At 71.4% G+C, this 57294-nt stretch carries 51 protein-coding genes (1 of these 51 only partly in view); 32 read left to right on the top strand and 19 right to left on the bottom strand.

Annotation, left to right across the window (positions count from 1 at the left end; all coding sequences use genetic code 11):
• Both IMZ11_RS22375 and IMZ11_RS22370 read left to right on the top strand, forming a co-directional pair.
• Positions 1 to 683: the 3' portion of a 3'-5' exonuclease gene (locus IMZ11_RS22375; RefSeq protein WP_228644300.1), read on the top strand. Its footprint begins 100 nt before the window's first position; 683 of the gene's 783 nt are visible here — the last part of the coding sequence; its start codon lies off the left edge, out of view; it ends in the stop codon at positions 681 to 683.
• 111 nt (positions 684 to 794) lie between these two features.
• Positions 795 to 1538 carry a hypothetical protein gene (locus IMZ11_RS22370; RefSeq protein WP_228644299.1) on the top strand — a complete coding sequence of 248 codons (744 nt, stop codon included), beginning with the start codon at positions 795 to 797 and terminating at the stop codon, positions 1536 to 1538.
• A gap of 75 nt (positions 1539 to 1613) precedes the next feature.
• Here the strand turns inward: IMZ11_RS22370 and IMZ11_RS22365 are convergent, their stop codons facing one another.
• On the bottom strand, positions 1614 to 3200 hold the full coding sequence (locus IMZ11_RS22365) for a hypothetical protein (protein WP_228644298.1): 1587 nt from the start codon (positions 3198 to 3200) through the stop codon (positions 1614 to 1616).
• A gap of 429 nt (positions 3201 to 3629) precedes the next feature.
• On the opposite strand from IMZ11_RS22365, the gene IMZ11_RS22360 reads away from it, so the two are divergent.
• The 6 genes from IMZ11_RS22360 (at position 3630) to IMZ11_RS22335 (ending at position 9504) form a co-directional block, all read left to right on the top strand.
• Entirely contained in the window at positions 3630 to 5318 is a 1689-nt protein-coding gene (locus tag IMZ11_RS22360; protein WP_228644297.1) for a gamma-glutamyltransferase, read from the top strand.
• Positions 5311 to 6771: an aldehyde dehydrogenase family protein gene (locus IMZ11_RS22355; RefSeq protein WP_228644296.1), complete on the top strand. Its 1461-nt coding sequence runs from the start codon at positions 5311 to 5313 to the stop codon at positions 6769 to 6771. The genes IMZ11_RS22360 and IMZ11_RS22355 overlap by 8 nt, the downstream gene beginning before the upstream one ends.
• Positions 6772 to 6873: 102 nt before the next feature.
• On the top strand, positions 6874 to 7587 hold the full coding sequence (locus IMZ11_RS22350; RefSeq protein ID WP_061261176.1) for a TenA family transcriptional regulator: 714 nt from the start codon (positions 6874 to 6876) through the stop codon (positions 7585 to 7587).
• Positions 7587 to 7928 carry a Rieske 2Fe-2S domain-containing protein gene (locus tag IMZ11_RS22345; RefSeq protein ID WP_228644326.1) on the top strand — a complete coding sequence of 114 codons (342 nt, stop codon included), beginning with the start codon at positions 7587 to 7589 and terminating at the stop codon, positions 7926 to 7928. Before IMZ11_RS22350 ends, IMZ11_RS22345 begins: the two co-directional genes overlap by 1 nt.
• Positions 7925 to 9133, top strand: coding sequence for an FAD-dependent oxidoreductase (locus IMZ11_RS22340; protein ID WP_228644295.1), 1209 nt, complete (start codon positions 7925 to 7927; stop codon positions 9131 to 9133). The genes IMZ11_RS22345 and IMZ11_RS22340 overlap by 4 nt, the downstream gene beginning before the upstream one ends.
• An 11-nt stretch (positions 9134 to 9144) precedes the next feature.
• Positions 9145 to 9504, top strand: a complete 360-nt coding sequence (locus IMZ11_RS22335; protein WP_228644294.1) for a Rieske 2Fe-2S domain-containing protein — start codon at positions 9145 to 9147, stop codon at positions 9502 to 9504.
• Between the two features lie 121 nt (positions 9505 to 9625).
• Here IMZ11_RS22335 and IMZ11_RS22330 read toward each other — a convergent pair whose 3' ends face one another.
• Positions 9626 to 11488: a CdaR family transcriptional regulator gene (locus IMZ11_RS22330; RefSeq protein WP_228644293.1), complete on the bottom strand. Its 1863-nt coding sequence runs from the start codon at positions 11486 to 11488 to the stop codon at positions 9626 to 9628.
• Between the two features lie 239 nt (positions 11489 to 11727).
• On the opposite strand from IMZ11_RS22330, the gene IMZ11_RS22325 reads away from it, so the two are divergent.
• Complete coding sequence (locus IMZ11_RS22325; RefSeq protein WP_061261181.1) at positions 11728 to 12177, top strand: heme-binding protein; 450 nt, start codon at positions 11728 to 11730, stop codon at positions 12175 to 12177.
• Positions 12178 to 12224: 47 nt separating this feature from the next.
• Here IMZ11_RS22325 and IMZ11_RS22320 read toward each other — a convergent pair whose 3' ends face one another.
• Together IMZ11_RS22320 and IMZ11_RS22315 are read right to left on the bottom strand one after the other, a co-directional pair.
• Positions 12225 to 12794 (bottom strand): GNAT family N-acetyltransferase, encoded by a 570-nt coding sequence (locus tag IMZ11_RS22320; RefSeq protein WP_228644292.1) that lies wholly within the window; start codon positions 12792 to 12794, stop codon positions 12225 to 12227.
• Positions 12795 to 12996: 202 nt separating this feature from the next.
• On the bottom strand, positions 12997 to 13470 hold the full coding sequence (locus IMZ11_RS22315) for a MarR family winged helix-turn-helix transcriptional regulator (RefSeq protein WP_374462539.1): 474 nt from the start codon (positions 13468 to 13470) through the stop codon (positions 12997 to 12999).
• A gap of 125 nt (positions 13471 to 13595) precedes the next feature.
• On the opposite strand from IMZ11_RS22315, the gene IMZ11_RS22310 reads away from it, so the two are divergent.
• A complete protein-coding gene (locus IMZ11_RS22310) occupies positions 13596 to 13778 on the top strand; it encodes a hypothetical protein (RefSeq protein ID WP_228644291.1) in 183 nt (60 codons plus the stop codon).
• An 18-nt stretch (positions 13779 to 13796) separates the two neighbouring features.
• Here the strand turns inward: IMZ11_RS22310 and IMZ11_RS22305 are convergent, their stop codons facing one another.
• Both IMZ11_RS22305 and IMZ11_RS22300 read right to left on the bottom strand, forming a co-directional pair.
• On the bottom strand, positions 13797 to 14510 hold the full coding sequence (locus IMZ11_RS22305) for a Sir2 family NAD-dependent protein deacetylase (protein ID WP_228644290.1): 714 nt from the start codon (positions 14508 to 14510) through the stop codon (positions 13797 to 13799).
• A 136-nt stretch (positions 14511 to 14646) separates the two neighbouring features.
• Positions 14647 to 15051, bottom strand: coding sequence for a DUF2000 domain-containing protein (locus tag IMZ11_RS22300; protein WP_228644289.1), 405 nt, complete (start codon positions 15049 to 15051; stop codon positions 14647 to 14649).
• Between the two features lie 95 nt (positions 15052 to 15146).
• Between IMZ11_RS22300 and IMZ11_RS22295 the strand changes: the two genes are divergently transcribed.
• From IMZ11_RS22295 to IMZ11_RS22275, 5 genes are all read left to right on the top strand, one after another.
• Entirely contained in the window at positions 15147 to 16010 is an 864-nt protein-coding gene (locus tag IMZ11_RS22295) for an AraC family transcriptional regulator (protein WP_228644288.1), read from the top strand.
• A 60-nt stretch (positions 16011 to 16070) separates the two neighbouring features.
• On the top strand, positions 16071 to 16454 hold the full coding sequence (locus IMZ11_RS22290; RefSeq protein WP_061261188.1) for an ATP-binding protein: 384 nt from the start codon (positions 16071 to 16073) through the stop codon (positions 16452 to 16454).
• Between the two features lie 102 nt (positions 16455 to 16556).
• Positions 16557 to 17849 (top strand): aminotransferase class I/II-fold pyridoxal phosphate-dependent enzyme, encoded by a 1293-nt coding sequence (locus IMZ11_RS22285; RefSeq protein WP_228644287.1) that lies wholly within the window; start codon positions 16557 to 16559, stop codon positions 17847 to 17849.
• Between the two features lie 97 nt (positions 17850 to 17946).
• Entirely contained in the window at positions 17947 to 19065 is a 1119-nt protein-coding gene (locus IMZ11_RS22280) for a site-2 protease family protein (protein WP_228644286.1), read from the top strand.
• 126 nt (positions 19066 to 19191) lie between these two features.
• Positions 19192 to 20016 (top strand): universal stress protein, encoded by an 825-nt coding sequence (locus IMZ11_RS22275; RefSeq protein ID WP_228644285.1) that lies wholly within the window; start codon positions 19192 to 19194, stop codon positions 20014 to 20016.
• 70 nt (positions 20017 to 20086) lie between these two features.
• Here the strand turns inward: IMZ11_RS22275 and IMZ11_RS22270 are convergent, their stop codons facing one another.
• Entirely contained in the window at positions 20087 to 20779 is a 693-nt protein-coding gene (locus IMZ11_RS22270) for an alpha/beta fold hydrolase (protein ID WP_228644284.1), read from the bottom strand.
• Between the two features lie 184 nt (positions 20780 to 20963).
• On the opposite strand from IMZ11_RS22270, the gene IMZ11_RS22265 reads away from it, so the two are divergent.
• Positions 20964 to 21989: a LacI family DNA-binding transcriptional regulator gene (locus tag IMZ11_RS22265; protein WP_228644283.1), complete on the top strand. Its 1026-nt coding sequence runs from the start codon at positions 20964 to 20966 to the stop codon at positions 21987 to 21989.
• A 34-nt stretch (positions 21990 to 22023) separates the two neighbouring features.
• Here IMZ11_RS22265 and IMZ11_RS22260 read toward each other — a convergent pair whose 3' ends face one another.
• The 6 genes from IMZ11_RS22260 to IMZ11_RS22235 form a co-directional block, all read right to left on the bottom strand.
• Entirely contained in the window at positions 22024 to 23031 is a 1008-nt protein-coding gene (locus IMZ11_RS22260; RefSeq protein ID WP_228644282.1) for a nitroreductase family protein, read from the bottom strand.
• 132 nt (positions 23032 to 23163) lie between these two features.
• Complete coding sequence (locus IMZ11_RS22255; RefSeq protein WP_228644281.1) at positions 23164 to 24078, bottom strand: ABC transporter ATP-binding protein; 915 nt, start codon at positions 24076 to 24078, stop codon at positions 23164 to 23166.
• On the bottom strand, positions 24075 to 24935 hold the full coding sequence (locus tag IMZ11_RS22250; protein ID WP_228644280.1) for an ABC transporter ATP-binding protein: 861 nt from the start codon (positions 24933 to 24935) through the stop codon (positions 24075 to 24077). Before IMZ11_RS22250 ends, IMZ11_RS22255 begins: the two co-directional genes overlap by 4 nt.
• On the bottom strand, positions 24932 to 25837 hold the full coding sequence (locus IMZ11_RS22245) for an ABC transporter permease (RefSeq protein ID WP_228644279.1): 906 nt from the start codon (positions 25835 to 25837) through the stop codon (positions 24932 to 24934). The genes IMZ11_RS22250 and IMZ11_RS22245 overlap by 4 nt, the downstream gene beginning before the upstream one ends.
• On the bottom strand, positions 25834 to 26940 hold the full coding sequence (locus tag IMZ11_RS22240; protein ID WP_228644278.1) for an ABC transporter permease: 1107 nt from the start codon (positions 26938 to 26940) through the stop codon (positions 25834 to 25836). The genes IMZ11_RS22245 and IMZ11_RS22240 overlap by 4 nt, the downstream gene beginning before the upstream one ends.
• A complete protein-coding gene (locus tag IMZ11_RS22235; RefSeq protein WP_061261200.1) occupies positions 26915 to 28516 on the bottom strand; it encodes an ABC transporter substrate-binding protein in 1602 nt (533 codons plus the stop codon). The genes IMZ11_RS22240 and IMZ11_RS22235 overlap by 26 nt, the downstream gene beginning before the upstream one ends.
• A gap of 121 nt (positions 28517 to 28637) precedes the next feature.
• Between IMZ11_RS22235 and IMZ11_RS22230 the strand changes: the two genes are divergently transcribed.
• Positions 28638 to 29276, top strand: coding sequence for an Lrp/AsnC family transcriptional regulator (locus IMZ11_RS22230; protein WP_228644277.1), 639 nt, complete (start codon positions 28638 to 28640; stop codon positions 29274 to 29276).
• A 15-nt stretch (positions 29277 to 29291) separates the two neighbouring features.
• Here IMZ11_RS22230 and IMZ11_RS22225 read toward each other — a convergent pair whose 3' ends face one another.
• The gene (locus IMZ11_RS22225; protein ID WP_228644276.1) at positions 29292 to 29636 is read right to left on the bottom strand and encodes a hypothetical protein; all 345 of its coding nucleotides are present in this window, start codon (positions 29634 to 29636) and stop codon (positions 29292 to 29294) included.
• 207 nt (positions 29637 to 29843) lie between these two features.
• On the opposite strand from IMZ11_RS22225, the gene IMZ11_RS45375 reads away from it, so the two are divergent.
• The 7 genes from IMZ11_RS45375 to IMZ11_RS22195 all read left to right on the top strand — a co-directional run bounded on the left by IMZ11_RS45375 (position 29844) and on the right by IMZ11_RS22195 (position 36852).
• A complete protein-coding gene (locus IMZ11_RS45375) occupies positions 29844 to 29966 on the top strand; it encodes a hypothetical protein (RefSeq protein ID WP_255706873.1) in 123 nt (40 codons plus the stop codon).
• 168 nt (positions 29967 to 30134) lie between these two features.
• Positions 30135 to 31949 (top strand): ABC transporter substrate-binding protein, encoded by a 1815-nt coding sequence (locus IMZ11_RS22220; protein ID WP_228644275.1) that lies wholly within the window; start codon positions 30135 to 30137, stop codon positions 31947 to 31949.
• Positions 31950 to 31953: 4 nt separating this feature from the next.
• Positions 31954 to 32994, top strand: coding sequence for an ABC transporter permease (locus tag IMZ11_RS22215; protein ID WP_061261204.1), 1041 nt, complete (start codon positions 31954 to 31956; stop codon positions 32992 to 32994).
• Positions 32991 to 33899 (top strand): ABC transporter permease, encoded by a 909-nt coding sequence (locus IMZ11_RS22210; protein WP_061261205.1) that lies wholly within the window; start codon positions 32991 to 32993, stop codon positions 33897 to 33899. The genes IMZ11_RS22215 and IMZ11_RS22210 overlap by 4 nt, the downstream gene beginning before the upstream one ends.
• Positions 33900 to 33902: 3 nt before the next feature.
• Entirely contained in the window at positions 33903 to 34979 is a 1077-nt protein-coding gene (locus tag IMZ11_RS22205) for an ABC transporter ATP-binding protein (RefSeq protein WP_228644274.1), read from the top strand.
• Complete coding sequence (locus IMZ11_RS22200) at positions 34976 to 35986, top strand: ABC transporter ATP-binding protein (RefSeq protein ID WP_228644273.1); 1011 nt, start codon at positions 34976 to 34978, stop codon at positions 35984 to 35986. The genes IMZ11_RS22205 and IMZ11_RS22200 overlap by 4 nt, the downstream gene beginning before the upstream one ends.
• The gene (locus tag IMZ11_RS22195; protein ID WP_228644272.1) at positions 35983 to 36852 is read left to right on the top strand and encodes a GNAT family N-acetyltransferase; all 870 of its coding nucleotides are present in this window, start codon (positions 35983 to 35985) and stop codon (positions 36850 to 36852) included. Before IMZ11_RS22200 ends, IMZ11_RS22195 begins: the two co-directional genes overlap by 4 nt.
• A gap of 10 nt (positions 36853 to 36862) precedes the next feature.
• Here IMZ11_RS22195 and IMZ11_RS22190 read toward each other — a convergent pair whose 3' ends face one another.
• On the bottom strand, positions 36863 to 38026 hold the full coding sequence (locus tag IMZ11_RS22190) for an exo-beta-N-acetylmuramidase NamZ domain-containing protein (RefSeq protein WP_228644271.1): 1164 nt from the start codon (positions 38024 to 38026) through the stop codon (positions 36863 to 36865).
• A 67-nt stretch (positions 38027 to 38093) separates the two neighbouring features.
• Here IMZ11_RS22190 and murQ point away from each other — a divergent pair, with 67 nt between their 5' ends.
• On the top strand, positions 38094 to 39014 hold the full coding sequence (gene murQ / locus IMZ11_RS22185; RefSeq protein ID WP_228644270.1) for an N-acetylmuramic acid 6-phosphate etherase: 921 nt from the start codon (positions 38094 to 38096) through the stop codon (positions 39012 to 39014).
• A complete protein-coding gene (locus tag IMZ11_RS22180; protein WP_228644269.1) occupies positions 39007 to 40089 on the top strand; it encodes a serine hydrolase in 1083 nt (360 codons plus the stop codon). The genes murQ and IMZ11_RS22180 overlap by 8 nt, the downstream gene beginning before the upstream one ends.
• 91 nt (positions 40090 to 40180) lie before the next feature.
• Here IMZ11_RS22180 and IMZ11_RS22175 read toward each other — a convergent pair whose 3' ends face one another.
• A complete protein-coding gene (locus IMZ11_RS22175; RefSeq protein ID WP_255706872.1) occupies positions 40181 to 40897 on the bottom strand; it encodes an alpha/beta fold hydrolase in 717 nt (238 codons plus the stop codon).
• A gap of 191 nt (positions 40898 to 41088) precedes the next feature.
• On the opposite strand from IMZ11_RS22175, the gene IMZ11_RS22170 reads away from it, so the two are divergent.
• Together IMZ11_RS22170 and IMZ11_RS22165 are read left to right on the top strand one after the other, a co-directional pair.
• Positions 41089 to 41577: a MarR family winged helix-turn-helix transcriptional regulator gene (locus tag IMZ11_RS22170; RefSeq protein WP_228644268.1), complete on the top strand. Its 489-nt coding sequence runs from the start codon at positions 41089 to 41091 to the stop codon at positions 41575 to 41577.
• A gap of 712 nt (positions 41578 to 42289) precedes the next feature.
• On the top strand, positions 42290 to 45130 hold the full coding sequence (locus IMZ11_RS22165) for an HNH endonuclease signature motif containing protein (protein WP_228644267.1): 2841 nt from the start codon (positions 42290 to 42292) through the stop codon (positions 45128 to 45130).
• 87 nt (positions 45131 to 45217) lie between these two features.
• On the opposite strand, the gene IMZ11_RS22160 is transcribed toward IMZ11_RS22165, so the two are convergent.
• Both IMZ11_RS22160 and IMZ11_RS22155 read right to left on the bottom strand, forming a co-directional pair.
• Positions 45218 to 46117 (bottom strand): MurR/RpiR family transcriptional regulator, encoded by a 900-nt coding sequence (locus IMZ11_RS22160; protein ID WP_228644266.1) that lies wholly within the window; start codon positions 46115 to 46117, stop codon positions 45218 to 45220.
• Positions 46114 to 47682, bottom strand: a complete 1569-nt coding sequence (locus tag IMZ11_RS22155; RefSeq protein WP_228644265.1) for a glycoside hydrolase family 3 protein — start codon at positions 47680 to 47682, stop codon at positions 46114 to 46116. The genes IMZ11_RS22160 and IMZ11_RS22155 overlap by 4 nt, the downstream gene beginning before the upstream one ends.
• Before the next feature lie 137 nt (positions 47683 to 47819).
• Here IMZ11_RS22155 and IMZ11_RS22150 point away from each other — a divergent pair, with 137 nt between their 5' ends.
• On the top strand, positions 47820 to 49382 hold the full coding sequence (locus IMZ11_RS22150; RefSeq protein ID WP_228644264.1) for a glycoside hydrolase family 10 protein: 1563 nt from the start codon (positions 47820 to 47822) through the stop codon (positions 49380 to 49382).
• Between the two features lie 94 nt (positions 49383 to 49476).
• Here IMZ11_RS22150 and IMZ11_RS22145 read toward each other — a convergent pair whose 3' ends face one another.
• A complete protein-coding gene (locus IMZ11_RS22145; RefSeq protein WP_228644263.1) occupies positions 49477 to 50517 on the bottom strand; it encodes a BadF/BadG/BcrA/BcrD ATPase family protein in 1041 nt (346 codons plus the stop codon).
• A gap of 67 nt (positions 50518 to 50584) precedes the next feature.
• Here IMZ11_RS22145 and IMZ11_RS22140 point away from each other — a divergent pair, with 67 nt between their 5' ends.
• The 3 genes from IMZ11_RS22140 (at position 50585) to IMZ11_RS22130 (ending at position 57231) form a co-directional block, all read left to right on the top strand.
• Positions 50585 to 51721, top strand: a complete 1137-nt coding sequence (locus IMZ11_RS22140) for an anhydro-N-acetylmuramic acid kinase (RefSeq protein WP_228644262.1) — start codon at positions 50585 to 50587, stop codon at positions 51719 to 51721.
• 458 nt (positions 51722 to 52179) lie between these two features.
• Positions 52180 to 52710 carry a hypothetical protein gene (locus tag IMZ11_RS22135; RefSeq protein ID WP_228644261.1) on the top strand — a complete coding sequence of 177 codons (531 nt, stop codon included), beginning with the start codon at positions 52180 to 52182 and terminating at the stop codon, positions 52708 to 52710.
• A gap of 75 nt (positions 52711 to 52785) precedes the next feature.
• Positions 52786 to 57231 carry a cation-translocating P-type ATPase gene (locus tag IMZ11_RS22130; protein ID WP_228644260.1) on the top strand — a complete coding sequence of 1482 codons (4446 nt, stop codon included), beginning with the start codon at positions 52786 to 52788 and terminating at the stop codon, positions 57229 to 57231.
• Positions 57232 to 57294: the final 63 nt, after the last annotated feature.

Below are 57294 nucleotides of genomic sequence, written 5' to 3'. Positions count from 1 at the left end.
GACGCCACCTGCCGGTCAAGCCGCCGGTCGCGGTCGTCGTCATGGACGGGCGCGAGTTCGAACTCTATCGCGAACGCGACACGATCGATCTCGAGGCCGAACGGTGGAGGTCGATCCGATGGGCCGACGAGATGCTCCGCTCCAACGCCGTCATCCTCGACACCGAGACCACCGGCACCGATCCGAACACCGACCGCGCGGTGCAGATCGGCGTGATCGACATGCGGGGGAACGTGCTGCTCGACACGCTCGTCGACCCGGGCGTCCCCATCCCGGCCGAGGCGTCCGCGATCCACGGGTACCTCGACGCGGACGTCGCCGGGCAGCTCGCGTTCGCGCAGGTCCTGCCGCGGCTCAGCGCGGTGCTCACCGGACCGGACCGGCCGGTCGTGGTCTACAACAGCCGCTACGACGGACGGCTCCTGCGTGCCGAGGTGGCCAGGATCCGCAGCCTGGACTACGCCATGGCCTGGTCGAGCGGCTTCTCCTGGAAGTGCGCGATGACCGTGTACGGCTGGTTCAGAGGCGAGTGGGACGCCCGGCGGTCCGACTGGCGCAGGCACGCCCTGCCGGGCGGCGACCACAGCGCGGTCGGCGACTGCCGCGCCGTGCTGCGGCTCATCGAGTCCATGGCCGAGGCGGTGGACGATCCGCCCTTCGACCCTGATGCCCTCGACGACTGAGCGTGGCACCTCCGATTCCGGGCGGATGCGCACAATCCACTCCGCCGTTCCTCTGCCATGCAGGATGATCTCCGCAGGGGGACGGCGGGCCGACACGATCGGGGGAGACGCGTGCATTCGTACCGGGAGTCGCCGGTGATGGGGGAGTCGTACCGGATCGTGGGCCTGTGGATGCGCGTGCTCCTGCTGGTCACCCTGCTCTGGGGTGCCCTCGTGACCGTCCTGAGCGCCGCTCCCCGGACGCGTGATGTGGCGGACTTCCGGGCGGACCTCCGTGCCGGGCGGGTCACGTATGTGATCTACGAGAGCGGCCATGGGGATGTGCGGGCGATGCGCTGGTCGAACAGCCCGCTGTTCTGGTACTCGATGGAGGACCCATGGGGACAGGACACCGACGACACCTACACGGTGGCGCGTCTGAACGCCGATCTGACCGCCGATCTGGACGCCGCTGAGGCGCGTCCGGTGCTGCGGAAGGCCAAGCTTCGCGACAACGGCGTGCCCGCGTACCCCCACTGGCCGTTCGTGGTGCCGGCGCCGTACGTGAGCTGGACGGTCAAGGTCGCCTGGATCGCCGCGTTCGTCATCATGCTGGGCACGGCCCGGCCCCGGCTGGGCAACCGCTGGGCGTGGTTCTGGCTGTTCACCGTCGGCCAGATCGGCGCCGTCATGTACCTGTTCTCCGAACCCCGGTCGCTGTGGCGCGGGCTCGGACCGCAGGATCCGCCGCCGTCCTCTCTGGGCGGCGGCCGGGGATGCGCCCTCGCCGTCTGCTTCCAGTTCCTCACCCCCGTTGCCGTCATGGGGGTCGGGATCGTGCTCCCCGGCCTGCTCGACGTACTCGCCGGTCCCTGATCCGGGCCCGCCGACGGGTGGGGCGCCCCCGGCGCCGGTGATCGGCATGGAGGGCGCCCCGGGCGGGGAACAGGCCTAGAAGATGATCACGGCGAGGAGCGTCGCGGCCACCAGGCCCGCGACCACCGGGAAGAACGCCTTGCGAGCCAGATCCAGCACGGGGACCCGGGCGAACCCCGCCACCGCGATGAGCGACGACCAGGCGATGAGCACGCCGCCGCCGGACCAGACGCACCCCATCTGGCCGACGGCCGCCAGCGTCGCCGGATCCATCCCCGTGGTCGGGCCGAGCGCGCCGGACAGCGAGCCGGTCAGCGGCAGCCCGGCGAAGCCGGACCCGTCCAGGCCGGTGATCATGCCGATCGCGAGGATCGCGAACGCGATGACGAAGGAGTTCTTCGGAATCCCGCCCTGCGCCGCGTTGACCAGGTCGAACAGCAGGTTCGGCGCCTTCGCGCCCTCCGCGAGTCCCATGATCCGGCCGGCGAAGTTCTCGCTGCCGATGAAGAAGAAGCCCGCGATGGGCAGCACCACACCCATCGCCTTGACCGCGAAGACCAGGCCGTCGACCACATGGTCCGCGCACGTCTCCAGGCTGCGCTTCCCGTCGGTGACGGCGGCCGCGAACAGGAGCAGCACGGCCGCGACCCCGCCGACCAGCGCGGCGGCCTGCCCGCCGATCGTCTCCGGGACCAGGTCGGTGAACTTGCCCAGCAGCATGTAGGCCACCAGCGCGGCGAAGGCGAGCGGTACGAGGATCGCGAAGGCCCTGGACCGTCCGGCGAGGGCCGCGTTCCGGGCGTTCCCCGCGACGCCATCCATGCCGCTTCCTGCGCCGTTTCCTGTGCCGCTTCCTGCACCGCTTCCTGCACCGCTTCCTGCGCCGTTCCCGGCGCCGGGAACGGTCCCGCCGGAACCGGTCCCGCCCGAAGTGGACGCGACGGAGGCGGCCGGGACCGGGGCGACGCCCGCGCCGACGGGTACGGCCGGGCCGCCCTCCCAGGCCAGGAGGCGCTCCAGGCTCGGCGCCGTGATGGTCTTGCGCGTCGTGACGTACGCGAGGACCAAGGCGATCACACCCACGACCAGGGACAGGACCATCGCGCGGTCGGCCACGACCCCGGCGGACACTCCGGCGGCCTTGGCGGACAGGCCCGGCGCGACCTGCATGACATAGTCACTGGACAGCGCCATGCCCTGGCCGGCGATCGCGATGGACAGCGCCGCCCCCAGCGGGGGCAACCCGGCTCGGATCGCCACGGGAAGCAGGATCGCCCCGATCAGCGGCACGGCCGGCGTGGGCCAGAAGAACAGGCTGATGACGTAGGTGACGCCCGCGATGACCCAGTACGAGGTGTGCCCGTCGCGCATCACCATCCGGAACGGCTCGATCATCCTCTGGTCGGCGCCGAGTGCCTTGAGCGCCCCGAGCAGCGCCGTGACCAGCGCGATGATCAGGAAGATGTTGAAGAGCTCCGCGGCGGCGGTGAGGCTGGCCCCGAAGATCGACTGAAGTCCGGTGACGATGTTCCCGGTGAAGGCCCAGGCGGTGAAGAACGTCGCGGCGACGGCGGGGACGACGATGTTCTTCCGCATGATCATGACGACGATGATCACGACTATCCCGGCCAGGTATATCCAGTGAGCGGCACCCAGTTCCATGGCACCTCCCTTTCGGTACGGCGTGCGTACCAGGCAGCGAGTAGATGCACAGAATCTGATTGCTCACCCCCGAACGGACAATGAGAAAACTGCACATTACGCATCGGGTCGTTTGTGCAGCGTGCCAGCGGCGTCCCGGCTCGTCCAGTGTTTCCCGGGGAACACCCTCGAGTGGATCGCGGTCGGTGATTCGCGGCCGGAATCGGCGACCGAAACTCGGGCCGATGCCGATGCCGATGCCGATGCCGATGCCGATGCCGATACAGATACGGATACCGGTGGCCGCGCCCCATGGCCGCAATCCACGGTGAAATCGGCGAACCGACGGCGGAATCGAGCCGCCGATGTGCATCCCGCCCAAGTCCTGGGCCGGATCTCCGGCACTCGTCCCATATCGCGGGGAAAGCCGGCGCGCCGAGACTGGAAACCGTGAGCGCGATACGGAAGGAACGCGAAGATCCCGTCACCCGGCCCCCGATCACGCGGCGCGCGCCCAGCGGGGAGGTGCCCATCTGGGACGCGCCGCCGCGCGGGCCCGTGGTCGCGTCGGGCGGGATGGTCGCCGCCGCCCACCCCGCCGTGAGCCTCGCCGGGGCGCGCGTGCTGGCGGACGGAGGCAACGCGGTCGACGCGGCGCTGGCGATGGCCGCGATGTGCTGGATGACGCTCCCCGGACAGTGCGGCGTGGGCGGTGACGCCTTCGCGCTGGTCCGGTGGCCGGACGGCACGGTCGTCTCCTTCGGCGGCAGCGGCTTCGGACCGGACGGCGGCACCCCCGGCTTCTACCGGGACCGGGGCCTCACCGCGATCCCGCTCGGCGGGCCGCTCGCGGTCGCGGTGCCCGGCGCGGTCGCGGCCCTCGCCGCGCTGCACGCCGCCGGAGCCACCCGGGGCCTGGAGGAGCTGTGGCGCCCCGCCGTCGCCGCCGCCGAGCGCGGGACGCCCTGCACGGCCAGGACGCGGGACGACATCGCCGAACATCGGCACGCCCTCGCACGCGACCCCGGCGCGGCCGCGGTGTTCCTCCCCGGCGGGCGGACGCCGCGCGTGGGCGCGCGGCTCGTCCAGCCGGAGCTGGCCGGGACGCTGCGCCGCCTCGCCGTCGATCCGGCCGACCTGTACGCGGGCGAGCTGGCGGAACGCGCCGTCGCCGCGCTCGCGGACGCCGGAGCGCCCTTCTCCGGGGGCGAGTGGACGTCGTGCGGACGTGCGCTGACCGGCCCGTCGATCACAGGGCGGTACGGAGGGCTCACGGTCCACCAGACCCCGATGCCCACCCCGGGATGGATGGTCCTGCAACAGGCGGCGTTGTGCGACGGCGTGCTCGCCGAGCTGCCCTGGCTGTCCGCGGAGGCCGTGAGCCGGTCGGCGGGCGCCGCCGCGACGGCCTTCGCCGACCGGCTCGCGTACTGCGCCTCGGACGACGACCGCTGGCGCGCGTTGCTCACCCCCGAGTCGCTCGCCGTACGGCGGGCCACTCTGGCCGGGCAGGGGCCGCCGGCCGTGAAGCGGTCCCCGGTGCCGGTGGAAGGTGACACCACCTCCGTGGTGGCGGTCGACGGGAGCGGCACCGCGGTCAGCCTGATCCACTCGCTCGCGTTCACCTTCGGCGCCCGGATCACAGTGCCCGGCACCGGCGTCGTGCTCAACAATCGGCTGGGCCGGGGCGCCTACCTCCTGGACGGGCATCCGAACGAGGTGGCGCCGCGCCGCCGGCCCCTGCACACGCTGAACGCCTGGCTGGTCACGGACGACGGGGGACGGCTGCGCCACATCGGGAACACGCCCGGCGGGGACGGCCAGGTCCAGTGGAACACCCAGCTGATCTCCCACCTGATCGACCACGGCGCCGACCCGGCGCGGGCGGTGGCCGCGCCCCGCTTCACCGTGTTCCCCGGCAGTGACGCCGACGTGCTCGGCCGGGAGCCCGAGTTGCGCTGCGAGTCGCGGCTGGGCGCGGAGACGCTGGCCCGGCTGCGCGGCCTCGGCCACCAGGTACGGGTCCAGGGCCCGTGGGCGGCGGGCGGCAGCGCCCTCGTCGTCTCCATCGACCAGGAATCCGGCGCTCTGCTGGGCGCCGCCGACCCCCGGCAGGACGGAGTGGCCCTCGGTGTCTGAAGTGGTGTCCGGACGCAACCTGATCGGAGGACGGTGGACGCCCGCGCTGTCGGGAGCCGTCTTCACCCGCCGCAACCCCGCGGACAGGGACGACCTGGTCGGGGAGTTCCCCGACTCGTCGGCAGCCGACGTCGCCGAGGCTGTGTCCGCGGTGGCCGACGGGGCCGCCGAATGGGCCGAAGCCGGCGCCGACCGGCGGGCCGAGGTGCTGCGGAGAGCCGCCGACCTCCTGGAGGCACGCAGGGCGGAGCTGACCGTCGAGCTCGTACGCGAAGAGGGCAAGACGCTGGCCGAGGCGTCGGTCGAGACCGCCAGGACCCCGCTCAACCTGCGCTTCCACGCGGGGGAGGCGCACCGGATCTCGGGCCGGTCCTACCCCTCGGACGACGGCGGGCTCGTCTACACCTGGCGCGAGCCGGTGGGCGTCGTCGGCGCGATCACCCCGTGGAACTTCCCGCTCAACATCCCGTCGCGCAAGATCGGCCCGGCACTCGCGGCGGGCAACGGAGTGGTGTTCAAACCCTCGCCGGTCACCCCGCACATGGCCCAGCGGTTGGTCGAGGCGCTCCTCGCCGCGGGCCTGCCGCCCCGCGCGATCGCCCTCGTGCACGGGGGAGCGGAGGCCGGGGCGGCGGTCGCGGCCGATCCGAGGGTGGCCGCGGTGACCTTCACCGGCTCCACCGCCACGGGCCGTGCCGTACACGCCGCGGTGGGACCGTCGCGACGGGCCCAGCTGGAGATGGGCGGCAAGAACCCGGTCGTGGTGCTGCCGGACGCCGACCTGGACCGCGCCGCACGGATCATCGTGAAAGGGGCCTTCGGGCTCAGCGGCCAGGCGTGCACCGGCACCAGCCGGGTGATCGCCGTGGACCCGGTGCACGATCCGCTGCTGGAACGCGTGGTCGCGCTCGTCGAGCGCCTCGTCGTGGGCGACGGCGCGGATCCCGGCGTCGGCATGGGCCCACTCGCCGCCGACTTCCAGCTCGGCAAGGTGCTCGGCTACGTGCGGATCGGCCAGGAGGAGGGGGCGGAACTGGTCACCGGAGGGCGGCGCCTGGGCGGCGGCGGCAGGGAACGCGGCCTCTTCGTCAGCCCCGCTGTCTTCACCGGGCTGCGGCCGGAGATGCGGCTCGCCCGCGAGGAGATCTTCGGACCGGTGCTCGGGTTCCAGCGGGCCGCCGACTTCGAACAGGCCCTGTCACTCGCCGCCGACACCGAGTACGGCCTGGCGTCGGGGATCGTCACCCGCGACCTCGGCCGGGCGCTGGCGTTCGCCCGGCGCAGCCGCTCCGGCGTGGTGAAGGTCAACCAGCCGACGACGGGAATGGCGATGAACGTGCCCTTCGGGGGGCTCAAGGAATCCGGGACGCAAACCTACAAGGAACAGGCCGGGCCGGAGATGATGCTTTTTCACACGCAGGAGAAGAGCGTCTATCTCTCCCCGCCCGACTGATGGTGCAACCCGCACACGGAATACGGCCGGACCTGTGCCGTATGGCCGTACGAAAGGGCCGCGGGAATTCATAGCGTGGAATACGACGAAGGGAGAAGGGAAATGCCGGAACTGCTGTCGCGCGAGGATTTCCGCCAGGCGCTGAAAGACTCGATCAAGGGCCGCCAGGCGAAGGACGCGCCGTTCAGCCTGGCCTGGGCCGAGGGCCGGCTCACGCGCGAGCACTTCGCCCGCTGGGCGGAGAACCACTACCACTACGTCGGTCCGTTCGCCGACTATCTGGCCTGCGTCTACGCCAACACCCCGGACCGGTACACCGGGGCCAAGGACTTCCTCCTCCAGAACATGTACGAGGAGGAGCTGGCCGACATCCGCCACACCGACCTGCTGATCCGGTTCGCCGAGGCGTGCGGGACGACGAGGGAGCGGGTCGAGGACCCGGCCAACATGAACCCCGTCACGCGGGGACTCCAGTCGTGGTGCTACGCGGTCGCCATGCGGGAGGACTTCGTGGTCGCCACGGCGGCGCTCGTCATCGGTCTGGAGTCCCAGGTCCCGAGCATCTATAAGAAGCAGATCGTCCCGCTGCGCGAGGTCTACGGCTTCACCGAGGACGAGATCGAGTTCTTCGACCTGCACATCACCTCGGACGAGGTCCACGGCGAGCGCGGCTTCCAGATCGTGCTCGACCACGCGGACACGCCCGAGCTGCAGCAGCGGTGCCTGCGGATCTGCCGGGTCGGCGCGGAGATGCGGTTCTCCTATACCGACGCCCTGTACAGCCACTACGTCAAGCCCGGTCTCGTCGCGGCGTGATGACCGCGCGCGAATGGGTCGAGGTGGCCGTGCTGCGGGACCTCGCGCGGCGCGGGCGCACGCTCGTGACCGTCGGCGACGAGCAGATCGGGCTCTTCATGATCGACGGAACGGTCTACGCGCTCCGTGACGTGTGCGTGCACAAGCAGCGGTCGCTCACGAAGGGCACGATCCTGCGAGGCCGGGTGATCTGCCCGGGCCACCAGTGGGCCTTCGACCCCGCGACCGGCCGGGCCGACGGGCAGGACAGATGCCAGCCCACCTACGAGGTACGGGTCGAGGACGGCGCGGTCTTCGTGGACCCCCGTCCCCGGACGCTCGCGGCGGAGGAGAACCGGTGATCCGATCCGTCATCGTGGCCGGCGCCGGACAGACCGCCGCGGTCGCCGCGCGGACGCTGCGCCGCAGGGGCTTCGAGGGCGACGTGCTCCTCATCGGCGAGGAGCACGTCGCGCCCTACCAGCGCCCGCCATTGTCGAAGGAATACCTCGCGGGCGAGGAGAGTGGCGGGGACCTGTGCCTCCTGACCGAGAAGTGGTGCGGCGACAACGATGTCGAGCTCCGCCTCGGGACGCGGGTCGCGGCCGTGCGTGGCGCGGAACGCGCGGTGGAGCTGGCCGACGGCTCCGTCCTGCGCGCCGACGCGCTGCTGGTCGCCACCGGAGGACGGCCCCGCCGCCTGCCCGGAGTCGAGGGCGAGCGGGTCAGGTACCTGCGGACCGTGGCCGACGCGGACCGCCTGCGCGCCGACATCCGGCCCGGCGCCCACGTGATCGTCGTCGGCGCCGGGTTCATCGGCTCGGAGGTGGCCTCGACCGCGCTGGCGGGCGGCGCGAGGGTGACCGTGGTCGAGCGGGCCGGGCATCCGCTCGCCCACGTCCTCGGCGCGCGGATGGGCGCGGCGTGCGCGGCGTTGCAGCGGGCGTCCGGCGTCGACTTGCGCACCGGCGAGACCGTGCGCGAGTACGCCGAGTCCGGCGGCCACGCCGCCGTGCTGACCGGCTCCGGGCGGGTGATCGAGGGCGACGTCGTCGTGGTGGGGGTCGGCATGGTTCCCAACGTCGAGCCGCTGGCCGGGTCGGGAATCGAACTCGACGACGGCGTCGTGGTCGACGAGTACTGCCGCACCAGCGTCGAGGGCGTGTACGCCGCCGGGGACGTGGCCCGCCACTATCACCCGCTGTTCGACCAGCGGATCAGGGTGGAGCACTTCGACCACGCCAGCGGTCACGGCATGGCGGCGGCGAAGAACATCCTCGGGCAACGCGTGCCGTACACGTCGCCGCACTGGTTCTGGTCCGACCAGTTCGGCCGGAACCTGCAGTACGCGGGCCACGCGCGGGAGTGGGACGAGATCGTCGTACGCGGCCGGGTGGAGGAGTTCGACTTCGTCGCCTTCTACCTCGACAAGGGCGTGCTGCGTGCCGCGTTCGGCATGGACAGGGGCGGCGAGGTGGCGGTGGCGAGGAGCCTCGTCGCGGCCCGTGCCGTACCCGATCCGGCGGCGCTCCGCGACGAGGACACCGACCTGACCGAACTGCTGTGAGGAGAGAGCCGATGGACTACCAGCGTGTGGCCAGGTCGGGCCAGGTCCCCGACGGAGTCGTGCGGCGGTTCTTCGTGGGCGAGGCCGAGATCGCGGTGGCCCGCTGGGAGGGCCGGGTCTACGCGATGTCGAACTACTGCACCCACCTGGACTGCCTGCTGTCGTCCGGCCACGCCACCGAGGACGGCCTGCTGTGCTCGTGCCACGGCAGCGTCTTCGCGTACGACTCGGGTGAGCCGATCACGCCGCCCGCGACCCGGCCGATTCGCGTGTACCCCGTGAAGGAGGAGGACGGCGAGATCCTGGTACGGCTCCCGCCGGACGCCGCCGCGGACGGCCCCCGCAGGAGGCGCCTGGGCGCGCCGGGCTGACGGCCGCCGGGCCTGACGGACACGGGTTCGGCGGTGCGGAGTTCGGGTGGTGCGGAGTTCGGCGGTGCGGGGCTTGACGGGCGGCGAGGAGGCCGCCCGTCGAACCCGGTCGTCCTACCGATCAGACCGCGAGCACGTCCTCGGCGGGAGGCGAGAGCTCGTCCGACAGCGCCCCGGTCACCGACGCGAGGGTGTCGATGTGGTGGGCGAGCCACACCATGAACTGGGTGTCCGCCGCCCGGATGTCCATGCGCAGCGCCCGCGAGGCCCGGTCGAGCTTGTACAGCATCGTGTTCCGGTGCAGCTTGAGCATCCGGGCCGCGGCGTTCAGGTTGCCCGCCGACTTGATGTAGGCGATGACCACCTGTTCCAGGTCCCCGGTCTGGCTGTGCACCCGGCGTAGCGCCTCCAGGATCTCGCGGGCGAACGCCCGGCCCTCCTGGCTGCCGGCGACCTCCCTCAGCGCGGCGTAGACGCGCAGGTCGTCGTAGCCGCACACGGGCGAGGCGCCGGTGTGCCTGGCCAGCCCCATCGCGACCCGCGCCTCGTAGTAGCTGGCCGCCACCCCGGCCGCGCCGTGCCCGGAACGCCCCGAGGTGACCCGGACGTCGTCCCCCAGGTGTGGGCGCAGCGTGCGGTGCAGTTGCTGGGCGAAGTGCGCGACCGCGTCCTGCTCGGTGAGCGGATCGGCGTGCCCGTCGCCGTCCGAGATCTGCCGGATGACCACGACGAAGGTGCCGACGGCCGCCGCCATCGTCCAGCGGCCCGCCATGGGCTCGACGGCCTGGGCGATCCGCGTCACCGCCGCGGCCCTGCGCTCGTCGCGCCTCCCGGTGGGCAGCAGCGCCGCCGCGGTGACCGCGAGTACGGCGAACCGGCCCGCGACGTCGAAACCGTGATGGCGGGCCCGCGCCTCCAGCTCGTGCGGGTCGGCGAACCTGCCGTGGACGAGTGACTCGACGAAGTCGCCCTTCGCCCGCTCCTCCGCCGCCCGGATCGAGCGCTGGCGCAGCATCTCCGACCCCGTCAGGGTCGCACCGTGCTCGGCGATCACCCGGTGCTGGGCCAGATCGTGCTCGTCGGGCGGGCAGGACGCCTCGATCAGGACCAGCCGGCCGTACAGGTCGCCGCCGACCACGATCGGCGCGATCATCACGTGCGTCACCTCGGAGGAGCTCTCCCGCCGCAGGTCGAGCTCGATCAGGCCGACGGCCGTCTCGAAACCGTCGCGTGGCACCCGCAGCTCGGGCAGCCGCTCCGCCAGCAGGCCGCCGATCTCGCCGGGGTCCGGACCCGGCGAGCCGAACCTGGCGTAGGCGAGCGTCTCCCCGTCGGCGTCCATCACCATCACCGGGCAGCGCGCGAGACCCGCGACGGCCCGCACCATGGCGGGGATGCCCGAACCGCGGGCGAGCACCTCCGCCAGCGCTCGGTGCACCCGCGCGCTGTACTCCAGGACGTGGGACGTCTGGGCGAGCGCCTTCTGCCCCACGAGCCTGCTCACCACGCGGTAATCGGCCTCTACGCACAGGAGGAGCAGCGGGAGCCGCGCCTCGTCCGCCGCCCTCGCGGCCCCGGCCAGCTCGGGGAGCGGACCTGGACCCTCCGGCGGCGGCCAGGCCAGCAGCGCCGCCGCGCCGCGCAGGTCCAGCTCGGCCACCAGCCGGCCCGGTTCCTCCGCCCCGGCCAGCGCCGTGGTCGGCAGGTGGACGGCGACGCCGGAGAGGTCGCGGGGCAGCGTGGCGCCGTCCGCGACGGCGGGGAGTCGCACCTCCGACAGGGGCAGGCACCAGGAGACGGTACGGCCCAGCCCCGCCTCACCGCCGAGCAGGCGCCCGCGCAGCGGCGGTTCCGCCAGGAGCGCCCTGATCGGGACGCGTCCGTCGCCGTCGCCGTCGATGCAGTGGTAGCGGTCAGTGTCGCCAGTGTCGCCAGTGTCGCCAGTGTCGCCGGTGCCGTCGATGCGCTGCTGCGGATGTGCCATGTGCTCAATTCCCGTCCCGCTGGTTCGGCAGTTTGTACGTTGCCCGGGGTCAGGCTCTCTCCGAGACTGACGGGTGGGACCGATGCCGTCCACGGCGGGAGGAGCTCTTCTCAGTCTGGGTTTTCGCCGTCTTTTCAGCAATAGCCGGGGATAGTGGGCGACAGCCGACTCCGGGGGGCGCGGGATGCCGCGTTCGGCGTGCGTTCACGGGGTCCGGTCGTGCCACCACCGGAGGAAATGTGCACCTTGTCTATCGGTTGACTCTTGAGGACGCCCTGGTCATGCTGACGGCCGCCGAGGAGGAGGCCCGGCGGATCGGCGTCAGGGAGACCATCTGCGTCGCCGACGACGGCGCTCATCCGATCGCCCTGCACCGGATGACCGGGGCCAGGCTCACCGGCGTCGAGATCGCCATCGCGAAGGCGTTCACCGCCGCGGGACACCAGCGGGACACCCACAGGTTCAACGAGCCCCCGGACGGCCCTGCCCTGCCCGGCAACGAGGCGTTCGGCATCGCCCACATGCACCCGGGGAGGTTCGCCGTCTTCGTGGGCGGGTTCCCGATCGTCCACGAGGGCCAGGTGGTCGGCGCGGTCGGCGTCAGCGGCGGGAACGGCGCGCAGGACAAGGCGGTCGGCGCCGCCGCCCTGCGCGCGTTCAGGGAGAAGGTCGCCGGCACCGCCCCGTGACCGCCGGGCGCGGCGGTCACGGGACTGCGCCGACGTGAACCGGCTGGTTAGACGCCGAACGGCGCCGCGTACACGATGGTGCCGCTCGGCACCGGCGGCGTGCCGTCGAACACCAGCGCCATCATCGCCTCGTCGGGCACGTCGAAGGACGGGTGGATCCCGTACGTCGAGGCCGGGGTGAACCCGAAGCGCGGATAGTACTCGGGGTGGCCGAGCACCAGGACGAGGTTCTCGCCCATGGCGCGGGCCGCCGCCAGACCGGCGCGGATCGCGGCCGAGCCGACGCCCCGTCTCTGGTACGCGGGCAGCACGGCGCACGGTCCCAGCGCGAGGGCCGGGGTGTCGTGGACCTGGGAGCCGGAACCGGAGCGGACGTGGCAGCGGGTGAGCAGCGAGTAGCCCGCGACGGTGCCGTCGGTGTCCTCGGCCACGATGGAGAGGCCGGGCAGCCATGCGGCGTCGGCGCGCAGCGCCTCGACCAGGTCGGCCTCCAACGGGGTGGGGAAGGCGCCGAGGGTGACCGCGCGGATCGCCGCGGCGTCCTGATCGGTCTCGGGGCGGGTGGTCCAGATGCCGGAAGAAGAATCGGTGAACACCAGTGTGAAACCCTTTGTCATGAGGGCCCCGGCGATGTGGAAGAGATCAGCCGAGGGCCGGGAACGTGAGGATGGACCGGAAGCCGCGCGTGGCAGCCGTCATCACGGTCATCAACCTCACCTCCCTCAAGGGGTCGGAAACCGGCGGATCCGCCGGGCGGAACGCGCTTCTCGTGCCGATGAACGTAGCACAGCCGTCCGGCCCGGCACATGGAACGCGGGGCTATGCGGCTCCATGGCCGTTGGCGGAGTTGGCGGCGGCGATCACCCGCATGAGCGACTCGTGCAGGTGCTGGAGCTCGTCCAGCCCCATGCCGAGCCGCGCCACGATGGCCGGGGGGATCTTCTCCGCCTCGGCCCGCAGGTCCTTGCCGGCCGCGGTGAGGACGACCGCGAGCGCGCGCTCGTCGTTCGTGTCCCGCTCGCGGCGGACGAGCCCGCCCGCCTCCAGGCGCTTGAGCAAGGGGGAGAGGGTGCCGGGATCGAGCTGGAGCATCCGGCTGAGGTCCTTCACCGCCAGGGGCGCGTGCTCCCAGAGGGCCAACATGACGAGGTACTGCGGGTGGGTCAGGCCCATGGGTTCCAGGAGCGGCCGGTAGACCGCGATGACGTTCCGGGAGGCGACGGACAGGGCGAAGCACACCTGCCGCTCCAGGGACAGCGGGTCCGGAATGTCGGCGAAGTCACTCACATGCACCTCCGTATCGGCGTGCTATAAAAGTTAGTATACAAATGGTTTGTGCACCAATTAATCGTGACGTCGTGAGCCCTCCTCCCGCACGCGGGACGAGTCACCGGACCGGAGGTAAGGTCGTGGCCCCTTTGAGACGGAAGAGCCTCGAAGAGCGGATCGCCGAGCGCCAGGCGCAGCGGCCGGCCCTGGTCGGCAAGGGCAAGCATTTCGAACATGGGCCCGCCAAGTTCATCTTCATCTTCCTGATCGTGTTCATCGTCCTGGGCCACCTGCTCGGGCTCGTCCTGCTGATGTGGCTGGACATCACCTGAGCCGCGTCGTCGCCGACCTCACCCGGACAGCCGGGCCAGCAGGCCGGGGACGGCCTGGCCGATCGGGTCGCGTACGACCTCGGCGGCCAACTCGTCGTACGGCGTGGGCTCGCCGTTGACGATGACCAGACGGGCGCCCGACTCGACCGCGATGCGGGCGAGCGAGGCGGCGGGCTGGACCTGCAGCGAGGTGCCGATCGTGACGAACACCGCACTGCGCTCGGCCGCGTCGATCGCCTCGGTGACGGTGTGCGGGTCGAGCGACTCGCCGAACATCACGGTCGAGGTCTTGAGCGTCCCGCCGCACTCCCGGCAGGCGGGGTCCGGCTCGCCCGCGTCGATCCGGTCCAGAGCCTCGCGCAGGGTGGATCGGGCGGCGCAGCCGACGCAGACGACGCCGAACATGTTGCCGTGCAGCTCCAGCACCCGTCCGGGGGAGGAGCCCGCCTTCTGGTGCAGGCCGTCGACGTTCTGCGTGATGAGCCGATCCAGGCTCCCCGCCCGCTCCAGCTCCACGAGCGCCAGGTGCGCCGGATTGGGCTTGGCCGTCCAGGCGGGGCTGTCCCGCCGGAACCGCCAGGAGCGGGCGCGGATCGCGGGGTCGGCCAGGTAGTAGTCGAGCGTGACGAGTCGCTGATAGTCGGGATCGGCCCGCCACAACCCGCTCGGCCCCCGATAGTCGGGGATGCCGGACTCGGTGGAGATGCCCGCCCCGGTCATGACAGTGATCATCGCGGCTCCTCGCCCCGGCCGCGCACCCGTACCGGCCTCGCCGAGATGGAGCCGGGGCCGCGGCTGATCGGAAGATCGTGCCACGCCGTGGGCCGGGACGCGACGTGACGCCGTCCCGGGCGGCCCGGCGCGCGGCTCAGTTGTGCAGGGACATGGCCTTGAGGACCTTGTCGACGTCGTTCCTGCGGCCGTGGACGGCGAGCCCCACGAGCCGCAGCTCGGCGGCCTCCCGGACCGCCGCGCGGTTGTCGTCGTCGTTGCCGGTCTTGAACATCTCCTCGGTGTAGACGGCCGTACTGACGTCCCGGGAGAGCGCCCGCGTGTGCGCCTGGGCGAGTTGCTCCTGGGTCGCCGCGAAGACCAGCACCGGCTGGCGGAACAGCGGCAGGTAACGGTTCCCCTCCCCGTCCTCGTACGGCAGGCCCGTCATGTCGTCGGCGGCCACCGCGATCCCGCCGGCGAGGAAGGCGGTCACGTTGAGCTTCTGCCACGCGGCGAGGTCGGAGCGTACGGCGATGCCGATCTTGGTGTCGAAACGCATGGGGCGATGCTGCCCGGGTCCGGCGGCCGCGGTCTTGAACGCTGGTGCGACGCGCACAATGGAGTGTGGCGACTCGACGGGTTCAAGGGGAGCGGATGCAGAGGGAGCGGACACAAGGCGAGTGGACGCGGTACCGGCGATCGCCGGATCACCCGGTCGAGGCGATGCACGCCCATTTCGAGCGGCACGTCTACCACCGCCACAGCCACGAGACGTACTCCTTCGGCGTGACCGACGAGGGCGCGCAGTCCTTCACCTGCCGAGGGGCGGGCTACACCAGCGCGGCAGGGATGGTCATGGCGTTCAACCCCGACGATCCGCACGACGGGCACGCCTCCGGCGGCACGGGGTTCACCTACCGCATGATCCACATCGGCCCCGGTCTCATCCGCGACACGCTCGGCGACGCGTTCGGGCGCCCCGCGGGGCTGCCCCTGTTCCGCGATCCGGTGGTGTCCGATCCCGTGCTCGCCCGCGCGCTGCGCCAGGCCGCCCGTGCCCTCCTCGACGGCGCGGAGCCGCTCCGCTGGGAGGAGTCGCTGGCCCGGGCCGTTCTGTCCGCCGCGCGCCGGACGGGCGGGGTCACCTGGTCGCCGCCCCGGCTCACGGGCTCGCGCGACGTCGCGGAACGCGCCCGCCGGGTCCTGGCCGAGTCCTACCGTACGGACATCGGCGCGGCCGAACTCGCCGCGGCGGCCGGGGGCAGCAGGTTCGCCGTCTACCGCGCGTTCCTGTCGGCGTACGGCATGGCGCCCAGCGACTACCAGCGTCAGCTGCGGATGCGGGAGGCCAGGCGGCTGCTCGCCGGTGGACGGACGGTCGCCGAGACGGCCGCCGAGGTCGGGTTCGCCGACCAGAGCCACCTCACCCGCTGGTTCGTGCGCTGCTTCGGGATCACGCCGGGGCGCTACCGGGCGGCGCTGATCCCGGCCAAGGCGAAGTCTCCTACTTTCTCGTGACATCTCAGGTAGATCGTCACGCGTCATCTCTGTAGGGGGCGCAGAGAGCGGAGGTCGTTGATGAACGTCACGGGGGATCGGGTGGCCCGGCTCGCCGGGGGACGGGAGCAGGTGGTGCGGGCACGCAGGCTCGTGTCCGCCGCCCTGGGGAAGGACCACCCGCTGCACGACGATTGCGTCCTGCTGACCAGCGAGATCGCCACCAACGCGGTGGTCCACTCGCGGTCGGGTGAGGGCGGGTCGTTCACGCTGACGGTGTCCCGCACGGACGCGGGGGTACGCGTCTGCGTGCAGGACGAGGGCTCGGCCGATCCGCCGTGCGCGGGCCACGCCGTACCGAACGGCACCGGCGGGCGGGGCCTGCCGCTGCTCGACGCGCTCGCGGCGCGATGGGGGATGATCCGGGAGGCGGGCCGCAACCAGGTCTGGTTCGAGATGGCCTGACCGAGGCGCCGATCCCAGGGGGGTCGGGGGACGGGCGTGGTCGCCTTCTATCCTCGGAATCGCCGCGCTTTCCCCGCCATGACCGATTCCTAAGGAAGACCCGTGACCTCATCGAACCTCGGCGACCGCGACCGGCTCGTCGCCGAGCACGACCGCGCCGTCCACGACCACGCCGCCCTCGTGGCGCGTGGCCTGTCCCTCGACCTCACCAGGGGCAAGCCCGCCGCCCGGCAGCTCGACCTGTCCGAGGCCCTCCTCGCGCTGCCCGGCGAGGGTGACCACACGGCCGCGGACGGCACCGACTGCCGCAACTACGGTGGACTCCAGGGCCTGCCGGAGCTCAGGGAGATCTTCAGCGGACCCCTGCAGGTGCCCGCCGCCCAGCTCGTGGTGGGCGGCAACTCCAGCCTCGCGATGATGCACGACACCGTCGTCCAGGCGTTGCTCAGCCGGCTCCCCGGCGCGGAGCGCCGCTGGGTGGACGAGCCGCGGGTCGCCTTCCTGTGCCCGGTTCCCGGGTACGACCGGCACTTCGCCCTGTGCGAGCGCTTCGGCATCGAGCTGATCCCCGTGCCGATGACGCCAGAAGGCCCCGACATGGACGTCGTCGAGCGCCTGGTGCGCGAGGACGCGCAGGTCAAGGGCATCTGGTGCGTGCCGAAGTACAGCAACCCCGACGGCGTCTGCTACAGCGACGAGACCGTGCGTCGCCTGGCGGCCATGCCGACCGCGGCCCCCGACTTCCGCGTCTTCTGGGACAACGCGTACGCCGTTCACCACCTCGCGGACAGCCCCGTGGAGATCGCCGACATCCTGGAGCTGTGCGCGGAGAACGGCAACCCGGACCGCGTCTTCGTCTTCGGCTCCACCTCGAAGATCACCCTGGCCGGTGCCGGAGTGGCCTTCTTCGGCTCCTCGCCCGCGAACGTCGCCTGGCTGATCGGCAACGCGGCCAAGCAGACCATCGGCCCCGACAAGATCAACCAGCTCCGCCACGTCCGGTTCCTCAAGGACGCCGAGGGCCTCGCCGCGCACATGCGCCGCCACCGCGACCTGATCCGGCCGAAGTTCGACGCGGTGATCCGCATCCTGGACAAGGAGCTGGGCGGCACCGGTCTCGCCTCCTGGTCCGACCCGGCCGGCGGCTACTTCATCAGCCTCGACGTACCCGAGGGCTGCGCCCGCGAGGTGGTGCGCAAGGCGGCCGAGGCCGGCATCGCGCTGACCCCCGCCGGCGCCACGCACCCGTACGGAGACGACCCGCTGGACCGGACCATCCGTATCGCGCCCACGTATCCGGACCTGGAGGAGCTCGAACTCGCCATCGAGGGCCTGGCCGTCTGCGTGCGCCTCGTCGCCACCGCCAGGCTCATGGAGCGCGCCTCGGGGAGCTGATCGGTTACAACCGCGCTGCACCGGGCAGTCGAAGGTCCTCCCAAAAAGGGGCGGAATGTCCCTGACGGGATGGGCCCTTCGGGCGGATGGTGGACATATGAAGCAGAGTCTGCGCCTCGGGCGGGTCGCCGGCATCCCGGTGGGCGCCCACTGGTCGGTGCTGGTGATCGCCGCACTCATCGCGGCCAGTCTCGGTGGCGCCGTACTGCCCGGCGCGGCCCCGGGACAGGCGCCCGGGCTCTACTGGACGCTCGCGGTGGTGACCTCGGTCCTGTTCCTCGCGTCGCTCCTGGCCCACGAGCTGGCGCACGCGCTGGTCGCCCGGTGGCGCGGCGTCCCGGTCAAGTCGATCACGCTGTGGCTCTTCGGCGGCATCACCCAGATGGAAGGCGAGGCACGGACACCGCGGGGCGAGCTGGAGATCTCGGTGGTCGGCCCACTGACCAGCCTGGCCGTCGCGGGCCTCGCCTTCCTCATGGCCGCGTTCATGCCCGGACCCCGCGTGGTCCTGTCCGCCCTAATGTGGCTGTCCCTGATGAACCTCCTGCTCGGCGTCTTCAACATGCTCCCCGGCGCGCCGCTCGACGGCGGCCGGGTCCTGCACGCCGTGCTGTGGTGGCGCAGGGGCGACCGCGTGAGCGCCGACCGGGCCGCCGCGCGCGCCGGGCAGGGACTCGGGCTGCTGCTGATCGCCCTGGGCGTCGCCGAGGTCCTCTTCACGTCATGGGCGGGCGGCCTCTGGCTCATGATCATCGGATGGTTCCTCGCCGGGGCCGCGGGCACCGAGATGGCCGCGAGGTCCGCCCGCGAGGGGCTCGGGGGAGTGCGGATCAGGGACGTGATGACCCCGTTGCCCGACGCCGCCCCCGCCTGGCTGGAGGTGGAGGAGTTCGTCTCCGGCGTGGCCTCCCGCTCGCACCAGTCCGTGTTTCCCGTGGTCGCCTTCGACGGCGCCCCCGTCGGATACGTGACCCTGGAGACCCTGGCCGCCGTTCCGCCCGCGCAGCGCGCCACCACCCGCCTGGACCGCCTCGCCAGACCGGTGCCGCCGGAGCGGATCCTCGGCCCCGACGAGGAGGCCGCCAAACTGCTCGAACGTCCGGCCATCGGCCCGATGGCCGCCCTCGTCACCGAGGGAGGACGCGTCGTGGGCATGGTCACCGCGCAGGATCTGTCCAGGATGGTCCGGTTGGCGCTCCTGCGCCGTACCGGATGAGCGGGCTGGCCGAGCCGGTGGGATGGGCTCTCGACGCGTGACCGGCCCGTCCGGGGGCAGAGGACCGCCCAGGACGCGACCTGACGCCCGGGATCTGAGGGAACCGACGGCGAGGAGGCGGCGGCGATGCGAGCCGATTACTCCCAGCGGCCCGTGGTGGCCGGATACGACGGATCGGCGTGCAGCGAGACGGCCCTGCGGCTGGCGGTGCGGGAGGCGCAGTTGAGGTACGCGCCTCTGGTGGTGACCCACGCCTGGCAGTGGCCGTTCGCCGTGCCTCCCAGCGACCCGTCGGTGATCGAGACCGTACGGCACTCGGCGGAGTTCGTCATCGGCAAGGGCGTCACTTTGGCGAGCACGCTGGCGCCGAGGCTGGAGGTCAGGTCCCGGCTGGAGAACGGCTCCCCGGCGTCGGTCCTGCTCACCGAAGCGGCGGCGGAGGAGTTGATCGTCCTGGGCACGCGCGGGATGGGCGGCTTCGAGCGGCTCAAGGTCGGCTCGACCGCCGTCCAGGTAGCCGGGCACGCGCCCTGCCCGGTGATTCTGGTCAGCGGGCCGAGCTCCGCCTCCGGCCGGATCGTCGTCGGGGTGGAGGACTCCCCGCGGAACGGGAAGGCGCTGGCCTTCGCCCTGGAGGAGGCGACCCTGCGCCGCAGCGGGCTCCTGGCGGTGCACGCGTGGAGGGACGGGGACGAGTCGCCCCGTGAGGCCGCGGCCCGCTTCCAGCGGATCGTGGCGCCGTGGTGCGAGAAGTATCCGCAGGTGGAGGTCTCCACCTCCTTCGCGGAACGGCCTGCGGAGGAGGCCCTGCTCGCCGCGAGTGAGGGCGCCGCGCTCCTCGTCGTCGGCAACCGCGCGCACCGCGAACCTGCGGGCGTCTCGCTCGGCCTGGTCACCCAGGCCGTGCTCCACGACGCGCTCTGCCCCGTCGCCGTCGTCCACCAGGGCTGACCGATCCACCGTAGGAATCTACGTTGTAAAGGCGCGCGGGCGACTCCCTGATCTCACCTCCGTACATGCCCTAGATCCAGCCCTCGAGGCCGGCCATGAAGTCGTCGAACAGGTGACGATGGATCGTGTGCTCGGCGCCCTTCACCACGCGCACCTCGAAGCCCTTGGAGGCGAGGGCGTCGGCGAATTCCCGGGAGACCAGATCGCTCGGATCGGCCAGCTGGACCAGTGACGGCACCACCGGCTCCGGGGTGAAGTCCGGGCCGGCGAACGAGTCCAGCGCCAGCGCGGTCGCCGGGTCCCATTTGGCCAGCATCTCGACCTCGAGTGCGCATTCCTCGGCGGACCAGCCGGGATGGACCTGCCGCACCATCTCCACGGTCTGGTCCTTGGCCGCGGCCATCATCGCGCCGAGGTCCACGCCGTCGACCTTGGGGAGGCGGAACGCCGGATCGGAGTAGATCGCCTTACCCGGCATGAGCCGCTCGACCGCGACCGACAGGGTGAGGCCGCCGAGTGAATGGCCGATGGCCAGGTCGGGGGCGGCCGGGACCGACTCCAGCACGCTCGACGCGTACAGCTCGGGGGTGTAGTCACCGGCGCGGGGGCTGTCACCGTGGCCGGGCAGGTCCACCGCGATGACCCGGTAACCGTGCTCGGCCAGCGCCGGCCCGACCCGCCACCAGCAGCGGGAGTCGGCCATGATGCCGTGGATCAGCACGGCGACCCGGTCACCGGAGCCCCATTCGCGGGTGTGCAGCATCGGACCACCTCACAGATGTGATCGACATTACGGAGCGTGTGCCGGCAAGGGGGGACGCCCCTGCAGGTCACCCCGGCGGCGACGCGCCGTTTATACGTATAAGCAGTTGATAGCATCGCCCCCAGAAGGTGACAAGAGCGAGGTTCTGGTCTTTATCAACTCGCGATGATCCAGAATGGACGTGATGTCCGCTAAGCCGCCCACCAGTCTCGACGTCGCCCGCGAGGCAGGGGTCTCTCAGGCGACCGTGTCGTACGTCCTCAACGACCGCCAGGGTGTGCGGATCAGCGACGAGACGCGGGCGCGGGTCCTTGAGGCCGTCGACAGGCTCGGGTACGTGCCGCACGCCGGGGCGCGGACGCTGCGGACCGGGCACAGCGGGCTGGTGCTGGTGCCGCTGGTCGACGTCCCGTACGGCCCGCTCGCCGTCGGCCTGATGGAGGAGTTGGACCGCGAGCTCAGCCGGCTCGGATACACCATGATCCAGTACGGCGCGCGCCGCCTGAAAGGCGTGGCCGCCGCCCGCGCCTGGGCCGAGCTTCGCCCGGTCGCGGTCCTCGCCCCGGCCGGGCGGCTGACCCGGCAGTCCGTGGACGTACTGCACTCGGCGGGGATCAAGGCGGTGATCGGCATCGGCGTCGTGGGCTGGTCCTCCGAGATCGTCTCCACCATGACCCTGGACCACGAGGGGATCGGGGCGACGGCCGCCGAACACCTCCTCGCGCGTGGCAGCCGCACCCTCACCGCGATCGTCCCGGCCGAGGACGGCCTGCGCGACATGGGCCTGCTCCGGGCGGCGGGCGTGCGGCGGGTGGCCGCCGCCCGCGGCGTGCCGTACACCCAAGTGGACCTGGCCTTCTCCGAGGCCGCGACCGCCGCACGGCTGGACGTGTGGCGGGCCGCGGACACCACCGGACACGCGCGGACCAAGCACGGCGTGTTCGCCTACAACGACGAATACGCCATGTTGCTGATGGCCGTGCTCGCCGACAACGGGTTCTCCGTGCCCGGCGACGTGGCGGTCGTGGGGTGCGACGACCTGCCGTTGGCGAACCTGCTGCGGCCCCGGCTCACCACCGTCCGCCTTGATGTCACGACCGGTCCGGTCATGCTCGCCCAGACCCTGGACGAGATCGTCAGGGGCGGCGCCGCCGGGCGGCGCCGCCTCGCCCTGTGGAGCCATGCCCTGGTCGAGCGCGACTCCACCTGACCGCCGACGATCGCGGTCGGAACACGATCTTCAACTAGAGGCGAAGCAGCGGCATCAGCCGCTCCTTGCGCGCGGAGTCCTCCAGCAGCAACTCGCCGGCCGGGCGGCGCGGAGCGCGCGGCACGACCGGGCCGTATCCCATCCTGATGATCATCTGGGCGTGGCCCCTGGCGTGCCTCGGGTCCGTACGGCGGCGCATGTCGCGCAAATCGAGCGGCTGGTTGAGGAACGAGGCGGAGATGCCGTGGCAGGTCGCCATGAGCAGCACCCGCTGGAGCGCCTGGCCGGCGTGCAGCCAGTCCACCGGCCGGTCTCCCCGGGTGGTGAGCACGGCGAGCTGGGGGCGTGACTCGAAGCGGACGACCCGCCGGTTCGGGTTCCGATGGCCCAGCCCGAAGTCACGGACGGGTGCGGGATCGCGGTCCGCCCGCGGTCCGTGGACGTGCCGCGGGACGCCGTCGAACAGCGCACGGCCCGCCGTCCACGCCGCGAGCTCGGCGAGGTATCCGCGGTCGCCGGACATCTCGTCGCTCGCCATGGCGACCTGTTCGAGGAGCTCGCCCGCCGCCTCGGCGTCGAGGGGGACCAGATTGGCGCCCTCGCGGCTGGCGGCGATGCGCAGGCCCGCCAGGACCGACGGCGGGATCAGGCGGTCGTCGAACGGCTCGCGGTTGGTCCGCCGCACCCTGATCGCCGAGTAGAGGGACCGCTCGGTCGCGTTGGCCGGCGTCGACTCGGTCATCCTGATCGAGGCGAGCAGCTCAGGGGCGTCCGGGTCGGGCAGCAGGGAGACGGCGGGGCGGTATCCGCCGATCCTGATCGCCAGCCTGAGGTTGAACAGGGCCGCGCCGCAGCTGACGTGCATCGACCGGCCCCGGGGGTCGCTGACGCGCAACCGGCGGCTCGGATCGCACAGCAGCTCGGCCACGTCGTCGCCGACGGTTCGGAGGCGCCACGGCTGGGTGTTGAGCACGGAGGGAGCCTGCTCGGCCGCCACCAGCAGGTACTGAACGCCGAGATCGGACGCCAGGGGCGAGAGCATCGGGGGCCTCCTTGGGATAGACGGATCTCGCACAGGGCCAGACTTCGCCGCATCCGCGCCGGAGAACAGTGCCGACGGCCCCCGCGCCGCCGGGACTTTGGTCATCAGGCACCGCCTGACCGGGGAAACCGGTCAGGCGGGCTCGTGCAGCCAGCAGGCGACCGGCCCGAACTCGGGCTCGCGCTCCCTGCACACGTCCATCACCTTCGGGCAGCGAGGGTGGAACCGGCAGCCCGGGGGCGGCGCCGCGGGGTCGGGAACGTCCCCTGGCAGCTCGGCCGGGAGCACGCCCGCCCCGTCCGGCGCCGGGATCGCGCCGAGCAGCGCCCGCGTGTACGGGTGCCGGGGATCGGCCCAGACCTCGGCGGTTCGGCCCACCTCCACGATCTTCCCCAGGTACATCACCGCGATCCGGTCGGCGATCAGCCGCACCACGGACAGGTCGTGGCTGATGAAGAGCAGGCCCGCGCCCGACTCGACCGCGAGGTCCCGCATCAGACGGGCCACCTGCGCCTGCGCCGAGGCGTCGAGCGCCGAGATCGGCTCGTCGCCGATCAGCAGGGACGGCCTGGCGGCCAGGGCCCTGGCGATCGCGATGCGCTGGCGCTGTCCGCCGGAGAACTCGTGCGGGTACCTGGTCGCGAACTCGCGCGGCAGCCCGACCCGGTCGAGCAGGTCGGCGGGCGTGGTCGAGGTGTCGGCGGCGGCGCGCAGCCCGTCGGCGATCTGGTCGCCCACCCGCCGGCGCGGGTTCAACGACGCGTACGGGTCCTGGAAGACCATCTGGACGCCGGTCAGGGCACGGTCCCTGCGGCGCAGCCCCAGCGGCTTCACCGGGCGCCCCTCGAACGCGATGGTCCCCGAGGCCGGGCGGCCGATCCCGCACACCGCGCGGGCCAGCGTCGACTTGCCGCACCCCGACTCGCCGACGAGGCCGACGACCTCTCCGGCGGCGACGCTCAGGCTGGCCCCGGCCACGGCGCGCACCACGGGGCGGCCGGGCGTCCGGTGCTCGACGACGAGGTCGTCCACGGTCAGCAGTGTCATGCCGGCTCCACTTCGGAGGACTCGGTACCAGCGTCCTCGGCGGCCCGCGCGTTCTCCGGCAGGGCGTCGAGCAGCGCGCGGGTGTAGGCGTGGCGCGGCTCGCGCAGCACCTCGCCGCGCGGTCCCGTCTCCACGACCAGGCCGTCCTTCATCACGCTCACCTCGTCGGCCACCGCCGACATCACGCCGAGGTCGTGGGTGACGAGCAGCACGGCCAGGCCGAGGTCGTCGCAGAGGCCGCGCAGCAGCCGCAGGATGCCCGCCTGGACGGTCACGTCGAGCGCCGTCGTCGGCTCGTCCGCGATGAGGACCTTCGGCGAGCAGGCCAGCGCGACCGCGATCGCGATGCGCTGGCGCATGCCGCCGGAGAACTGGTGCGGGTAGCGGTCGATCGCCTCCTCGGGCCCGGGGATCCGCACCTTGCGCATGAGGTCGATCGCCCGGTCGCGCGCCTCGGCTCGGCCGAGGCGCAGGTGGTGGCGCATGTGCTCGGTGAGCTGCCGTCCCACCGTCAGCATGGGGTGCAGGCTGGTCGCCGGGTCCTGAAAGACCATGGCGACCTCGGCCCCGCGTACGGCGTTGAGCCGCTTGGGGGCGAGGGACAGCAGGTCGCGGCCGGCCAGCTCGATCCGGCCCCGCGTACGGGCTCCGTGGGGCAGCAGGCCGAGTACGGCGAGGCCGGTCATGGTCTTGCCGGAGCCGCTCTCCCCGGCCAGACCGTGCACCCGCCCCTGCTCCAGGGTGAGGTCCACCCCGCGCAGGATCTCCTTGCCGTGGATCGCCACGGTGAGGTCGGAGATGGTGAGGATGCCGTTCCCGGCGGTCTCCTGGCTTCGCGCAGTCTGTCGCTCCGTCAAATTGCACGCTCCTTGATGGCGCGGGCGGTCCGGGGGTCGAGCGCGTCGCGCAGCGTGTCGCCGAGGAAGTTGAACGCGAGCACCACCGTCAGGATGGCGAGACCGGGGAAGGTCGCGACCCACCAGCTGTCGAAGACGTCCACGCCGGAGGCGACCATCGCGCCCCACTCGGGGGACGGCGGCTTGGCGCCGAGGCCGAGGAAGGACAGGCCGGACAGCAGCAGCAGCGCGGTGCCGATGTCGAGCGTCGCCAGCACCAGGACGGGGCCGGTGACGTTGGGCAGCACGTCCACGCGGAGCGAGCGCCAGGCCGAGAAGCCGAGAAGCCGCCCGCTCATCACGAACTCGCGCTCGCGGATGCCGAGCACCAGGCCGCGCGTCACGCGGGCGTAGGCCGGCCAGGCGACGACGAGTACGGCGAGCACCGCGTTGCCGAGGCTCGCGCCGAGGGCGGCGGCCACCACCATGGCGAGGATGATCGTGGGGAAGGCGAACACGAGATCCGCCAGCCGCATGATCGTCTCGTCAACCCATCTGCCGAAATATCCGGCGCAGGCGCCGAGCAGGCCCCCGATCAGCACCGAGAGCGCCACCAGCAGCAGCGTCAGCGGGATCGACACGCGGGCGCCGTACAGCACGCGGCTCAGGATGTCGCGCCCGAGCTGGTCGGTGCCGAACCAGTGGCCGGGCCCGGGAGGGGCCAGCCGGGGGAGCTCCTGGGCGAGCGGGTCGTGCGGCGCCACCAGCGGCGCGGCCAGCGCGATCACGATCCAGGCGAACGCGACCACGCCGCCGACGATCGCCAGCGGCTGCCGCCACGCCTCGGGGAGCCGCCGCGTCAGCCCCCCTCGCCGGCCCTCTCGCCGGCCCCCTTGCCGGCCCTCTGTCAGCCGTCGGATCACGAGATTCTCACTCTGGGGTCGATGACGCCGTACAGAACGTCCACGATCAGGTTGATGACGAGGTAGACCACGCCCACGACCAGGCCGACGCCCATCACGGCGGGCAGGTCGAGGGAGGTCGCGCTCTTGTAGGCGTACTGGCCGATCCCCGGCCAGGCGAAGATCGCCTCGACGAGCACGGTGCCGGACAGCAGGCTGCCGAAGGCGAGACCGGCGACCGTGATCACGGGGACCAGCGCCGACCGCAGGACGTACCTGAACAGGATGACCCGGGCGGGCAGGCCCTTCGCGCGGGCCGCGCGCACGTAGTCCTGGCCGAGCACCTCCAGCACCGCGGAACGGGTGAACCGGGTGAGCAGGCCGATCGTGTAGAGCGCGAGGACCAGCGCCGGGGTGATCAGGTGGGCGGCCGCCGAGGCGAACACGTCCCACTGCCCGGACAGCGCCGCGTCGATCGTGTAGAGGCCGGTGACGTGCGGCGGCGCCGTCATGCCGGGGTCGATCCTGCCGCTGCCCGGGGTGATCTGCAGCCGGTAGAAGAAGACGTAGAACGCCACGAGCGCCAGCCAGAACGTCGGCACCGAGATGCCGAACAGGCTGGTCACACGCAGGATGTGGTCCGACAGCCGGTCACGGCGCAGCGCGGCGACGACGCCGAACGCGACTCCCAGGACCAGCGAGATCAGGATGGCCGCGCCCGCCAGCTCCAGCGTCGCGGGCACGAACTCGGCGAGGTCGTCGGCCACGGGGCGGTGGCTCTGCTGGCTCTGGCCGAAGTCCCCCTGAAGCACCCCGGAGAGGTGGAGCAGGTACTGCTGGGGGAGCGGCTTGTCCAGTCCATGGTCCGCGCGCCACTGCGCCACGATCGCCGGGTCGCCGATGGCGCGCTGACCCAGGTTGGCGGCGGCGGGGTCGCCGGGGACCAGGTTCGTCAGGATGAACGTGACGAGCGTGATGCCCAGGGCGAGCAGCAGCGCCGTGACGATCCTGCGGATCAGGAACCGGACGAACGGACGCCGACCGGCGGCGCGGCCCCGCCTCTTCTGGCTGGGAAGGGCCGCGCCGCCGTCCTGGTCCTTACTTGGCGCCGAGGTCGGCGACATTGATCGTCCACACCGGGTGGTACTCCAGGCCCGTGACCGATCCGGCCGTCACGATGTTCTGGCCCGGCTGGATCAGCGGGATGAACGGCCCGGAGGCGTTCAGCTTCGTCTGCACGTCGGTGTACGCCTGCTTCCGGGCGTCGTCGGTCACCGCGGCGGCCGCCTTGTCGCCCGCGGACTCCAGCTCCTTGTCGGATCCCGCCTTCCAGCCGGCGCGCAGGCCGACCAGCTTGCCGGGCAGGAACGACAGGTAGTTGCTGGGGTCGGGGAAGTCCGGGCCCCAGTACCAGAGGCCGAGCTCCTCCTTGCCGTTGCGGTAGTTGTCCAGGGCCGTGGTGACCGGCGCGGGCGTGATCTCCACGGTGATGCCGACCTCCTTGAGGTTGGCCTGGATCCGCTCGGCCAGCGGCTGGAAGGACAGGCCGTTCACGGTCAGCTCGCTGGGGTACTCCAGCTTGACCGTGGGGTCGGTCACGCCGCTCTCGGCCAGGGCCGCCTTCGCGCCCTCGACGTCGCGCGTGGTCGCCTGGTCCGCGGGGAGCGCGCCGAGGAACATCGACGGGATGATGCCCGCGGCCTGCGTCGAGCCCTCACCGGCCAGCTCCAGCAGGCCCGCGTAGTCGATGCCCTTGCGCAGCGCCTCGACGAACTTGGGGTTGGAGGTGACCTTGCTGACGCCGGTGTCCTGGTTGGCGAGCAGGAAGAACACGTACGCCGAGGTGGTCCGCTTGACCTGCAGGCCGCCCGTCATGCCGGTCACCTGGTCGCCCGAGAGGTTCAGCGCGACCTGGCTGTCGCCGCGCTGCACGTTGAGCTTCTGCGTGGCGGACTCGACGTTGCGGATGACGACCTTGTCGTAGGTCGGCTTCTTGGCGCCCCAGTACTTGGCGTTCGCCTTGAGCACGACCTGGCTGCTCACGTTGAACGACTCGATCGTGTACGGCCCGGAGCCGGCGGAGGCGGAGTTGAGGTACTGCTCGGCCTTGTCGTTCGGGTCCGCGGTCGCGCCGTGCTCCTTGGCCACCTTCGAGTTGAGGATGCCCAGGGCCGGGTTCGGCAGGATGTACGGCAGCGCCGGGTTGGGGGTCTTCGACGTCAGCGTGATCGTCGAGTCGTCCGTCTTGGCCACGTCGACACCGTCGAGCAGGAAGGACGGGGTGCCCTTCATGTCGCGCACGCGGGTCAGCGAAAAGAGCACGTCGTCCGCGGTGACGGGGGAGCCGTCGGCGAACGTCGCGCCCTGACGCAGCTTGAGCGTGAGCGTCGTGCCGTCGGACGAGAGCTCGTACGACTCGGCGAGGGCCGGGACCGGCTTGGTGACGTCGGCGCCCTCGAAGGTGAGGAGCGTGTCGTAGGTCGCCTTGCCCACGATCAGGCCGGTCGGCTCGTAGGTCCGGCCCGGGTCGGCGGTCTTGAGATCGAAGGATGTGTCGATCACGAGCGTCTTGCTCGCGCCGCTCTGCGCCGTCGTGCCGGACGAGCCGCCGCTGGAGCACGCGGCGAGGGCGAGAGCACCGGTGAGCAGGACCGGCAGCAGTGCGGTCGTCGCCTGCCGGCGCCGCGAACGGAGCGCCATATCTGTATCCTCCGAAAATGTGCCATGTGAGACGTTTAGTCGCTGATGGTCCAGGAGTGTCAGGCAGAAAGTCCAGCGCGTGCCGCGAAGCTGAGACGAATCTGATGAGGGGGGAACTGCAGTGACCGAAACGTCAAGCTACCCGACGCGTGGGGGTACTCCTCCTGGACGGATCGGCATCGGTCTGGAGCTGGACGCGATACATTTCAAGATCCTTGAGGTGCTCAGGGAGAACGGCCGGATCTCCGTGGCCGCGCTCGCCGAGCGCGTCGGCATCTCCCGCGCGAACGCCTACACCCGGTTCGAGGCCCTGCGCGCCGACGGCGCGATCAAGGGGTTCACCGCCGAGATCGACCACGTCCGCGCGGGGCTGGGCATCACCGCGCTGATCTTCGTCACCGTGCGGCAGCAGATGTGGCGCCAGTTCCGCGCCCAACTCGCCCAGATTCCCGAGGTGGAGTACTGCGCGATCACCACCGGCCAGCACGACGCCATGATCCAGGTACGGATGACCGACGTGGCCGCCGTGCACACCCTGGTCACCGAGCGGCTCGCGAACATCCCGGCGGTGAAGGCCACCGAAACCGTCTTCATCCTCGACGAGGTGATCAGGCGGCCGTACATCCTGCCGACCGACAGGAGGCCCGCCACGCGGCGGCCCGCCCCCGAGGCGTCCGGTGACGGGGTGCCGCTGGGCAAGATGCGGTTCGAAGGGGTCTCCGAGGGGCGGGCGGGCCTCCAGAGGGACAGCAAGGGCTGAGGCGCCCGCCCGGCCTCAGGACACCTCGGCGCAGACGCTGACGTGCTTGGTGTCGTCGCCCTCGAACTGGAACTCCTCGATCAGGTGCAGCCGCCCGTCGGGCAGCGTCTCGATCCGGCTGGCGCTCCGTCCACCGGCGCGGCCGCCGCTCTTGAGCTGGTGGATGTAGGTCAGCTCGATGCGGTCGGCCTCCCTGGTGCCGACGAAGTGCCCGTGCACCACCGTGTCACCGACGTAGTCGCCCCAGATGATGCCGTCCTCCTCCTTGTAGACGAACTCGGTCGGCCCGTCCGGGTCGACCGCGCTCGCGGTGGAGCTGACCATGACGAACTTGCGGTCGTTGAGATTTCTGTCGTCCATGACTCCGCATGGTGCCGATCCGTCCGGAGTTCGCAATCGACGCTGGACGTTTCGCCGTGCGGGCGGGCCGGGGAGACATCTTCCGTCCAGCCGGTCCCGGCCGTCCCCGGGGGTGCCGCGCACGGTTGGTCGCGATCGACGGCGAGAACGCCGCCCGCGCTCCTGGCCGGTTCGCTCTCCACGATCGACCGGCTGGGCGGTGGCCGGGTGATCGCGGGCTACCCGGCCGAGGCGGGCGCGGACGAGATCCTTCTCGACCTCCAGCTCACCGCCGGAGACGACGATCACCTGCTCGATCTCGCCGGGGCGTTCCGTTCGGCACTCGCCTGACCATGGCCTCAGGGCCCTGACGATCAGTTTCGCGTGTGACTCGATGAAGGAAAGTTACAGAAGCTTCACGTCTTGTGGAGATAATTGACGTCATCGCATCTTCACCATAAAGTCCGGAAAAAGTTCCGCCTGTCCAGCCCAGATATAAAGACCCCCACGGAGCGGTCCATGAAGCGTGTAGCAGCGGTAGTGTCGTTGCTCAGCCTTGCCGCCGTCACCGCGACGGCGTGCAGCAGCACCAGCACGGGTGGCAAGTCGGCGTCCGGTGGTGGCGTCTACACCACGATCGACGGCCTGAAGCCCGGCCTCGACGTCAACGGGCCGATCAACCCCTGGAACCCCAAGGGCAACATGTTCCAGGGGTACAACGCGATGAAGCTCGGGTGGAAGAAGAACCACCTGACCGACCCGAACCAGTTCTATCCCGGCATCGCCGCGAGCTGGGACATCGCGCCCGACAACTCCTCGATCACGCTGCACCTGCAGCCGAACAACAAGTGGTCCGACGGCAAGCCCGTCACCGCCGAGGACGTCAAGCTCTCCATCGCCCTCGCGTACACGCAGGGCAGCACCGCCTTCGCGATCACGCCGGGCGCTGCGGGAGCGGCCTCCGAAGTCGAGATCGTCGACGACCACACGGTCAAGATCTCGCAGGACATGAGCAACCCCAGCGTCACGTTCGTCCGTGGCGTAATGGACAGCTTCGTCGTCCCGGCGCACATCTGGAAGGACGCGGTCCCCGCCGACTTCTGGGACAAGCTCAAGGCCTCCCGCGGTGAGGGTGCCGAGGCCGAGAAGGCCCGCGCCGAAATCACCGCCCTGTCGGAGAAGGTGCTCGCCTTCGCCCCGGCCAAGGACGTCTCCGCCGGGCCGTTCACGCTCGAGCGGATGAACCCGGGCGAGGCGCTCCTCGTCAAGAACAAGAACTTCTACAACGCGGCCAACGTCGGCCCCGACCAGGTCAAGCTGCTCAACTACACCGGTAACGAGCAGATCTGGAACTACCTGATTTCGGGTAAGCTCGATAACGCGCCGTTCACCGCTGTTCCCGCCGACGTGATGAAGCGGATCGGACAGACGCCTGGCAACGCGGTCATCAAGGGCTTCTCGCCCGTCTCGGTCGCGATGGCCTTCAACCAGTCGAAGAAGCCCTACGACAACGTCCACGTGCGCAGGGGTCTCGCCTACCTGGTCAACAGGGACGAGGTCACCAAGATCGCCTCTCCCGAGGGCGGAACTCCGGCGCTGACCACCACGGGCATCCACCAGAAGCCCGCGGAGGCGTGGCTGGGCGGCGAACTCAGCCAGCTCGAGCCGTACAAGCTCGACACCGCCAAGGCGGAGAAGGAGTTCAAGGAAGCCGGCCTGAAGAAGACCGGCGGAAAGTGGACGCTCCCCGACGGGAAGCCGTGGAAGTTCACGATCAACGTGCCCGCGCCGTTCTCCGACTGGGTGTCCGCGGCCAAGGCCGTGACCAGCCAGCTCAACGAGGCCGGGGTGAGCGCCGAGGTGCTCACCACCGCCGACTACCCGCTCTACCTTGAGGAGCTGTCGGCGGGCAAGTACGACGTCGGCTTCTGGCTCGTGGCCCTCGGCCCCGCGCCGTACAACATCTACCAGCGCCTCTACGGCGCCTCGAACGGTTGGACCAACCTCGGCGGCAAGATCAAGCACTCCGCCCCGGGCAAGGACGGCAACTGGATGGGCAGCCCCGAGACCATCGACGTCGAGGGTGTCGGGAAGGTCAACCCCGGCGAGCTCACCGGCAAGCTGAACTCCGCGCCCGAGGCCGAGCAGAAGCAGATCGTCAGCCAGCTCGCCAAGGCGGCCAACCAGGACCTGCCCGTTATCCAGCTGTGGGACTACGTCAACACCCAGTTCGTCAACACGAACCGGTTCACCGGCTTCCCGGAGAACGAGAGCGACCTGCTCCGGGAGACCTCCGGTGTGTGGATCCAGCTCGGAATGATCAAGAAGAAGTAGGTTCATGACGCTCATCGGGGTCCCGGGACGTTCCGGGGTAATCGCTGTCGCACGACGACTCGCGGGCCACCTGGCCCGCGGGCTCGTCATGATCCTGGTGGTCACCACGATCAGCTTCCTGATCATCAGGAACATTCCCGGTGACCCCATGGCGGCCAAGTACGAGAAGCTCGTCGAGCAGGGCATGTCGCCCGAGGCGGCCCAGCAGGCGGTCAACGTCCTGTACGGGTTCATGCCCACGGGCAGCATGTGGGAGCAGTACCTCGACTACATGAAGGGACTGGCCCGGCTCGACCTCGGCCAGTCGCTGACCGTGCCCGGCACGGGCGTGTCGACGGTGCTCATGTCCGCGGCCAAGTGGACGCTGATCCCGGTGCTCGCCGGGACCCTGCTGAGCTTCCTGGTCGGCATCATCCTGGGGGTCTACGCGGCCATCAAGCGCCAGGGCAAGCTCGGCGACCTGCTCGCGATCTCCGGATCGCTGCTGCACGGCGTGCCGCAGTACGTGCTGGCGCTCCTGCTGGGGGCGATCTTCACCACGCTGATCCCCATCCTCCCCGCGGGAGGAACGGCCGACATCATGTTCGAGCCGGGATTCAACGCCGGCTACATCGGCTCGCTGGTCCAGCACGCCACCCTGCCCGTCGTGACGTACGCGCTGGCGAGCTACGGCGGCTGGATCCTGGCCATGAAGTCGAGCGTCGTCACCGTGCTCGGCGACGACTTCATCCTCGCCGCCGAGCTGCGCGGGATGAAGCGCTCGATCATCTTCAGGTACATCGCCCGCAACGCGATCCTGCCGCTGTTCACGATCCTCGCGCTGTCGCTGGGCCTGCTGTTCGGCGGTGCCATCTTCATCGAGCGGATCTTCAACTATCCGGGTCTCGGGCTGATGCTCATCGACAGCATCACCGGACGCGACTACGCCCTGATGGGCGGCGCGTTCCTGCTCATCACGGTGGCGATCATCATCGCGAACATCGCGGCGGACCTGCTGTACACCGTCATCGACCCCCGGGTCAGAAGCGGAGGTGAGGCCGCATGACCGCCACCACGATCATGCCCGAGGCGCGTACCGCCTCGGCGACCCTGCGCCGCAACTTCTGGCGCGGCGTCTGGCGCGTCATGAAGCGCAAGCCCAGCCGGATGGTCGGCGTGGTCATCATGGCCGGGTTCGCGTTCATGGGAATCTTCGGGCCGATGCTCTATCCGGAGCGGCTGCCGCGCGACACCTCGGCGCTCTACGCGGCGCCGAGCTGGGCGCACCCGTTCGGCACGGACTTCGAGGGCACCGACGTGCTCGCCCTCGTCGTCACCGGGTCGCGGTACGTCCTGCTGACCGGCCTGGTCACCGCGGTGATCACGGTCGTGCTCGGCGCGGGCATCGGACTGTTCGCCGGGTTCAGGCGCGGACGCTGGGACAGCGTCCTCATGCGGATCACTGACATGAAGCTGACGATCCCCGGCCTGCCGCTGCTGCTGGTGCTGTCCACGATCTGGAAGTTCACCAGCGCCATCGAGATGGGCCTCGTGCTCGGCCTGCTCGGCTGGGGCGGCGTGGCCCGCGCCGTACGCGCGCAGACCCTGTCCCTGCGCGAGCGCGGCTTCGTGGAGGCGGCCAGGGGACTCGGCCTGTCCACGACCCACATCATCGGCAAGGAACTGCTGCCGAGCATGGCCCCGTACATCGCGATGAACATGCTCATCGCGGTGACCGGAGCCGTCTACGCGCAGGTGGGCCTCTTCTTCCTCGGCGTCCTGCCGTTCGAGGCCAACAACTGGGGCGTGATGCTCAACCTCGCCGTGTTCGGGGGCGGCGCGCTGACCACGACCGCCGCCCTGCCGTACCTTCTGGCGCCGCTGCTGGCGATCCTGCTGCTCACTTTGGGCATCGTGCTCGTCGTCGACGCCATGGACGAGATCTTCAACCCCCGTCTGCGTGAGGAGTGACCGGTGTCCGTGACTTCTGACAAGAGGGCGCCGGGCGTCCGCATCAGTGACCTGTCCGTCGTCTACCGCACCCCGGCGGGCGAGCTGCCCGCCGTCCGCGGCATCGATCTGGAGCTCGTGCCCGGGACGATCACCGGAGTGGTCGGCGAGTCCGGCTCCGGCAAGTCCACCCTGGCGCTGTCGCTGCTCAACGCCGTGCAGCCGCCCGGCAGGATCAGCGCGGGCAGCGTGGAGATCGACGGGCTCGGCGACGTCGTCGCGCTCGGCGGCGACGACCTGCGGCGCGCCCGCGGGCGGCACGTCGGGTACGTCTTCCAGGCGGCGCAGAGCTCCCTGAACCCGCTGAAGACCGTCGGCAAGCAGCTGCTCGACCTGGGCCGCTCGCACGACGTCGAGGACCTTCCCGGCCTGGTCAAGGAGGCGAGAAGCCTGCTCGACCGGATGGGCATGGACGGGGCGCGCGTTCTCGACTCCCACCAGCACGAGCTGTCCGGGGGCATGCGCCAGCGGGTCGGCATCATGCTGGCGCTGGTGCTCAACGCCCACCTCGTCGTCCTCGACGAGCCCACGACCGCGCTCGACATGATCACCCAGGCCACGATCCTGCGGATCATCCGCGAGGTGCACGAGGAGCGCGGGCTCACCACGCTCGTCATCACGCACGACCTCGGCGTCGTCGCCGAGGTCGCCGACCGGCTCGCCGTGATGTACGGCGGTCGCGTGGTCGAGCAGGGCCCGACGAAGGAGGTGCTGGGCAACCCCCGTCACCCGTACACCCGGGGCCTGCTGCAGGCCATCCCGCGCCTGGTCGGCGACATCGACGAGGCCAGGGCGCTGCCCGGCCGCCCCCCGACGCTGGGCACGATCCCGGCCGACGGGTGCGTCTTCCGTGAGCGGTGCGCGGTGCGCATGGACGTGTGCGAGACCGGGGAGCCGCCCGTGCTCACCCAGGGCCCGCGCATCGTCGCCTGCCACGCCGCGGACATGGGACCGGAGGCGGTGACAGAACCGGCCAAGGAACGGCAGACCGTCACGGCGGGCGTCGGGGACACGCCCACGACAGGGGAGGAGCAGGCGTGATCACGGGGAAGGGCATCACCAAGACCTTCCGGCAGCGGGGCGGAATGCTCGGCGGCCGCGAGGTGAAGGCGCTGCGCGGCGTCGACTTCACCATCGAGAAGGGCGGGGCGGTCTCGTTCATCGGCGAGTCCGGCTGCGGCAAGACCACCCTGGGCCGCATCCTCGCCGGCCTGGAGAGCTACGACTCCGGTGAGATCGTCATCGACGGCGTCCCGATGTCGTCGCTCCGGCACAAGAGCCGCCAGCCGCACTTCCGCCGGATCCAGCTCATCCACCAGGACCCGTACTCCGCGCTGAACCCGGCGCGGACGATCCACCAGACGCTGGACGCGCCCCTCTCCCTGCGGGCCAAGCAGACCGGCCGTTCGCGGGCGTGGATGGAAGAGCGGGCGGAGGAGCTGCTCAGCCTCGTCGGGCTCGACCCGGGCTACGTGCTGCCGCGCTACCCGCACCAGCTTTCCGGCGGCATGCGCCAGCGGGTGGTCATCGCCCGCGCGCTCACCGTCGACCCCGACATGCTCGTCGCCGACGAGGCCACGTCGATGATCGACGTGTCCCTGCGCCTCGGCATCCTCGCCCTGCTCAAGGACCTGCGCGACCGGCTCGGCGTGAGCGTGCTGTTCATCACGCACGACGTCGCGACCGCGCGCTACATCGGCCTGGACGGCGAGCTGTACGTCATCTACCGGGGCCAGGTCGTCGAACGCGGCCCGGTGGAGACGGTCATCGCCGACCCGGTGCACCCGTACACGCAGTCGCTGCTGTCGGCCATCCCGGTGCTGCACGGCCTGGAGGTCCCGGGCGAGGAGCGCGTGGTGCCGACCGAGGTCGTCGACCCGTCCCAGCAGGACGCCGCCTGCCTGTTCGCGGCGCGCTGCCCGTTCCGCACCGAGCGGTGCGTCTCTGAGCTGCCCGTCCTCGGTCACGACGGCGGGACGCTCCAGGAGCACGCCTGCTTCCACCCGCAGCGCCGCAGCGTTGTCGCCACACCGGCGGTCCAGCTGTGACGGCGGGGATCCGGGAGGCGTCGGCCGACATCGAGGCGCTCGGCGAGCTCGCCTCCGCCGCGCTCACCTACGACGCCGCCGAGGCGCCGCTGCTGGTCGCCCGGCTCGCCACACCGCCCGCGGACCGCCGCTGGACCGCGCTGGCGACGGCCGGCCTCGACGGGGTCGTCCTCGCCTCGGTGTCCACGCGCGATCCGAGCTCCGGGCACGTGGACCTGCTCGCCGTACATCCGGACGCCCGGGGCGAGGGACGCGGACGTGCTCTGGTCGCCGCGGCCGAGGAGTGGCTGCGCGCCGAAGGCGTCACCACTGTGCGCTTCGCCGGGAACCCGCCGTCCTACGCCTGGCCGGGCATCGACGTGCGCTACACCGCCGCCGCCTGCCTGGCCGAGTCCCTCGGCTACCAGCGCGAGAGCGTCGCCTGGAACATGACGGCCGACCTGTCCGGCGGTCATCCCACGGTGGACGACGTGGAGCGGCTGGCCGGAAAGGGCGTCGCCGTACACGCGGCCGAGCCGGGCGAGCGGGCCGCCGTGGCGGCGTTCATCCGCGAGCACTGGAACGAGAACTGGGCGTGGGAGGCCGAGCAGGCCACCGGCTGCCACTACGCGTCCCGCGACGGGGAGATCATCGCCTTCGCCGCGTGGGGCGCCAGGCCGGCCTGGTTCGGGCCGATGGGCACCGCACCCGCCGCGCGCGGGCTCGGCGTCGGCGGCGTGCTGCTGCGCCGGTGCCTGGCCGAGATGCGCGCGGCGGGCCTGACGAGCGCCCAGATCTCCTGGGTGGGGCCGCTCCGGTTCTACTCCGGAGCGGTCGGCGCCCGGGCGGAGCGCGTCTTCTGGCTCTACCGCCGGGACCTGCGGTGACGGCCGGATGTCACGGGTAGAGAAGCTTCCCGCCGTTCAGCCACGACTCGGGGTGGCAGGGGGAGGGGCACAGGTCGCGGGGGTCCTCCCCGGCGTCCAGCCGCTCCCGCAGCGACGTGGAACCCCACAGGAGGTCCACGAAGTGCCGCCCGCTCCTGGTGTCGGTGCCGGTGAGGTCCGCGGCGGTCCAGACGAACTCGCCGGGGTGCTGCGACCGGAACAGGTGCAGCATCGACACCCCGGTCAGCACGGGCCGGAACGCCTCCGGATCGTGCACGTGGAGCTGGACGCCGTGCACCGCCGTCCCGGCGTGCTTGTTGTACGCCGGGGTGAACCAGGTGTCGCGGAACCGCACGCCCGGCAGGCCGAGGCGGTTCAGCTCCACGGCGAACCTGCCGTCGAGCCAGGGCGCGCCGACCAGTTCGAACGGTCGCGTGGTGCCCCGGCCCTCGGACGCGGTCGTGCCCTCGAACAGCCCGGTGCCCGGGTAGGCCAGCGCGGTCTCGGGGGTCGGCATGTTGACCGACGGCATGATCCAGGGCAGGCCGGTGGCCGCGAAGCGCATCCTCCGGCGCCAGCCCTCCGCCGTGATCACGGTCAGGTCGGCGCCGATCGACTCGTTGAAGAGGAGCGCCAGCTCGCCCATGGTCAGGCCGTGCCGTATCGGGATGGCCGCCCGGCCCACGAAGCTCGCGCAGGAGGGGTCGAGAAGCGGTCCCTCGGCGCGGGTGCCGCCGAGCGGGTTGGGCCGGTCCAGTACGGCGAAACGCAGCCCCAGCCGGGCCGCCGACGCCATGAGGTCGTGCATCGTCCACACGAACGTGTAGAAGCGCGTCCCCACGTCGGCGATGTCGAAGACGAGCGTGTCCACGCCCGAGGACGCCACCAGCGCGTCCAGGGCGGCGCCGTGCCTGCCGTATGTGTTGAGGACCGGCAGCCCGGTCGCCGGGTCCTGGCCCGAGTCCTCACTGAAGCCCGCCTGCGCCGTGCCGCGGATCCCGTGCTCGGGTCCGAACAGGGTGGTCAGTGGCACGCCCGCCGCCAGCAGCGCCGTGGCGGTCGGGGTCAGATCGGGAAGAACCCCGGTGGGGTTGGTGACGAGGCCGATCCGGCCTCCACCCAGGAGATCGGGATCGCCCGCGAGCCGCTCGGCGCCGGTTCGTACATGTGACATGATCCCATTCTCCGAAGAATTTTTGCATAATGGAACCATCAGGTGAAAATTAGCGACATGGAACGAGATGATTGATCCACTCGCAGGCCTGTCCACGGAGCAGAGCGATCCTCGCTACAGCGAGATCGATCGGCTTCCGACAGAACAGGTCGCCAGACTCATGAACTCGGCCGACGCCCGGGTACCCGCGGCGGTCGCCGTGGCGATCCCGGAGATCTCGGCCGCCATAGACGCGATCGTCGCCCGAATGAAGAAGGGGGGACGCCTGTTCTACGTGGGCGCGGGGACCTCGGGCCGGCTGGCCGTGCTCGACGCGTCCGAATGCCCGCCGACCTTCGGCACCGACCCCGAACTCGTCCAGGGCATCATCGCGGGCGGCGTGCCCGCGCTGACCCGCTCGGTCGAGGGGGCGGAAGACGACTCCGCCGCAGGCGCGGCCGCCCTCCGTGCCAAGGACGTCGGCCCGCTCGACTCCGTCGTGGGGGTCTCCGCCAGCGGCCGGGCACCGTACGTGCTCGGTGCGCTCGGAGAGGCCGCCGGCAGCGGTGCGCTGACCGTGGGACTGTCCTGCAACCAGGACTCTCCGCTCTCGAGGGCGTCCGCGCATCCGATCGAGGTGATCGTCGGCCCGGAGATCGTGACCGGCTCGACCCGCCTCAAGGCCGGGACCGCGACGAAGCTGGTCCTGAACATGATCTCCACGATCACGATGGTGCGGCTGGGCCGGACGTACGGGAACTCGATGATCGAAGTCTCGGCGGCGAACTCCAAGCTCGCCGACCGGGCCGCCCGCATGGTCGGCGACATCACCGGTGCCGGTCTGGACACCGCCCAGGCCGCCCTGGAGGCGGCCGGCTGGCAGGTCAAGGCCGCCGTCCTCATGATCGAGCGCGATCTCGACGCCGACGGCGCCAGGGCGCTCCTTTCGGCCCACGGCGACCGCCTGGAAGCGGCGCGCCGAGCCGCGTCCGGAGTGGTCGGTGCCTGACGATCCGGATCCGGCGCTGCCCGGGATTCTGGAGGCGGCGTTACCGGCCGCCTGCTCGGCGGCGGTCGCCGTGATCGCCGTGGAGGGGACCGTCGTCGCCGCGGCCGCGGCGGGCGAGGCCGTACGTTTTTCAGGAGCTACGGAGGCGCTCCTGGACGAACGTCCGCCCGCCCGCCGCGACTCGATCTTCGACCTCGCCTCGATCACCAAGCTGTTCACCACCGCGGCCATCCTGTCGCTGGTGGAGGACGGACACCTCGGGCTGGACGAACCCGTCACGGCGTGGCTGCCCGCGTCCTACGGCGGCCACCGCGAGGTCACGCTGCGGCACCTGCTCACCCACACGGCGGGCCTGCCGCCGAGCCGCCGCGCCCACGAGGAGATCCCCGGTGACGGCCGCGCCGCGCACGCCGCGCGGATGGAACTGATCCTCACCACGCGGCCGGACCACCCCCTCGGGGAGCGGTACGTCTACTCCGACGTCGGCATGGTGACGGCGGGCCGGGTGGCCGAGATCGCCGGGGGAGCGCCCCTCGACGAGCTCGTACGCACCCGTGTCATCGGGCCGCTCGGCCTGGAGAGCACCTGCTACCGCCCCCCGGCCGCACTGCTCCCGCGCGTCGTCGCGACCGAGTACCAGGCCGACCGCCCCGGCCCCGGCTGCATCAGAGGCGAGGTCCACGACGAGACCGCGTACGGCCTCGGCGGGATCGCCGGGCACGCCGGGCTGTTCTCCACGGCGGACGACCTGGTCCGCTTCGGGGAGACCCTGCGCACCGGGGGCGGGCCGATCCTGCGCCCGGACACCGTGGCGGAGATGACCCGCGACCAGGGCGTCACGGGCGCGGCGTTCGACCACGGGCTCGGCGTCCGGATCGGAGACCCGGCCATCGTCGGGCCCCTCGGCCGCGCCTACGGCCACTCGGGGTTCACCGGGACGTCCATCGTCATCGATCCGGTACGGGCACTGACGGTCGTCCTGCTGACCAACAACGTCCACCCGGTCCGTGGTCGGCCGGGGATCCGCGACCTGCGCCACGCCGTAGCCGCCGAGGCCCTCCGGCTGTCCTCCTGAGCTTCCGCGCCGGAACTGTGCCCCAGGTGCGACTCCAGGCGGCGCGGCCACCTCGTGGTCATGGGCTGCGGCGGTCGGCGGCGGTCAGCGGTCAGCGGCGGGAGAAGTCGCTGATCAGGCGCCATACCGCGGTCGGCGACTCTTCCTGGGCGAAGTGCCCGACACCGGGGACGAGAGCTGTGGTGAGGTCCTTGACACCGGCGTCGCGGAACCCCGAGGCGTAGGCGGCCAGGTCGCCGCCCTCGCCCTCTCCGCGGAGGTAGAGCACAGGGGTATCCACGGGAACGCCGCTGGAGGCCGCGTTGTCCTGAGCGTCCTCGGCGAAGGCCCGATAGAAGTCGAACCCGGCGGTCAGGGCGGAGTCTGTACCGTAGGCGCCGACGTAGGCGGCTCGGGCCTCCAGGGTGATCTTCGCCGGGTCTAGCGACAACACGCTGTAGAAGTAGTCGAAGTACTCGGCCTGGCGGTCTCGCACCAGCGTCTCGGGCAGGTCCGGTATCGCGTGCAGCCCGAAATGCCAGATGTAGGGATTCCGCAGTACTTCGGCCCACGGGGCGACACCCGGGATCACCGTGTTCATGATCACGACACGGGCGATGTCGGCGTACCGGCGCAGGCAGGCGTAGGCGATCATCCCTCCGGCGTCGTGGCCGACCAGTGTGAGGTCGTCGAGGTCAAGGGCCGAGATCAGATCGTGGACTATGGCGGCCAGGCGGTGCTTGGAGCCGCCGGTCGCGGGCCCGGTCGACTCGCCGACGCCGGGCAGATCGACGGCGAGGGCCCTGGTGTGCGGTGCGGCGACAGTCATCACGTCCTTCCACGCTCGCCAGGATTGCGGCCATCCGTGCAGGAAGAGGTACGGCCGGCCCCGTGGGTCTCCGGCTTCGACGACGTGCAGGGAGTGCTCGCCTACGGCAACGTCTGAGTGGCGCAGTGCAATAGACATGATTTATGTCTATCAGACGACATGAATCATGTCTATCTAGTAGCGTGCGTGCCATGACCAGCATCGACGGTCCACCGGAGTACGAGCGTGGAACGGGTTTCCTGTTGTCCCGGCTGGGCGCCCTGGCCGCCCGCTCATGGGCCGCCTTCCTGGCCGCCCACGGGCTGACCCAGAGCCAGTACACGGTGCTGGTGGTCCTGGGGGAACAGGGTCCACAGGGGCAGCGGCGTCTCGCGCAACTGATCGCGGTGGACGCCCGCAACATCGTGCCGGTGCTGGACGCTCTCGCCGATCGAGGGCTGATCGAACGGCGGAGCGATCCAGAGGACCGCCGCCGCCGGATCGTCGCCCTCACGGCCGACGGAGTCGCTCTCGTCGACACGCTGGCCGCCACCGCGACTGTGAGGCAGGACGACTTTCTGAGAGCGCTCGACGGTCGTGACCGCAGGCGCCTCAATGATCTTCTCAGTCGTCTGTACGACGCACACATTCCCCCTCGTGACCTCCGATCAGACGCCGTGACCTTCGATCAGACGCCGTGACCTTCGATCAGGCGTCGTGACCTCCGATCAGACGCCGTGACCTTCGATCAGACGCCGTGACCTTCGATCAGGCGTCGTGACCTTCGATCAGGCGTCGTGACCTTCGATCAGGCGTCGTGACCTTCGATCAGGCGTCGTGACCTCCCATCAGATCCGCGGGTAGCACCTCCGTCGACTCGCACCGGCCTTGCCTCGGCGGTGACTCGCGCCCACAGAGCACGCATGCCCTTCACCCCAGCCGCCCTGCTGCACGCTTCACCACCGCAGTCAGTGCCGGCATGTCCACCAACCACCAGGGCCGGCTCGGGTACGGCCGTCAGTACATCACCCGCACGACAGGACGGGGCGTGGCCTCTCCACGCTGGGCCCTTCACCCCGGCGCTCATGTGACCTTTCACTCCAACTGCTACGAGCGTCACCGCAGTTGCCTGCAGCACGTCGTTCCCCACGGCGGCGGCCACGGACACCTCCTCGTCGCGGTCTCACCCCGCGCCGCAGGGCGGCTCCACGGCTCTCCGTCACGGCTCTCCGCCACACCTGCGGGCTCCGGCGAACAACCCGAGCGAAGCGTAACTCCAAGCAATTCTGAAAAAATGCCGCATTTTAGTGGTTTCTGGGATGGGAGAGCTGTGATTTCTGGAAGATGGATTTCGGCTTTTGAGCAGGCTGTCTGGGCGGCGTTTTTGTCGGTGGTGGTTGTTAGCGTTGCAATGTGAATATCGAACGGCAGCCGATCCCCGACGGCCTGGGCGACATGCCCCCGGGCGTGGGGTTGGCCGCCGTGCTGGAGCAGGTCGATATCGCCAGGCTGGACGGCTTCGACGCCGTGATCGTGATGCAAGCCTACGCCCGCCTCGAAGCACACGTGCAAGCGCGGAAAGCCGTCGTGATGGCCGAAGTCGGCCTGTATGAGATTTCCGTCTCCGGCATGGAGAAAATGCCCGAGCCGGACAAGAATTCACCCGACGAAGTGCGGGCGGCGTTGCGTCTCACCCGCCGCGCGGCTGAACGTGAATACGGTCTCGCCTATGACTTGAAAGTGCGGCTCCCGGCCGTGCGTGACGCCCTGTCGGCCGGTCTGCTCGATAAGGCGCGGGCGGTGGTGTTCTGCGACTGGCTGGAAGACGTCCCTCTCGAACTCGCCCGAGCGGTCGCCGCTCATCTGCTGCCCAAGGCCGCGAAATGGACGACGAGTGAGCTCCGGGAGAAGATCAAGAAACTGTTGATCGCCGCCGACCCCACCTGGGCGCGTCGTAAGTATGAGCGGGCTGTTCACCAGCGGCGGGTGATCGGGGTACGGCATGCCGACGGCTCGGCGAGCATCACCGGCCAGCAGTTGCCGGTGGATCAGGCGGCGGCCGCGATCGCCCGGGTGGATGCCATCGCGGTGCGGGCGAAGAAGACGGGCCTGCACGCCCCGATCGACCAGGTGCGGGCGGATGTGTTCCTGGGTCTGCTGGACGGCAGCATGTCCGGCCTGGACGATGATCAGATCATCGCCGTCCTGTTCGCGAATGCCGCCCGCAAACGGGCGGGTGATGAGGACGACTACGACGACCAGCTCTCCGACGATCCCTTCGATGACGGCCCTTTCGATGACAGTGGCATCGACGACAGCACCGACCTCTACGGCACCTGCGACGACACCGGCCGGGACGCCAGCGGGGACGGCGCCGGCCGGGACGATGAGAAGCCCCAGCGCTCCGCCGGCTTCCACGACCTCCACCACGCCAACGGCGAGAAGAACGGCGACGTTGACGACACCGTCACCCGAGCGGGCCCTCCCGGCCCCGCCGATCACGGCAACGGCACCGACCCCTGTAACGTGTCCGACGCCGGTGGCGGCGGTCAGGCTGACGACACCGACACAAGCGCGACCTTCTCCGATCCCGCCGATCCCGACGCCGATCCCGACCCAGGTCCTGATCCTGGTCCTGGTGGTCCTGGTGGTCCTGGTGGTCCTGGTGGTCCTGGTGGTCCCGCCCCGGGGTCCGGTCCCGGCACTGGCCCCGGTTCTGGGGGCGAGTCCAACGCTGTCTCCACCTCTGGTGCCGGTAGCGGCAACCTTAGGGCTTCTCTGGCAGGTGCGGGCATCGGGACGAGAAGCGCGGGCATCGGGACGGGAAGCGCGGAGGCCGGGAACGGCAGTGCGGCCGCCCGTGCGCTTGGGGCGGTTGGGTTCGCGGCGGGTGAGCTGCGAGTCCAGGTCTCCACGCTGATGCACCTGGACGACCTGCCCGCCGAACTGGCCGGATGGGGGCCCATCCATGCCCACCTGGCACGCAAACTGGCCAAGCGTCAGATCGGTGGGGAGTGGCGGTTCGCCATCTGTGACGAACAGGGACAACTTCTCCATGCTGGGATCACCCGGCGTCGCCCTGCGGGATGGCCCCGCCACCAGGCCTCTGCCCAGAGACCGGACACCGGCCAGGAAGCAGATCTTCGCCGAGGGTCCGCATCGACTCGCTGTCGCGGGATTGTCGAGCTTCAGCTCCCGTTGTCGCTGCTGCGGGCATTGCGTGCCGACATCTACGCGCAGGGCGGTTGGGCCGGTGTGATCGCCGACATCGTGCGTCAATACGACGAGGCCGCAAGCCACACGACGGAGCGGAGCGGAGGAGAAGGCCATGCCTGGGCGGGACCGACCAGGACCGCCCGCAGCGATGTACGTCGTGGCCCTGAACCATGCTGCACGGGCCGCGCTGGGAACGGTAGTGCTGGGAGTGACGGGGTTGGAGCCGAAGGCGCTGGTGCTGAGAACTTTGGGGCCAATGGGGCCGGAGTGGACGCCTCCGGGCACGGTGCCGGAGGCTCGGCTGTCGGAGGTCGAACAGCATCCGGGGATGAGAGAAGGCGGTTCCCCACAGCCGGGTTGCGGCGGCGGATCGAGATCCGCGACAGGGTCTGCTCCCATCCCGGGTGTCGTGCACCGGCCTCCCGATCGGAGATGGACCACACCCGCCAATACGCAAACGGCGGCCCCACCACCGAACACAACCTCGCCGCCGCGTGCGCGCACGACCATGACCTGCGTGACAACGGCTGGCAGGTCATCCAGACCAGCCCCGGGCATGTGACCTGGATCAGTCGGACCGGTCATCGCTACCCGGTCGAGCCGCCGCCGATCATCGAACCCATGCCCGAGCCCTTCGCCCCCGATGGCTGGACCTTCGGCACCTTCCCCAGATCAGGGATGCGCCCCATGGATGCCAGCGGCATCAGAAAGCGAGTCACTGTCGATGGCGCTGAGGCCGACGGAAACTCTCGAGTTGCTCGCACTGATGGCACCGACAGAGATGCGAGGCCCCGTGGAGCAGATGGCCATGTCGGCGGGAACGGCGGTGGGCTTGCCGCCCACGGCTACGGCGCGGGCCGCATCAGCGATTCGGCTGATGATGAACTCCCGTTCCTACCGACCTGGACCTACGAACCTGCTTGGTGGGAAGAGCGGGTTGCCTCGCCGAATCTGTCGACGGGGGAGGGCGACGACAGTCTCCAGGGAGGTCTATCTGGGGCGTCGCCTGATCCCGCCGATGACGTTCCGCCTTTCTAACCCTCCAGCCGCGAGGGGCCGGGCCTCGACATGGGGTCTGTCTCATCACCAAGCGCCTCACCGCGCGAACCGTTCTCCGGACGGCCCCTATCCGGCCTTCGTACGGCGGCGGGAGTCCTCGAGATAGCCGTCAAGCGCGTCACGGGTGGCGCGTAAAGCAGAGTCCGACGTGTCGAAGGTGCGCTGAGCCACGCCGACGAAGATGCAGTCGACGATCAGCAGCTGGCTGATCCGGCTGGCCAGCGCTCCCGGGCGGAACGCCGTCTCGCGGCCCGCCGAGACGAGTACGTGGTCGGCGAGCTCGGCGAGCGACGACCGGGGGTTGTTGGTGATCGCGACCGTGGTGGCCCCGGCCGAACTGGCGACCCGCATCGGGCCCAGCACGTCAGGGGTTTCACCGGTGCAGCTCACCCCGACGGCCACGTCACCGGCCCGGACCAGCGCGGCGCTGGTGAGCGCGAGGTGCGCGTCGGTGAAGGAGTGGCCGGGCAGCCCGATCCGCATCAGCTTCTGCGCCATGTCGACCGCGACGAGCCCTGAGGCGCCGACCCCGTACGCGTCGACCCGCCGGGCGGTGGCCACGGCCTCCACGACGGCGGCGAGCCGGTCGGGGGCCAGTTGGGCGGCGGTGTCGGCGAGGGCTTCGGACTCGGCCCTGGTGACCTTGGCGATCACGTCGGTGAGCGGGTCGTCCGGCCCGAGATCGCCGGGGACCAGGCGTTCCGGCTTGGCCCGCGCCACCGCGGCCGCGAGGGCGAAGCGGAGCTGGGAGTACCCGGCGAACCCGAGGGCTCTGGCGGTGCGCACGATCGTGGCCTCGCTCGTCCCGGAGGCCGCGCTGAACTCGGTGATCGTGCTACCGGCGACCATCGCGGGGTCGTCGAGGATGAGGCGGGCGACGGACTGGGCCGCGGGCGTGAGCGACGGCAGGATCGCCCGTACCGTCGCTACCAGGTTGACCGGGGTGGGGCCCTCGTGTTCGTTCACCCTGCTGTCTTCTCCTGTCGGGATCGCGTTTCTTCGCTGCCGGTGAGCCATCGGGCGACAACGCGGTCAGATGCCCGCGAGACGCCGTATGTAGTGACATATACCGCTCCAACGGGTTCGGCGGGAATGCCGGTCTCTACCACGATCGCGTCGGGCCGGGCCTGTACGGCCGTCGCCAGGAGGTCACGGACCCACGCGTGCCTGCCCGCGTCGTGGACGACCAGCACGACCGGCCGGTCACCACTCAGCTCGGGGAGCGCCGTGGCCTCCGCGGTGATCGTACGGCCCACGGTGCCGGGAAGCAGCTCGGCCAGCTCACGGGTGAGACCTACGGGCACATCGGAGTCGACGGCCTGGCTCATCCGGGGTGCGATGTGCACCACCAGGGGAGGCCGGGAGAGCGGAACGGCCCGGTGGACGTCCGAGCCCGCGGCGATCACCCGCATGGCCGCGCGGGCGGTCTCCAGGCCGAGTTCCTCCCCGGAATCCGCTCCGGAATCCGCCCCGGGCCCGGCGCCGAGGCCCGCCGCGCGGGCGTCGCCGGCCGTCCGCCTCGCGGCGTGGGCGGCGTGCCACTCGGCGACGGCGAGGACCCGGGCGGCCGCCTCGGCGAGGCGCTCCTCGGGCAGCCGGCCGTCGCGGACCGCCTCGACGATCGCGTCACGCAGGGCGTAGACGTTCTCGCCCTCGGGGGAGGAGGCGCCCACGCAGATGGCGTCCACGCCGGCCACGAGCGCGCGTACGGCGATCTCGCCGGGCGCGTGCAGGGCGGCGACGGCTCGCATCTCGATCGCGTCAGTGACGAGCATGCCGTCGAAACCGAACTCCTCGCGGAGCAGCCCGGTCAGGATGCGCCTGCTGAGGGTGGCGGGGACGTCCGGGTCGAGCGCGGGCACCAGCAGGTGGCCGCACATGACCGCCTGGACCCCCGCCTCCACCGCGGCGCGGAACGGCGGCAGGTCGCGTTCGCGGAGCACGTCCAGGGGCGCGTGCACGGTCGGCAGAGCGAGGTGCGAGTCGGTGACGGTGTCGCCGTGGCCGGGGAAGTGCTTCGCGCACGCGGCCACCCCCTCGGCCTGGAGGCCGGTGACCAGGGCGGCGGTGTGCCGCGCGACGAGTTCGGGATCGGGGCCGAAGGAGCGGATGCCGATCACCGGGTTGGCCGGGTTGGCGTTGACGTCCGCCACGGGCGCGTAGTTCAGGGTGACGTCCGCGGAGGCGAGGAGCCGGCCGATGGCCCGGCCGACCCGTTCGGTCCGCGTGACGTCGTCCACGACGCCCAGCGCGCGGTTGCCTGGCCACGAGCTGCCGGTTCCGGCCTCGAACCGGGTGACGGCGCCGCCTTCCTCGTCGACCGCGACGACCACGGCCGGATTCTCCTCGCGCAGCGCGGCGACGAGTTCGGCGGTCTGCCCGGCGTCCTCGATGTTGCGGGCGAACAGCACGGCCCCGCCGAGGCCGTCGGCGAGCGCCCGGCGCAGCCAGCCGGGCGGCGCGACGCCGTCGAACCCGGGCTGGAGGACGGTCATGGCCAGCCGGTCAAGGCTGGAGCTGCTTGTGGGCACGAGCTCACCCTCTCGCGTGGACGTCTTGAAGCAGGTTACACATCAATGACACTTTCTTTCATCCTCATTGATCTGAAAGTAAGTTTCTGCCAAGGTCGCGATCGGTGCCTTCTTCTTCATGCCCCCTGGAGGTCCGCATGAGCTCACCTACCCGACGTTCCGTCCTGCGCGGCCTGGCGCTGGCCGCGGCCGCGACGGCTCTCCCCCTGTCGGCCTTGACCTCGTTACCCGCCTTCGCCGACGGAAGCTCCGACGGCCACATCCCGCCGTTGCGCCAGATGCGCGGGATGTGGATCGCCTCGGTGGTCAACATCAACTGGCCGTCGAAGCAGGGCCTGAACGTCGACCAGCAGAAGGCGGAGTATCTCGCCTGGCTGGACCTCGCGCAGGCCCGCAGGCTCAACTCGGTCTTCGTCCAGATCCGGCCGACCGCCGACGCCTTCTGGCCCTCGTCGTTCGAGCCGTGGTCGGAGTACCTGACCGGTGTGCAGGGGCAGGACCCGGGCTACGACCCGCTGGCCTTCCTCGTCGAGGAGACGCACCGGCGCGGCCTGGCCTTCCACGCCTGGTTCAACCCATACCGCGTGTCGATGCAGCCGGACCCGGCCAAGCTGCACCCCGACCACCCGGGCCGCAAGCATCCGGACTGGATCGTGCCGTACGGCGGCAAGCTGTACTACAACCCGGGCATCCCGGAGGTGCGGGCGTTCGTCCAGGACGCGATGATGGACGCGATCACCAGGTACGACATCGACGGCCTGCACTTCGACGACTACTTCTACCCCGTGAACACCACGGCCTTCGACGACAGCGCGGCCTTCGCGCAGTACGGCGCGGGCTTCCCCGACCTCGCCTCCTGGCGCCGACAGAACGTGGACCTGCTCGTCCAGGAGATGCAGCAGCGGGTACGGCAGGCGAAGCCGGAGGTCGCCTGGGGCATCAGCCCGTCGGGCATCTGGCGGAACAAGTCCACCGATCCGCTCGGCTCGGACACCGGCGGCAGCCAGTCGTACGACAACCTGCACGCCGACACACGAGGCTGGGTCAGGAAGGGCTGGCTGGACTACATCGCGCCGCAGATCTACTGGTACATCGGCCAGTCGAACGCCGACTACGCCAAGCTGATCCCCTGGTGGTCCGGCGTGGCGGCGGGCACCGACGTGCAGCTCTGGATCGGCCAGGCCGCCTACAAGGCCGGTGCGGCCGGGCAGCCCGCCCAGTGGTTCCAGCCGGACGAGCTCTCCCGGCACCTCACGCTCAACCGGGCCAACCCGGAGGTCGGCGGCGACATCTGGTACAACTCCGGCGACGTGCGCGAGGACCGGCTGGGCAGCGTCACCGGTGCCGTGAACGAGCACTACATCCGTCCGGCCCTCGGCCCGCTGCTGCCGCGTCTCGCGGGCGGGCAGCCGCCGCGGCGGCCAGTCCTGGCCACCGCCCGCAGGGCGGCCGGAGGCGCCGAACTGCACATCGTGGCCACCGGCAGGGACATCCCGTTCCAGTTCGCGGTCTACCGGTTGGACCGGGAGGCCGGAGCGGGTGACTTCGCCGACGCCCGGAACCTGGTCGCGGTCATCCCGGCGGGCCGCAACGTGCGCTGGGTGGACCCCGAGGGGGCCGAGGGCGCGAACTACTACGTGACGGCCGTGGACCGGGCGAACCGCCAGAGCGAGCCGAGCGACGGCCGCCGGGTCCACTGACCCGCGTCACCGCCGATCGGCGCACCCGGCCGGTACGGCTTCCGCCCCCGTGGGGAAGTCGTACCGGCCGGGCGAGCGGTCCGGCCCGCACCGGTCAGGCGATGAGCCTCCGGTGGGCCGCCAGGACGTCGGGCGCCTCAGGGGCGTCCGGCGCGGCGTTGTGCAGGGCGAGGGCGGCCGCCCCGGCGGCGCCGTCACGAGCGGCGACCGTGGGGCGGCCGAGCCCGGACCTGACCAGCTCGGCCAGCCGGGTCGGTTCGGTGAGCAGCGATCCCGCGAGCACCATCGGCCCGGCCTCCTCGCCCAAGGACTCGGCCGTGGCGACGAGCCGGCGCGCGGCCTCCTGGAGGATCGCGAGGGCCGGCGCGTCGCCCAGGCGGGCGGCGGCCTCCACCGCGGGTGCGAACCGCCCCAGCCACGCCGGACCGGACTGCGCGACCCCGGCGTGGACCGCCCGGACGACCTGGTCCGGCGAGAGGCGCGACGCCTCTGCCCGCGCCCCTCCCGCGGTGGCCACTTCTCCGATGGATCCTTCGGATCCGAAGGCGGGCCGGCCCGGCACGTCGATCAGGGCGTCGCGGAGCGAGCACTCCGGCGGCCCGTCGAGCAACGCCGTGGGCCCGCCCCGGCCGTCCAGCGCGGCCAGCAGAGCCTGTACGGCCCGGCGCCCGATCCACACCCCCGACCCTTCGTCCCCGAGGATCCAGCCGTATCCGTCGGCGCGTGCGACGATGGCACGCGCGCCGATCCTGGCGGCGATGGCCCCGGTGCCCGCGATCAGGACGGTGCCCGAGGGTGCCTCGGTGGCCCCGGCGAACGCGGCGAGGATGTCGGGCACGACGACGGGCCGCCCGGACAGGCCGCAGGCCCGCCACGCCTCGGCGGCGAGCGCGTCGGCGCGCTCCGGAGCCGACGCGGCGCCCGCGAGGGCGAACACGCCGCCCGCGACCCGGTCCGGCGCGATGCCGGAGAGGGCACCTTCCAGCGCGGACCGCAGGCTGCCCACGGGGTCGGCGGCGGAAATCGCGTTGGCGGCCCCGCCGCGTCCCCTCCCGGCCACCTGGCCCGTACGCGTCGCCACCACGCAGCGGGTGCCCGTTCCGCCGCCGTCGATGCCGATGACCAGAGTCGTCACACGCTCTCCATGTGTAGATATTCTTCCAAGAACTATATTGCTATGAAGAATCCCGACAGGAGAAGGTGTGCGGGTACTCGGGCTGATCTCGGGGACGTCCCACGACGGGATCGACAGCGCGCTCGTCGACTGGACGATGGCGGACGGCGTCCTGACCGGCGTGATCGAGCACACCGCCGCGCAGCCGTACGCTCCGGAGCTGCGGGCCGGGGTGGTGGCGGCGCTGCCGCCGAACCGGATCGACATGGCGGAGGTGTGCCGCCTCGACACCCTGATCGGCCAGGCGTTCGCCGGCGCGGCCGAGGAGTGCCCGGCCGCCGACCTGATCTGCTCCCACGGGCAGACTCTGTACCACTGGGTGGAGGACGGCCGGGTACGCGGCACGCTTCAGCTCGGCCAGCCGGCCTGGATCGCGGAACGGCTCGGCGTCCCGGTCGTCTCCGATCTGCGCGTACGGGACGTGAGCGCGGGGGGTCACGGCGCTCCCTTGGTGTCGGCCTTCGACCTGCCGTTGCTGGCCGGGCTGCCGGGCCGCAACGGGGCGCTCAACCTCGGCGGGATCGCCAACCTCACCGTGCTCGATCCGGCCGTCGCCTACGACACCGGGCCCGCCTCCGCGCTGCTGGACGCGGCCGTGCTCGCCGCGACCGGCCGGCCGTACGACGAGGACGGCCGGCTCGCGGCGGCGGGGACGGCGCACGAGGCGCTGCTGGCCGAACTGCTGGCCGATCCGTACTACCGCGGGGCGCCGCCCAAGAGCACCGGCAAGGAGTTGTTCCACGCGGGTTATCTCGCGCGCGTGGCGGCGCCGTACGGGCTGGGACTGGAGGATCTGCTCGCGACGCTGGCCGCGCTGACGGGGGAGACGGCGGCGGCGGAGATCCGGCGCCACCGGCTGGACACGGTGGTCGTGTCCGGTGGCGGGCTGCGCAACCCGGTCCTCATGGGCGAGCTCGAACGACGGGCGCCCGGCACCCGGTTCCTCGCGAGCGACGAACTGGGTGTGCCGTCCGACGCCAAGGAGGCGATCGCCTTCTCCTACCTGGGGTGGCTGACCGCGCACGGGTTGCCGGGGACGGTGCCCGGCTGCACGGGCGCCTCGGGGGCGCGGCTGCTCGGCACCGTCACCCCGGGGGAGGGCCCGCTGCGGCTGCCCGCGCCCCTCACGGACCCGCCGGAGCACGTCCGCATGAGGCTCGGATAGCCGCTCGGGCGTCCGGTCGTCAGACCAACGTCGCCGCGCCTGTCCTCGAATTCGTGGAAGTACGTTCCACCGAGGGCGTCGCGGTGGCGAACGGAAAGGATCACCCGTTCGTCGCTTCCACGCTCGTGCGGGGGCCATGCCTCCGCCGAGGTCACGGCACTGGTAGGTGATCCACGGTTCGGGCGGCTGAGCGTCCTGGATCGAGAATGGGACCGTAAAAGGACACGATTAGGGCTTTCCGTATATGCCGATCGGGCCAAGTATGGAGATACGGGAGGTGCCGGCTCGCGGACCACGGGCGCCATCCTCCCGGTCGTCTTGCCGGGGTACCGCTCCCCGGGTGGAGGAGGGACACGATCGTGACGCAGACGCCCCAGACGGGTCGCACGACGCGTGCGCGTGCGGCCACCACACCCCGGTCGGCGACGAGGAAGCCGGTGTCGAGGAAGCAGCCGCCGGTGGAGAAGCCCACTGCGACGACCACGGCGAAGAGTACGACGAGAACCACCACGAGGACGGCGGCGAAGACCGCGGCGAGGACCGCGGCGAAGCCGGTCACCTCGCCCACCACGCGGCCCGCCACGCGGCCCACCACGCGGCCCACCATGACGCCCGGCCCCGACACGCCGCGGCAGCATGACGGGCACAACGGGGAGTTCACGCTGAACCTGCCCATGGTGAGCCTCCAGTTCCACCGGCCCCACCTCGGACTGCCGCATGTCGAGATGCCGCACGTCAGCCGCCAGGAGGTCGGCCACGCGATGGACGTCGCCCGGTCGTTCCTCCCGCCGCCCGAGCGCGTCGCGTACTACGGCGGGCTCGGCGCCCTGGCCATCCTCGGCGTGATCGAGTGGCCGGTGGCCGCCGCGATCGGCGTCGGGACCGTGCTCGCGCAGCGCGGCCGTACAGAAGAGTCGAAGGCCTGGTCGCGGGAGCGGCGCGTGACCCCGGTGGCGTCCGCCACCAGGACCGCCCGAGCGGGCAGGTGATCCCGCCATCCCGTCCGGGCGGCTCGTCCGCCGCCCGGTCCGGCCGTCCATCCCACGTGACAGGCCGGAGTTGAGATGCGGCTCTCCGTCATACCTTCCATCGACACGTTGCTGAGCATCCTCCCGGAGCCGCTGCGAAGTTTCGTACCACGCCCGCGCCGCGTCCAGGCGTGCGCGGGCGGCGTACGGATCGAACTGCGCGAGATCGGCGGACCGGACACCCGGGACGCCATCCACGCTCTTGAGGCGCGGCTGCGCGCGGAGGGAGCGACCCGCGCGGAGGTGAACGGCGCGCTCGGCTGCGTGTTCGTCAGCTGTGACGAGGGCACCGCCGACATGCCCAAACTCCTGGCCATCATCGAGGAATGCGACACCGCGGCGGCCGCCGCCGACGAACAGGCCCTCGAGGTGGCGACCGAGGAGGACGAGGAAGAGGAGGACACCGACCAGGCCGGCGGGGTCCGATGGGCACGGGACGGCGTGGAGCAGGAGGTGCACGCGGCCATCGCCCTCTTCGGCGGGCTCACCGGGACGAGTCTCGCTCTGGCCGGTTTCCTCACCCACACGCGGCGGTTGCCGCCGACCGTGCCCGCGTTCGTCCAACTCGTCGAGCACACCCCCCGCGTGCGGGTGTTCCTGGAACGCCGGGTCGGGGTGCCGGCGACGGACACCATCTTCACGCTGACGCGCATCGTCAGCCAGACGCTCGCGGTGCGCCCCATCGCACTCTTCCTCGACTCGGTGGCGGCCGCCGGACGGTTCTCCGACTCCCGGGCCGGCCGCCGCGCGTGGGAGCACCGCGAGGAGGAGTTCGCCGCCCACGAAGGGGCGTACCGCCACATACGGGTGCCCATGCGGCCCCGTCCCGCGCCGTTGCCGCACGGCCCGATCGAGCGGTACTGCGACGCCGCCAGCTTCGCCGCGCTGGGCGCGCAGGGCATCACCTCGATCGTGAGCCGCAGCCAGGATCGCGGAGTCTCCATGCTGATCTCCGCCACGCCCAAGGCCGCGCGCCTCGGCCGGGACGGGTTCACCAGCGCGGTCGTACGGGTGCTGTCGGAGCGTGGCGGGATCGTGCTGCACCGGACCGCCCTGCGCCGCATGGACCGGATCGACGCGGTCCTCCTCGACGCCCCAGTGATCACCACGGGCGGATGGGCGATCGACGAGGTCGTGCCACTCGTGCCAGGAGGGGACCGCGACGCGCTGCACGCCCGGCTTTACACGCTCCTCGACCTCAAGGACCCCGGCGCACGGCGCGCCGACGGAGGCTGGCTCGCCGAACCCCTCACCGGTGCCCCGGCGGAGGCGGGGGAGTCCGAGAGGGTGTCACAGTGGCGCGAGCGCGGCGTCCGGGCGATCGAGGTGACGAGGGACGGCACGCGGGTCGCGCTCGTGGGACTCGCCCCCGAGTTGCACCCGCTGGCGGAGGCGCTCACCGCCGCGGCGAAGGATACCGCCCGGGTGATCGTGGTCGGCGGGGAGCCGGGCCTCGGCCGCCGTCTCGGCGTCGAGCAGCAGGCCGAGCGTGCCGCGCACCTGGTCGAGTCGGTACGCACCCTCCAACGGGAGGGGCACGGCGTCGCCCTGGTGTCGCGCCGTTCCCCGCACGGGCTGGCCGAGGCCGACCTCGGCATCGGCGTGCACCGGAGCGGATCGGCCCACGTCCCCTGGGACGCCGACGTGATCGCCGACCATGACGGCGTCTACCTGCTGCTGCGCGGCCTGCCGTACGCCAGGAAGGCGAGCGAGCACAGCGTACGGGTGACCCTCGGCGGGGCGGTGATCGGCGCGGCGCTGTCGGCCCTCGGCCCGGCAGCGCGCGCGATCAAGAGCGCCGTCCTCGTGGGTGACGCCACGGCGCTGGCCTCGATGGTCGTCGGGGCGATGGTGGGGCGCGGCATCCGGCGCGAGGAGGCGCCGACCGGCGCCGACCGGACTCCCTGGCACGCCATGGCGACGTCCGACGTGTTGGCCCGGCTGGACACCTCGACCACCGGGCTGGAGGAGGAGGACGCGGTGCACCGGCGGGGAGCCGTCGTGTCCCGCGCCGTCGAGGGCCCGCCGTCCCTGGTACGGGCATCCGTCGAGGAACTCGCCAACCCGTTGACACCGGTCCTCGCCACGGGGGCGGGGGTGTCGGCCGTCGTCGGCTCGGTCCTGGACGCGGGGCTGATCGCCGGAGTGATGGTGGTCGACGCCATGCTCGGAGGAGCCCAACGCAGGGACGCCCAGCGCGCGCTGCGTCATCTCACCAAGGAGACGGAGATCCACGTACGGCTCCTGCGTCGCGGCGGCGGCCGAGGGGCGGCCACCGGCGACGACCTGGTCCAGGGCGACGTGATCGAGCTGCGCGCCGGGGACGCGGTGCCCGCGGACGCCCGGCTGATCAGGGCGGTCGGCCTTGAGGTGGACGAGTCCACGCTCACCGGCGAGTCCCAGCTCGTGACCAAGACGACCGCGCCGACGATGGCGCCCGCCGTGGCGGACCGCACGTCGATGGTCTACCAGGGCACCACCGTCGCGGCCGGACACGGCCTGGGTGTGGTGGTGGCCGTCGGAACGGCGACCGAGGTGGGCAGGACCGCGGAGCTGGGCGGTGAGGGCCCCCCGCCGAGCGGTGTGGAGCTGAGGCTGCGTGCCCTGAGCCGTCGCATCCTCCCCGCCGCGCTCGGGTCCGGCGGCGTGCTGATGCTGATCGACCTGCTGCGCGGCTCGCCGATCGCCTCCGCCGTGTCGACCGCGGTGAGCCTGTCCGTCGCCGCGGTTCCCGAGGGGCTGCCGTTCATCGCCACCGTCGCCGAACTGGCCGCGGCCAAGCGGCTGTCCACCCGCAACACCCTGGTCAGGAACCCCGCGACGATCGAGGCGCTCGGCCGGGTGGACGTCCTGTGCTTCGACAAGACCGGGACCCTGACCGAGGGACACATCAGCCTGGGCCGGGTGTCCGACGGATGGTCTGAGCAGAGCGTGGACGCGTTGACGCCCCAGATGCGCGCGATCGTCGGCGCCGCCCTGCGGGCGAGCCCGAGGTTCGGGGGCGGCCGGGCCATCCCCCATCCGACCGACCGCGCCGTGGTGGAGGGGGCGACGAGCCTGGGTGTCGCCCCGGAGGACGGCCTGCGCGAGTGGACGCGGATCGACGAGATGCCGTTCGAGCCGGCGCGGGGCTACCACGCCGTGCTCGGGCTCTCCGAGACCGGCCACCTGCTGAGCGTCAAGGGCGCCCCGGAGGTCGTGCTGACCCGCTGCGACAGCGTCGAGCGCGGGGGCAGGGCCGTCCCCCTCGACGACAGGACACGGCAGGAGCTGACCGAGGAGGTGGACCGGCTGGCCCGCCAGGGCTACCGCGTGCTCGCCGTGGCGGAGCGCCGCGCCTCCAGTCGCGCCGACCTGGACGAGTCCAGGATCAGCCGGCTGTGCTTCCGCGGCTACCTCGGCCTGTCCGATCCCGTACGGCCGACGGCCAAGCGGAGCGTGGACGGCCTCATCCGGGCCGGGGTCCGGGTCGTCATGATCACCGGCGACCACCCGAGCACCGCCGAGGCCATCGCGGCCGAGGTCGGCGCGTTGAACGGGCTGCACATCATGACCGGCCCGGCGATCGACGATCTCGACGACGCCGCGCTGGTGGAGGTGCTGCCCCAGGTGTCGGTCTTCGCCCGGGTCACTCCGGCGCACAAGGCGCGGATCGTGGCGTGTCTGCGCCAGGCGGGGATGGTCGTGGCGGTCACCGGCGACGGCGCCAACGACGTGCCGGCGATCCGGCTCGCCGACGTCGGGGTGGCGCTGGGAGAGCGGGCCACGCCCGCCGCCCGCGCGGCCGCCGACATCGTCGTGGCGGACAACCGCATTGAGACGATCATCGACGCGATCGTCGAGGGGCGGGCGATGTGGGGCTCGGTCCGCGACTCGCTGGGCATCCTGCTCGGCGGGAACGTCGGGGAGATCCTCTTCACGGTGGGATCCAGCCTGCTCACCCGGCGCAGCGCGCTGAACGCCCGCCAGCTGCTCCTGGTCAACCTGCTCACCGACATGCTCCCGGCGATGGCGGTCGCCGTACGTCCTCCGAGCGCGATCAGCCCGGAGAAGCTGCTCGCGGAGGGTCCCGAGGCGTCACTGGGCGCCGCGCTGACGCGCGACATCTACGTGCGCGCGGCCACGACGGCGGTGGGGGCCGGCCTCGCCTGGGGACTCGCCCGGATGACCGGCACCCGCGGCCGCGCGGACACCGTCGGGCTGATCGGCCTGGTGGCCACGCAGTTGCTGCAGACGCTCATGACGGGAGGCAGGGACCGCACGGTGATGATCGCCGCGATGTCGTCTCTCGCGGGACTGGCCGTGATCGTCTCGGTTCCCGGGCTCAGCCAGTTCTTCGGATGCCGCCCGGTCGGCCCGTTCGGATGGGGCATCGGGCTCGGCTGTTCCGCCGCGGCGGGTGCCCTGGGGCAGCTGATCGAGCGGTCGGTCGCCCCGTCGGCCCTCGCCAGGGCACCGAGGCCCGTTACGGCGGCGGCCTAGTGGCCCGTCACCGAATCTCGGCCGGGTAATTGATCTCCAGCGGTGAACCCGTCAGGCTGGCTG

The organism is Microtetraspora sp. AC03309 (assembly GCF_020826795.1).
Taxonomy (GTDB): Bacteria; Actinomycetota; Actinomycetes; order Streptosporangiales; family Streptosporangiaceae; genus Microtetraspora; species Microtetraspora glauca.
Note: the sequence above shows the minus strand (reverse complement) of the source record. Positions and strands in the feature narration are given on the sequence as shown.

What these genes read in the sequence shown, in the direction of transcription:
- IMZ11_RS22350 (WP_061261176.1), top strand. Translation starts at nt 6,874, where the DNA reads ATGCCGGAACTGCTGTCGCGCGAGGATTTCCGCCAGGCGCTGAAAGAC.
- IMZ11_RS22275 (WP_228644285.1), top strand. Translation starts at nt 19,192, where the DNA reads ATGCGAGCCGATTACTCCCAGCGGCCCGTGGTGGCCGGATACGACGGA.
- IMZ11_RS22270 (WP_228644284.1), bottom strand. Translation starts at nt 20,779, where the DNA reads ATGCTGCACACCCGCGAATGGGGCTCCGGTGACCGGGTCGCCGTGCTG.
- IMZ11_RS22335 (WP_228644294.1), top strand. Translation starts at nt 9,145, where the DNA reads ATGGACTACCAGCGTGTGGCCAGGTCGGGCCAGGTCCCCGACGGAGTC.
- murQ (WP_228644270.1), top strand. Translation starts at nt 38,094, where the DNA reads ATGATTGATCCACTCGCAGGCCTGTCCACGGAGCAGAGCGATCCTCGC.
- IMZ11_RS22175 (WP_255706872.1), bottom strand. Translation starts at nt 40,897, where the DNA reads ATGACTGTCGCCGCACCGCACACCAGGGCCCTCGCCGTCGATCTGCCC.
- IMZ11_RS22305 (WP_228644290.1), bottom strand. Translation starts at nt 14,510, where the DNA reads ATGATCACTGTCATGACCGGGGCGGGCATCTCCACCGAGTCCGGCATC.
- IMZ11_RS22300 (WP_228644289.1), bottom strand. Translation starts at nt 15,051, where the DNA reads ATGCGTTTCGACACCAAGATCGGCATCGCCGTACGCTCCGACCTCGCC.
- IMZ11_RS22220 (WP_228644275.1), top strand. Translation starts at nt 30,135, where the DNA reads ATGAAGCGTGTAGCAGCGGTAGTGTCGTTGCTCAGCCTTGCCGCCGTC.
- IMZ11_RS22235 (WP_061261200.1), bottom strand. Translation starts at nt 28,516, where the DNA reads ATGGCGCTCCGTTCGCGGCGCCGGCAGGCGACGACCGCACTGCTGCCG.
- IMZ11_RS22330 (WP_228644293.1), bottom strand. Translation starts at nt 11,488, where the DNA reads ATGGCACATCCGCAGCAGCGCATCGACGGCACCGGCGACACTGGCGAC.
- IMZ11_RS22320 (WP_228644292.1), bottom strand. Translation starts at nt 12,794, where the DNA reads ATGACAAAGGGTTTCACACTGGTGTTCACCGATTCTTCTTCCGGCATC.
- IMZ11_RS22295 (WP_228644288.1), top strand. Translation starts at nt 15,147, where the DNA reads ATGCAGAGGGAGCGGACACAAGGCGAGTGGACGCGGTACCGGCGATCG.
- IMZ11_RS22210 (WP_061261205.1), top strand. Translation starts at nt 32,991, where the DNA reads ATGACCGCCACCACGATCATGCCCGAGGCGCGTACCGCCTCGGCGACC.
- IMZ11_RS22255 (WP_228644281.1), bottom strand. Translation starts at nt 24,078, where the DNA reads ATGACACTGCTGACCGTGGACGACCTCGTCGTCGAGCACCGGACGCCC.
- IMZ11_RS22150 (WP_228644264.1), top strand. Translation starts at nt 47,820, where the DNA reads ATGAGCTCACCTACCCGACGTTCCGTCCTGCGCGGCCTGGCGCTGGCC.
- IMZ11_RS22280 (WP_228644286.1), top strand. Translation starts at nt 17,947, where the DNA reads ATGAAGCAGAGTCTGCGCCTCGGGCGGGTCGCCGGCATCCCGGTGGGC.
- IMZ11_RS22365 (WP_228644298.1), bottom strand. Translation starts at nt 3,200, where the DNA reads ATGGAACTGGGTGCCGCTCACTGGATATACCTGGCCGGGATAGTCGTG.
- IMZ11_RS22240 (WP_228644278.1), bottom strand. Translation starts at nt 26,940, where the DNA reads ATGTCGCCGACCTCGGCGCCAAGTAAGGACCAGGACGGCGGCGCGGCC.
- IMZ11_RS22290 (WP_061261188.1), top strand. Translation starts at nt 16,071, where the DNA reads ATGAACGTCACGGGGGATCGGGTGGCCCGGCTCGCCGGGGGACGGGAG.
- IMZ11_RS22345 (WP_228644326.1), top strand. Translation starts at nt 7,587, where the DNA reads ATGACCGCGCGCGAATGGGTCGAGGTGGCCGTGCTGCGGGACCTCGCG.
- IMZ11_RS22130 (WP_228644260.1), top strand. Translation starts at nt 52,786, where the DNA reads ATGCGGCTCTCCGTCATACCTTCCATCGACACGTTGCTGAGCATCCTC.
- IMZ11_RS22265 (WP_228644283.1), top strand. Translation starts at nt 20,964, where the DNA reads ATGTCCGCTAAGCCGCCCACCAGTCTCGACGTCGCCCGCGAGGCAGGG.
- IMZ11_RS22260 (WP_228644282.1), bottom strand. Translation starts at nt 23,031, where the DNA reads ATGCTCTCGCCCCTGGCGTCCGATCTCGGCGTTCAGTACCTGCTGGTG.
- IMZ11_RS22170 (WP_228644268.1), top strand. Translation starts at nt 41,089, where the DNA reads ATGACCAGCATCGACGGTCCACCGGAGTACGAGCGTGGAACGGGTTTC.
- IMZ11_RS22225 (WP_228644276.1), bottom strand. Translation starts at nt 29,636, where the DNA reads ATGGACGACAGAAATCTCAACGACCGCAAGTTCGTCATGGTCAGCTCC.
- IMZ11_RS22190 (WP_228644271.1), bottom strand. Translation starts at nt 38,026, where the DNA reads ATGTCACATGTACGAACCGGCGCCGAGCGGCTCGCGGGCGATCCCGAT.
- IMZ11_RS22215 (WP_061261204.1), top strand. Translation starts at nt 31,954, where the DNA reads ATGACGCTCATCGGGGTCCCGGGACGTTCCGGGGTAATCGCTGTCGCA.